This window comes from Nocardioides sp. TRM66260-LWL (genome assembly GCF_020075545.1).
Classification (GTDB): domain Bacteria; phylum Actinomycetota; class Actinomycetes; order Propionibacteriales; family Nocardioidaceae; genus Nocardioides.
On sequence record NZ_JAIQZK010000006.1, the window covers coordinates 1 to 55705 of the forward strand.

The 55705-nt window shown below is 71.2% G+C and carries 52 protein-coding genes, 1 tRNA gene and 3 pseudogenes (1 of these 56 cut by a window edge); 16 read left to right on the forward strand and 40 right to left on the reverse strand.

The genetic code is table 11. The features are described 5' to 3' along the window. The 4 genes and pseudogenes from K8Z61_RS14115 to K8Z61_RS14130 form a co-directional block, all read right to left on the reverse strand. A partial coding sequence (locus K8Z61_RS14115; protein WP_308116785.1) for a helix-turn-helix domain-containing protein occupies positions 1-335 on the reverse strand: 335 nt, incomplete at its 3' end. Beyond that, positions 275-1123, reverse strand: a complete 849-nt coding sequence (locus K8Z61_RS14120) for an IS3 family transposase (protein ID WP_308116787.1) — start codon at positions 1121-1123, stop codon at positions 275-277. The genes K8Z61_RS14120 and K8Z61_RS14115, both read right to left, overlap by 61 nt. Before the next feature lie 82 nt (positions 1124-1205). Next, positions 1206-1460 (reverse strand): annotated as a pseudogene (locus K8Z61_RS19490) (transposase); the annotation flags it as partial. A gap of 127 nt (positions 1461-1587) precedes the next feature. Continuing rightward, positions 1588-1743: a hypothetical protein gene (locus K8Z61_RS14130; RefSeq protein WP_224130528.1), complete on the reverse strand. Its 156-nt coding sequence runs from the start codon at positions 1741-1743 to the stop codon at positions 1588-1590. A 533-nt stretch (positions 1744-2276) separates the two neighbouring features. On the opposite strand from K8Z61_RS14130, the pseudogene K8Z61_RS19495 reads away from it, so the two are divergent. Then, positions 2277-2354 (forward strand): annotated as a pseudogene (locus K8Z61_RS19495) (hypothetical protein); the annotation flags it as partial. A 24-nt stretch (positions 2355-2378) separates the two neighbouring features. Continuing rightward, positions 2379-2816 carry a hypothetical protein gene (locus tag K8Z61_RS14135; RefSeq protein ID WP_374227962.1) on the forward strand — a complete coding sequence of 146 codons (438 nt, stop codon included), beginning with the start codon at positions 2379-2381 and terminating at the stop codon, positions 2814-2816. A 139-nt stretch (positions 2817-2955) separates the two neighbouring features. Here K8Z61_RS14135 and K8Z61_RS14140 read toward each other — a convergent pair whose 3' ends face one another. Next, positions 2956-3918 carry a hypothetical protein gene (locus K8Z61_RS14140; RefSeq protein ID WP_224130529.1) on the reverse strand — a complete coding sequence of 321 codons (963 nt, stop codon included), beginning with the start codon at positions 3916-3918 and terminating at the stop codon, positions 2956-2958. Between the two features lie 342 nt (positions 3919-4260). Here K8Z61_RS14140 and K8Z61_RS14145 point away from each other — a divergent pair. The 3 genes and pseudogenes from K8Z61_RS14145 to K8Z61_RS14155 all read left to right on the forward strand — a co-directional run bounded on the left by K8Z61_RS14145 (position 4261) and on the right by K8Z61_RS14155 (position 6547). Further along, positions 4261-5414, forward strand: a pseudogene (locus tag K8Z61_RS14145) (IS3 family transposase). Positions 5415-5553: 139 nt separating this feature from the next. Beyond that, entirely contained in the window at positions 5554-5784 is a 231-nt protein-coding gene (locus K8Z61_RS14150; protein ID WP_224130530.1) for a hypothetical protein, read from the forward strand. Positions 5785-6313: 529 nt separating this feature from the next. Continuing rightward, a complete protein-coding gene (locus tag K8Z61_RS14155; RefSeq protein WP_224130531.1) occupies positions 6314-6547 on the forward strand; it encodes a hypothetical protein in 234 nt (77 codons plus the stop codon). Between the two features lie 15 nt (positions 6548-6562). Here K8Z61_RS14155 and K8Z61_RS14160 read toward each other — a convergent pair whose 3' ends face one another. The 3 genes from K8Z61_RS14160 to K8Z61_RS14170 are packed head-to-tail and all read right to left on the reverse strand — an operon-like array spanning position 6563 to position 7537. Beyond that, entirely contained in the window at positions 6563-6883 is a 321-nt protein-coding gene (locus K8Z61_RS14160; protein ID WP_224130532.1) for a DUF2283 domain-containing protein, read from the reverse strand. 10 nt (positions 6884-6893) lie between these two features. Continuing rightward, positions 6894-7130: a DUF4258 domain-containing protein gene (locus K8Z61_RS14165; RefSeq protein ID WP_224130533.1), complete on the reverse strand. Its 237-nt coding sequence runs from the start codon at positions 7128-7130 to the stop codon at positions 6894-6896. Next, on the reverse strand, positions 7127-7537 hold the full coding sequence (locus K8Z61_RS14170) for a hypothetical protein (RefSeq protein ID WP_224130534.1): 411 nt from the start codon (positions 7535-7537) through the stop codon (positions 7127-7129). The genes K8Z61_RS14165 and K8Z61_RS14170 overlap by 4 nt, the downstream gene beginning before the upstream one ends. Positions 7538-7649: 112 nt before the next feature. Here K8Z61_RS14170 and K8Z61_RS14175 point away from each other — a divergent pair, with 112 nt between their 5' ends. Beyond that, positions 7650-7877 carry a DUF2510 domain-containing protein gene (locus K8Z61_RS14175; RefSeq protein ID WP_224130535.1) on the forward strand — a complete coding sequence of 76 codons (228 nt, stop codon included), beginning with the start codon at positions 7650-7652 and terminating at the stop codon, positions 7875-7877. Positions 7878-8047: 170 nt separating this feature from the next. On the opposite strand, the gene K8Z61_RS14180 is transcribed toward K8Z61_RS14175, so the two are convergent. After that, a complete protein-coding gene (locus K8Z61_RS14180; protein ID WP_224130536.1) occupies positions 8048-10993 on the reverse strand; it encodes a hypothetical protein in 2946 nt (981 codons plus the stop codon). A gap of 529 nt (positions 10994-11522) precedes the next feature. Here K8Z61_RS14180 and K8Z61_RS14185 point away from each other — a divergent pair. Both K8Z61_RS14185 and K8Z61_RS14190 read left to right on the forward strand, forming a co-directional pair. Continuing rightward, a complete protein-coding gene (locus K8Z61_RS14185; protein WP_224130537.1) occupies positions 11523-13055 on the forward strand; it encodes a GNAT family N-acetyltransferase in 1533 nt (510 codons plus the stop codon). Next, complete coding sequence (locus K8Z61_RS14190; protein WP_224130538.1) at positions 13028-13492, forward strand: hypothetical protein; 465 nt, start codon at positions 13028-13030, stop codon at positions 13490-13492. Before K8Z61_RS14185 ends, K8Z61_RS14190 begins: the two co-directional genes overlap by 28 nt. A gap of 99 nt (positions 13493-13591) precedes the next feature. Here the strand turns inward: K8Z61_RS14190 and K8Z61_RS14195 are convergent, their stop codons facing one another. From K8Z61_RS14195 to K8Z61_RS14205, 3 genes are all read right to left on the reverse strand, one after another. After that, the gene (locus tag K8Z61_RS14195) at positions 13592-15610 is read right to left on the reverse strand and encodes a tyrosine-type recombinase/integrase (protein ID WP_224130539.1); all 2019 of its coding nucleotides are present in this window, start codon (positions 15608-15610) and stop codon (positions 13592-13594) included. A 20-nt stretch (positions 15611-15630) separates the two neighbouring features. Then, a complete protein-coding gene (locus K8Z61_RS14200; RefSeq protein ID WP_224130540.1) occupies positions 15631-16095 on the reverse strand; it encodes a hypothetical protein in 465 nt (154 codons plus the stop codon). Between the two features lie 269 nt (positions 16096-16364). Continuing rightward, positions 16365-16445, reverse strand: a tRNA-Tyr gene (locus K8Z61_RS14205). Positions 16446-16542: 97 nt separating this feature from the next. Here K8Z61_RS14205 and K8Z61_RS14210 point away from each other — a divergent pair. Further along, positions 16543-17034, forward strand: a complete 492-nt coding sequence (locus tag K8Z61_RS14210; RefSeq protein WP_224130541.1) for a YajQ family cyclic di-GMP-binding protein — start codon at positions 16543-16545, stop codon at positions 17032-17034. Between the two features lie 148 nt (positions 17035-17182). Here K8Z61_RS14210 and K8Z61_RS14215 read toward each other — a convergent pair whose 3' ends face one another. Genes K8Z61_RS14215 through K8Z61_RS14235 form a run of 5 tightly spaced genes read right to left on the reverse strand, consistent with a single transcriptional unit; the run spans position 17183 to position 22183 of the window. After that, positions 17183-18403 (reverse strand): geranylgeranyl reductase family protein, encoded by a 1221-nt coding sequence (locus tag K8Z61_RS14215; RefSeq protein WP_308116786.1) that lies wholly within the window; start codon positions 18401-18403, stop codon positions 17183-17185. A gap of 17 nt (positions 18404-18420) precedes the next feature. Then, positions 18421-19398 carry a sulfate/molybdate ABC transporter ATP-binding protein gene (locus tag K8Z61_RS14220; RefSeq protein ID WP_224130543.1) on the reverse strand — a complete coding sequence of 326 codons (978 nt, stop codon included), beginning with the start codon at positions 19396-19398 and terminating at the stop codon, positions 18421-18423. Between the two features lie 7 nt (positions 19399-19405). Continuing rightward, positions 19406-20227 carry a sulfate ABC transporter permease gene (locus K8Z61_RS14225; RefSeq protein ID WP_224130544.1) on the reverse strand — a complete coding sequence of 274 codons (822 nt, stop codon included), beginning with the start codon at positions 20225-20227 and terminating at the stop codon, positions 19406-19408. Next, entirely contained in the window at positions 20220-21122 is a 903-nt protein-coding gene (cysT, locus tag K8Z61_RS14230; RefSeq protein ID WP_224130545.1) for a sulfate ABC transporter permease subunit CysT, read from the reverse strand. The genes K8Z61_RS14225 and cysT overlap by 8 nt, the downstream gene beginning before the upstream one ends. Then, the gene (locus K8Z61_RS14235) at positions 21119-22183 is read right to left on the reverse strand and encodes a sulfate ABC transporter substrate-binding protein (protein ID WP_224130546.1); all 1065 of its coding nucleotides are present in this window, start codon (positions 22181-22183) and stop codon (positions 21119-21121) included. The genes cysT and K8Z61_RS14235 overlap by 4 nt, the downstream gene beginning before the upstream one ends. A 411-nt stretch (positions 22184-22594) precedes the next feature. Between K8Z61_RS14235 and K8Z61_RS14240 the strand changes: the two genes are divergently transcribed. The 3 genes from K8Z61_RS14240 to rarD all read left to right on the forward strand — a co-directional run bounded on the left by K8Z61_RS14240 (position 22595) and on the right by rarD (position 26698). Then, positions 22595-24523 (forward strand): 2-oxoacid:acceptor oxidoreductase subunit alpha, encoded by a 1929-nt coding sequence (locus tag K8Z61_RS14240; RefSeq protein ID WP_224130547.1) that lies wholly within the window; start codon positions 22595-22597, stop codon positions 24521-24523. 29 nt (positions 24524-24552) lie between these two features. After that, complete coding sequence (locus K8Z61_RS14245) at positions 24553-25635, forward strand: 2-oxoacid:ferredoxin oxidoreductase subunit beta (protein ID WP_374227970.1); 1083 nt, start codon at positions 24553-24555, stop codon at positions 25633-25635. Positions 25636-25789: 154 nt separating this feature from the next. Then, the gene (rarD, locus tag K8Z61_RS14250) at positions 25790-26698 is read left to right on the forward strand and encodes an EamA family transporter RarD (RefSeq protein WP_224130548.1); all 909 of its coding nucleotides are present in this window, start codon (positions 25790-25792) and stop codon (positions 26696-26698) included. 105 nt (positions 26699-26803) lie between these two features. Here rarD and K8Z61_RS14255 read toward each other — a convergent pair whose 3' ends face one another. The 17 genes from K8Z61_RS14255 to K8Z61_RS14335 form a co-directional block, all read right to left on the reverse strand. After that, a complete protein-coding gene (locus K8Z61_RS14255) occupies positions 26804-27814 on the reverse strand; it encodes a polyprenyl synthetase family protein (RefSeq protein ID WP_224130549.1) in 1011 nt (336 codons plus the stop codon). Then, on the reverse strand, positions 27811-29403 hold the full coding sequence (nuoN, locus tag K8Z61_RS14260) for an NADH-quinone oxidoreductase subunit NuoN (protein WP_224130550.1): 1593 nt from the start codon (positions 29401-29403) through the stop codon (positions 27811-27813). The genes K8Z61_RS14255 and nuoN overlap by 4 nt, the downstream gene beginning before the upstream one ends. Next, positions 29403-30995, reverse strand: coding sequence for an NADH-quinone oxidoreductase subunit M (locus K8Z61_RS14265; RefSeq protein WP_224130551.1), 1593 nt, complete (start codon positions 30993-30995; stop codon positions 29403-29405). Before K8Z61_RS14265 ends, nuoN begins: the two co-directional genes overlap by 1 nt. After that, a complete protein-coding gene (nuoL, locus tag K8Z61_RS14270) occupies positions 30992-32920 on the reverse strand; it encodes an NADH-quinone oxidoreductase subunit L (protein WP_224130552.1) in 1929 nt (642 codons plus the stop codon). Before nuoL ends, K8Z61_RS14265 begins: the two co-directional genes overlap by 4 nt. A gap of 16 nt (positions 32921-32936) precedes the next feature. Further along, positions 32937-33242, reverse strand: coding sequence for an NADH-quinone oxidoreductase subunit NuoK (gene nuoK / locus K8Z61_RS14275; protein ID WP_224130553.1), 306 nt, complete (start codon positions 33240-33242; stop codon positions 32937-32939). Further along, positions 33239-34027: an NADH-quinone oxidoreductase subunit J gene (locus K8Z61_RS14280; RefSeq protein ID WP_224130554.1), complete on the reverse strand. Its 789-nt coding sequence runs from the start codon at positions 34025-34027 to the stop codon at positions 33239-33241. Before K8Z61_RS14280 ends, nuoK begins: the two co-directional genes overlap by 4 nt. Further along, on the reverse strand, positions 34024-34689 hold the full coding sequence (gene nuoI / locus K8Z61_RS14285; RefSeq protein ID WP_224130555.1) for an NADH-quinone oxidoreductase subunit NuoI: 666 nt from the start codon (positions 34687-34689) through the stop codon (positions 34024-34026). Before nuoI ends, K8Z61_RS14280 begins: the two co-directional genes overlap by 4 nt. After that, the gene (nuoH, locus tag K8Z61_RS14290) at positions 34689-36074 is read right to left on the reverse strand and encodes an NADH-quinone oxidoreductase subunit NuoH (RefSeq protein WP_224130556.1); all 1386 of its coding nucleotides are present in this window, start codon (positions 36072-36074) and stop codon (positions 34689-34691) included. The genes nuoI and nuoH overlap by 1 nt, the downstream gene beginning before the upstream one ends. Beyond that, positions 36071-38482 (reverse strand): NADH-quinone oxidoreductase subunit G, encoded by a 2412-nt coding sequence (locus K8Z61_RS14295; protein ID WP_224130557.1) that lies wholly within the window; start codon positions 38480-38482, stop codon positions 36071-36073. Before K8Z61_RS14295 ends, nuoH begins: the two co-directional genes overlap by 4 nt. Next, positions 38479-39834 (reverse strand): NADH-quinone oxidoreductase subunit NuoF, encoded by a 1356-nt coding sequence (nuoF, locus tag K8Z61_RS14300; protein ID WP_224130558.1) that lies wholly within the window; start codon positions 39832-39834, stop codon positions 38479-38481. The genes K8Z61_RS14295 and nuoF overlap by 4 nt, the downstream gene beginning before the upstream one ends. Further along, a complete protein-coding gene (gene nuoE, locus K8Z61_RS14305) occupies positions 39827-40591 on the reverse strand; it encodes an NADH-quinone oxidoreductase subunit NuoE (RefSeq protein ID WP_224130559.1) in 765 nt (254 codons plus the stop codon). The genes nuoF and nuoE overlap by 8 nt, the downstream gene beginning before the upstream one ends. After that, complete coding sequence (locus K8Z61_RS14310) at positions 40591-41955, reverse strand: NADH-quinone oxidoreductase subunit D (RefSeq protein ID WP_224130560.1); 1365 nt, start codon at positions 41953-41955, stop codon at positions 40591-40593. Before K8Z61_RS14310 ends, nuoE begins: the two co-directional genes overlap by 1 nt. Then, positions 41955-42692 (reverse strand): NADH-quinone oxidoreductase subunit C, encoded by a 738-nt coding sequence (locus K8Z61_RS14315; RefSeq protein ID WP_224130561.1) that lies wholly within the window; start codon positions 42690-42692, stop codon positions 41955-41957. Before K8Z61_RS14315 ends, K8Z61_RS14310 begins: the two co-directional genes overlap by 1 nt. Further along, positions 42689-43243, reverse strand: coding sequence for an NADH-quinone oxidoreductase subunit B family protein (locus tag K8Z61_RS14320; protein WP_224130562.1), 555 nt, complete (start codon positions 43241-43243; stop codon positions 42689-42691). The genes K8Z61_RS14315 and K8Z61_RS14320 overlap by 4 nt, the downstream gene beginning before the upstream one ends. Positions 43244-43297: 54 nt before the next feature. After that, positions 43298-43657, reverse strand: a complete 360-nt coding sequence (locus K8Z61_RS14325) for an NADH-quinone oxidoreductase subunit A (RefSeq protein ID WP_224130563.1) — start codon at positions 43655-43657, stop codon at positions 43298-43300. A gap of 453 nt (positions 43658-44110) precedes the next feature. Beyond that, a complete protein-coding gene (locus K8Z61_RS14330; RefSeq protein ID WP_224130564.1) occupies positions 44111-44800 on the reverse strand; it encodes a demethylmenaquinone methyltransferase in 690 nt (229 codons plus the stop codon). Positions 44801-44805: 5 nt separating this feature from the next. Then, entirely contained in the window at positions 44806-45483 is a 678-nt protein-coding gene (locus K8Z61_RS14335; RefSeq protein WP_224130565.1) for a hypothetical protein, read from the reverse strand. A 110-nt stretch (positions 45484-45593) separates the two neighbouring features. On the opposite strand from K8Z61_RS14335, the gene K8Z61_RS14340 reads away from it, so the two are divergent. Continuing rightward, on the forward strand, positions 45594-46859 hold the full coding sequence (locus K8Z61_RS14340) for an isochorismate synthase MenF (protein ID WP_224130566.1): 1266 nt from the start codon (positions 45594-45596) through the stop codon (positions 46857-46859). A 123-nt stretch (positions 46860-46982) separates the two neighbouring features. Further along, positions 46983-48575 carry a hypothetical protein gene (locus K8Z61_RS14345; protein ID WP_224130567.1) on the forward strand — a complete coding sequence of 531 codons (1593 nt, stop codon included), beginning with the start codon at positions 46983-46985 and terminating at the stop codon, positions 48573-48575. Here the strand turns inward: K8Z61_RS14345 and K8Z61_RS14350 are convergent. Further along, positions 48533-49186, reverse strand: coding sequence for an MBL fold metallo-hydrolase (locus K8Z61_RS14350; RefSeq protein WP_224130568.1), 654 nt, complete (start codon positions 49184-49186; stop codon positions 48533-48535). The genes K8Z61_RS14345 and K8Z61_RS14350 overlap by 43 nt on opposite strands. Before the next feature lie 104 nt (positions 49187-49290). On the opposite strand from K8Z61_RS14350, the gene K8Z61_RS14355 reads away from it, so the two are divergent. Then, positions 49291-49674: a hypothetical protein gene (locus K8Z61_RS14355; RefSeq protein WP_224130569.1), complete on the forward strand. Its 384-nt coding sequence runs from the start codon at positions 49291-49293 to the stop codon at positions 49672-49674. 54 nt (positions 49675-49728) lie between these two features. Here the strand turns inward: K8Z61_RS14355 and purB are convergent, their stop codons facing one another. The 4 genes from purB to K8Z61_RS14375 all read right to left on the reverse strand — a co-directional run bounded on the left by purB (position 49729) and on the right by K8Z61_RS14375 (position 54524). Further along, positions 49729-51147, reverse strand: a complete 1419-nt coding sequence (purB, locus tag K8Z61_RS14360; RefSeq protein WP_224130570.1) for an adenylosuccinate lyase — start codon at positions 51145-51147, stop codon at positions 49729-49731. Between the two features lie 79 nt (positions 51148-51226). Continuing rightward, positions 51227-51760: a Uma2 family endonuclease gene (locus tag K8Z61_RS14365; protein WP_224130571.1), complete on the reverse strand. Its 534-nt coding sequence runs from the start codon at positions 51758-51760 to the stop codon at positions 51227-51229. Positions 51761-51898: 138 nt separating this feature from the next. After that, complete coding sequence (purD, locus tag K8Z61_RS14370) at positions 51899-53158, reverse strand: phosphoribosylamine--glycine ligase (RefSeq protein WP_224130572.1); 1260 nt, start codon at positions 53156-53158, stop codon at positions 51899-51901. Between the two features lie 67 nt (positions 53159-53225). After that, a complete protein-coding gene (locus K8Z61_RS14375; protein ID WP_224130573.1) occupies positions 53226-54524 on the reverse strand; it encodes an adenylosuccinate synthase in 1299 nt (432 codons plus the stop codon). 176 nt (positions 54525-54700) lie between these two features. Between K8Z61_RS14375 and K8Z61_RS19375 the strand changes: the two genes are divergently transcribed. Next, complete coding sequence (locus K8Z61_RS19375; RefSeq protein WP_224130574.1) at positions 54701-55663, forward strand: diacylglycerol kinase family protein; 963 nt, start codon at positions 54701-54703, stop codon at positions 55661-55663. Here the strand turns inward: K8Z61_RS19375 and K8Z61_RS19380 are convergent. Beyond that, positions 55660-55705, reverse strand: partial view of a helix-turn-helix transcriptional regulator gene (locus K8Z61_RS19380; protein WP_308116788.1) — the end only. The gene runs 242 nt beyond the window's last position; 46 of the gene's 288 nt are visible here — the last part of the coding sequence; its start codon lies beyond the right edge, outside the window; its stop codon occupies positions 55660-55662. The two genes, K8Z61_RS19375 and K8Z61_RS19380, sit on opposite strands and share 4 nt — an antisense overlap.

Sequence of the window (55705 nt, forward strand, 5' to 3'; positions counted from 1 at the left end):
CCGCGAGTCGCGGCGTTGCGGCGCAACTCCCGCGAGATGGTCCCCGGGTCCCGGGCGATCTCGCGGGCGATCTCGCGGGCCATCTCGCGAACGCCCTTGCCTTGGGCGCGCAGGATGGCGATCTCCTCGCGTTCCTCGAAACTCAGGTAACGCCCGGCGGGCTCAACCAATGCGATCGGCGCCATGCCGCCAGCGTGGCGAAACCAGCGGGTCCCGACCGGCACTGACACGCCGACCGCCAGCGCCGCTTCTGCCGAGGAGATGCCCGTCGCGATCAGCCGCCAGAACTGACGCTGCACCACCCGCGAGGGATCCGGCCGCCCGGGCGAACGCATCGCCGGCCGTAGCGCCCGGTCAGCACGCCACTGCCGACGAAGCCCCTCGGGCGCATCGCTGGACTTCTTGCTCCAGTCCGCCGTCGCCATCCGTGAACACCTCCGTAATCGTGGTTTTGCGACGACCAGTTGAATCCGACCTGGACTCCACGGTCGCTGTGATGGACCAGGCCGGTGACGTCGTACCCGGCCCGCTGGCGGTTCCACAGGCCCATGTCGAGGGCATCGAGTGCCAGATCAGTGCGCAGCGAGGTGGACACCTGCCAGCCCACGATCATCCGGGAGAAGACGTCCAGGACGAACGCGACATAGGTCCACCCGGCATGAGTGCGGACGTAGGTCAGGTCGGCCACCCACAGCTGGTTCGGCGCGGTCGCGACGAACTTCCGCTTCACCAGGTCCTCGGGCCGCTCGGTTTCAGCACCGTCCCCGATCGTGGTGTCCCCGATCGTGGTCTTGCGTGTCTTCTCCCGCGGGATCAAGCGCAGCCCCTCGGCTCGCATCAACCGCTCCACGGTGCACCGGGCGACCTTCACGCCCTCGCGGTTGAGCTCGGCGTGAATCTTCCTCACGCCGTAGACACCCAGGTTCGCCTTATGGGCGACCCTGATGTCGGTGATCAGCTCGGCGTCACGGATCGCCCGCGCCGACGGCGGTCTGGCCTTGGCGGCGTAGTAACTGGTCGGGGCGATCTGCACGCCGGCTTCTCTGAGCGCAGCGCAGATCGGCTCGACCCCGACCTCGCGCCCATCGGTCACGTCCCAGATGTCGTGGCGATGGGCATCGATGTAGGCGACTACCTGCTGGTGGGCGGTCGAGCTCCGCCGCGAAGAAAGCCGACGCCGTCCTCAAGATGTGGTTGGCCCGACGTAGCTCGCGGTTCTCCCGCTCCAACTCGGCCAGCCGCTGCGCGTCGCTGGTCGTGGTGCCCGGCCGGACACCACCGTCGATCTCGGCCTGCCGGACCCAATGGCGCAGAGTCTCGGGGTGCATGCCGAGCTGCTCGGCCACACGGTTGATCGCGCCGCGCTTCGTCGCGGGGTCCTGCCGGAGCTCAACCGGCATCCGGGTCGCCCGCTCACGCAACTCGTCGGGGCACTTCCTGGGTGCTGCCATGACTCTCATCCTCCATGGATTGAGAGCCTCCACCAGACCCGGGGCGATTCAGGTGTCGGTCGATGACCCGGCGTCACCCACGGTCATTTGCCTGCTGTTGCGGGGGCGTTTGCACTTGGCGCCTCCTTGGCTCGGTTCAGGCGACGTCGCCGCCGACGCCGCCGACCCGGGCGGTGGCCGTCAGGCTCTGCGTGACCAAGTGCATCGCCTCCAACGCTTCAGGGTTCGCCCCTATCGAGACGCCGGTGCTGTTCGCCGCGACGCGGATGCGGGCGTGCCGAGGCCATGGCATCCAGGGCCTGGTCCGAGAGGAGTCGCAGCATCCACTTGCGTGCGCCGATGCCGTCTATCTGCTCCAGCTTCCGCAGCCGCGACCGGACGGCGTGCTGGCGACGCCCCTCACCGAGGGTGGTGGTGAAGCCGCTGGGGCGGCAGTCGGCTCGAGACAGTTCAGGTCGTCCTGGTGGATGCCTGGAACGGCCGCGAGCCTCTCTACGGCGCGGCGCTCCATGGAGCGGCCGATAGAACTGACGTACCCACCGACGTAACGCGGGCCGGAAGTGGGCGGCGCCTTCCGAGAGCTCTGCTGGCCGCGAACGTCGTAGCGCTCTCCGCCGCACATGCCGACCTCCTAGCCCTCCGCTCCCATGGCGACTGCGAGTAGCCCGGCCTCCCCCGCGTGCCAAGCGATGAACGGGGCGGCTTCAAACGCCGGCTCCACGAGCGGGTCTCTAGGCGCCGGATCAGCAGTTCCGGGTCGCGCTTCAGTCGTTTCGGCTCGACCCGCTGCTTACACGGCCACCGATTTTCCAGCGTCGCCCCCAGATAGCACGACCTTGCACCTTCGAGAGCGGCCAGGCCCTCTGGTACGCCCGCTCGCGTGCCGACTCCGACGACTACTCGCGCATGGCGCGGCAGAAGTGCGTCATGAACGCGATGCTCCACCAGATCAGCCCGCAGAAGGCGATCGCAAACTTCGAGAAGATCGCCGACGCCTCCAGTGCGCTCATCTCCACCAGCATCCCGGCCTCGCAGTTCGGCACCTTCGCCTCGCTGGCGCTCAAGGCGCGCGGCGCGACGGTCTCGACGCTCTCGCTGGTGCCGCCGCTGATCAACACCGGTGACCCCGACTTCGCCCTCACCCACCGTAAGGTCGCCTCGACGATCGCCGCGGCCGAGGGTAAGGCGAAGGCCAAGCCGAAGACGGTCCGCGCGGCCGGCGCGGGCTCGGCCGGCGCGGGCTCGGCCGGCGCGGGCTCGGGCGCCTCCGGCTCCACCGACCAGCCGATCACCGGCGGCTCGGTGGGCACCCTCAAGACCGGCTACGTCGCCAACGAGTCCGACGACCGCGGCTCGGCCTGCTGACGGCTCGCACACGAATAGTCCTATGACTGCCGGACTGGCAGTCGGAGTTTTACCAAAGGATCGTTGAGGGGTCGCGTCGGATCCGAGCGTGAAGGCGGGGGCTGACCTCGTCCGTGAGAGGTAGGCCCCCGCCTTACGATCAACTTGCGTTCGCCAGCGTGAGGGAGGTGCTCGGCGAGTGCACCACGATGTCAGCGACGCTCGAGCTCGTGTTCGTGACCTCAGCCCAGATACGCACGGTCGTGCCGCACGCGGAGGCCCCGCTGAGGACCTCCTGACCGACATCTTCGAACGTCTTGTGATGGGTCAGGGCCGAGACGGTGAACTGCGGCGCGGTCGAGAACGCCGGCTGCGGACCACCGTCGCAGTAGTCCGTCCCAGCCGCGTTCAACTGGCGGAAGTAGACCTGGACCCGAACGGTTGCTGATGCACCAGCACGGACACTGCCACCGCAGAGGTCACTTCCCGCCGGAACCGCGCTCTCGTCTGTCACGCCACTGGAGCCGATGCATGAACTGACCTTCAGATCCACCGGGAGGTCGACGGTCGTGCCCTTGGGCGTCCCGTAGACGGTCGCGCGGAACGGCACCACCGATGCGCCCGGCGCAAGCTTCGCCGACTCTCCATCAGCAGACGTCCAGAAGCGAGTCTTCGAGAAAGAGTCGGCCGCATACGAGTAGCTCATGAAGCTCCCGGACTGCACCGTCCACGAGGACGAGCCCTCTCCATCGATCTTGAAGGCACTGGCCTTGACAGCGCAGACGCGACTGGATGCCGAAGAAGTCTCACTGATGAACGACATGTCAACCTGTCCGGTCGACGAACTGAAGGCGTTCTGCGAGGTCCCGTAGGAGTCCTGATCATCATTCGAGCAGTTGAGCGAGAACCCGGCCAGGACACGGCCGCTTCCGTTCGCCTGGAAGCGAATGGTTGCGCGGATGAGCCTGTCTTGCGTGTCGGCGGGGAGGGTGAAGGAGAAGATCGTTTGCGAGGGGTCACCGACCGAAATCGTCGGGTTCTGGACGTAGGTCGCCTTCGTGGACACACCGGGCAGAGCGTCAGTTCGCGCGATCGTCGTCGATGCCAGCAGAGCCGGGGCCACGAGGACCGCCGAAAGGATTCGTAACTTTCTCATACTTGACCCTAAGTCTACGAACTTCAACAGCACCAGCGTTCGCTCGATGAACTTCCCGATGCTGTCCGACGTCCAAGCCGAATCGCTTGCAACGGCGCACCCATCCGGTGCCAATGGGCGGGCGCGGATCCGGACGAGTCCTTCGCGCGCGAGCCACCGTTGTCTCGAAGAACCTAGATGCTGGATAATCCACTCAGTCGCGCCAGCGCGGTGGGGACTGCCCCCAGTTGGGTTGACACCTTGACCTGCCCTACAGCTTGGGTTCCAGTTCTGGTGATGAGTCGAGGGCCTGACTGAAAGGCTCCAACAGTGCCTCTCCCATACCCGCCCGAGTTCCGTGCCCGTGCTGTCGCGCTGGTCCGTTCGGGCAAGCAGGTCAAACAGACCGCCTACGAGCTGGGCATCAGCGCCGGCTGCTTGCACAACTGGATCCGTCAGGACCAGATCGATCGCGGCGAGCGACCCGGTGTCTCGACGAGCGAGTCATCCGAGCTGCGCGCGGCCCGCAAGCGGATCCGCGAACTCGAGACCGAACTCGCGATCATCCGTCAGGCAGCAACCTTCTTGGATCAGGACAAGCCGCACCCAAAAGGGTCCACCCGGTGATCGACCGCTTGGCCGACGCCGGGATGCCGATCGACGTCGCATGCCGCGTCCTGGGGGTCTCACGACAGGGCTACTACCGGTACAAGCGGCGGCCCTTGTCCGCGGCGCAGATGCGCCGCCGGTGGCTCACGGGCGTGATCCGCGAGATCCACGTCGCGTCTCGCGGCACCTACGGCTACCGGCGTATCCACGCCGAGCTGACGATGGCGATGAACGTCCAGGTCAGCTCGCGCCTGGTGTCGGTGTTGATGACGCAGGCCGGTATCTACGGGCTTCCCGGGCCCGCACGGGTGAAGCGTCTCAAGGGCGTGGCGACGTCTGGTGATCTAGTGAATCGGAAGTTCCATCGGCTGCGCCCCAACGAGCTGTGGGTCACCGACATCACCGAGCACCCCACCAGGGAGGGCAAGGTCTACTGCGCGGCCGTTCTCGACGCCTACAGCCGCCGCATCGTGGGGTGGTCCATCGACTCCCGCCAGGACTCCACTCTGGTCGTCAACGCTCTCGACATGGCCATTCGTAACCGTCGGCCAGCACCTGGCGGCATCGTGCACGCCGACCATGGAGTGCAGTTCACCTCGTGGGCCTTCGGCGAACGCATCCGCACCGCGGGCCTGCTGCCCTCGTTCGGCACCGTCGGCGACGGTCTGGACAACGCGATGATGGAGAGCTTCTGGTCCTCGATGCAGATCGAGCTGCTCAACCGGCGCAGATGGAAAACCCGCGTCGAACTTGCGAACGCGATCTTCGAGTACATCGAGGTCTTCCACAACCGCCAACGCCGTCACTCAGCCCTCGGCTACCAGACCCCCATCGAGTACGAACTAACCTCACCCGCAAACACCGTCCCCGCCTGAGAACTCAACAGCGAATCTGGAAACCAGGCTGTAGGGCAGGTCAGAGTGTCAACAAGACCGAGGGCAGTCTCTAGCTGGATATGTCGGACCGTCAGTGGTTCGATTTACGCTGGTCCAACTACAGCGATTGGAGCGAGACATGGCGGTCACCGTTGTCACCAGCGTCAGCCAGGGCGAGCCCGTGGAAGGCGACTTCTACCCCGACGCAGGACACTTCTTCGTCGAGGAGGGCCACCTCAACGTGGTCTTTCACAACAACAACCCGGAGCCCCGCGCGGTCTACACGCCAGGCTCGTGGGCGTTCGCGTTCATCGGCGAGAAGGTCGACCACAAGATGAGCAGGACCGAGCTCATCAACAGCGACGCTTGATGGACCTGCAGCAGGCGCTGGATAACTTTCGCTCTGCTATTGAGTGCTGTGACAATGTCCTAGAGATTCACCGGGTTCATGGGGGTTGTAGCCGGGGCGTGCGGCACAAGGAACCGTCTACCAACAGGGCGGTCGTGGTTCTCGCGGTGGCTGCCTGGCAGGCGGCAGTCCAGGACGCTGCGAAGTCGTGCATCACCCTGGGGCAGCCGACAGAACCCGCTCAGGCGGTCATCACCTATGAGGTTCAGGCTGCGACGTCAGCGACGTTCTCAACAACTGGCCGAAAATTCGTCACGCTCTAGCGCACGGACACCAGGAACTTCCGCCGCTCGATGTTCTCGAGGTCGTTCGCTGGGACCTTCCTGCCCGCAAGGCGCCACCTAGCCTGAGACGGACGACGCGGAGTCGTGCGTGACGTTCGCCAGGCAGTGCTCTAGACGCTACGCCCGTTCCCGAGCAGACGCTTGGTGGTCTAGACACCATGGCTAGCCACACCCCGCCAGGTGCGGCGGGGGTAGCGTCTCGGCTCATGCCGCGAATCACGCTGATCGTCGAGCCCGACGACGACTCCGGCGGCTGGTGGATCTGCAACGTCGCCGGCCCCACCCCGATCGACCTGCAGTCCCGCGCCGTCGAGACCCAGGCCGAGGGGCAGGCGTGGTGCGTCGAGCGGGCGGTCGCGATCGCGGCCGGGCGGCCGGTGGTCGTGGAGTGGCGGCCCGATGAGCGGTTCGGCGCGGTGGTCGCCGACGTGTCGATCTGACGGCTCCGGCGCGTACTAGACCGGCATGTAGGGGCTCGGGGTCGCCGTGCTGCTCCCATCGACGGCCTGAGTAAAGCGGGCCGTCCGGATCGGAGAGGGCCCGAGCGCCCTCAGTAGATCGACGACGTCGGTGTGCACGTGGAATCGGGAAAGCAGCTCGTTGAACGGGATCTCGGCGGCCTGATCGAGTAGCTCGATCCCGAGTGCCACTCCGAACTCATCCACATCTACGACGGTGAGGTCGTCCAGGCTGACCGACTCGCAGACCTCGCCGTCGCGCAGCCTGATGTATGCGGCGTTGACGACGGAGTCGATCGAGATGTTGATCGGGCTCATGGTGCGGGGGTCACCTCCAGGCAACGGTCTTGACGATCAGCCTACTGTTCGGCACCTGGAGTCCCGGGCGTAGTAGGACGACCTTCAGGTCTCGGCCGTCACAGCCGGGACCGATGTAGACGATGCTGTCTTGGGGGTGATCTTCCATCGACGTGTGGAAGTTCGACAAGGCGTTCTCGATGTCTGCTTCCGTGACCTTCCGCTCTCGCATCCGCTCCCGCGGGTGCCCGCGGATGACCAGGTTCATGGCAACGCGACCGGAGGAAGGACGACCTCGAATGCGAGTCGTCGCCTCACATCGGCGTCTGGCAGCACCACGGTGACCTGGTAAAGCCCAGTGGTGGGTAGAGGCACATCGATGTCGACTGCGAAGAGGAGGCCGACCTTTCCGTCGCCGTACCCGGCGTTGGGCGGCGCCATGAGTTCGCCGCCGAGGCTGATGGTGAAGCCGTCGTTAGGCCCTTGAATCCTGAACTCGATCGCCACTGCCTCATCGCCGACCTTGCCGCGGACGCGGCCCGCGATCGAGAGCCGGTGCTTGGTCGGAAGCGCGGGTACTTGGAGAAAGTGCCAGCTCGCGCCGACGGCCGTAAGGCTGCCAGTCGGGTTGACCTTAGCGTAGTCTGCGAGGAACGCGTAGTCGATCTCGGCCATGCGCGTGAACACTACCGGTGTTGACCGGGGTGCCGCGCTGGGTACGAAGGCATGCACTGGGTGGGCTAGACGAGGCTCCCGGGCAGCAGAAGGTCGCCCTACCCTGCCGCTCGTGAGCGATCAGGGTGGGCGCGTGCCGGCGGGTCCGGGGTCCTATCTGGATCCAGAGGAACGGACGCGTCTGCGGTGGTGGGACGGTCAGGCGTGGACGGAGCAGCGGCAGGTGAAGCCAAGTGAGTCAGCGCCGGGCGCTCAGATCCTGTCCCTGAGCATCGTGCTCGTCGCGCTGTTGTGCGTGCTCGCTGGGCTCTCGATCGCTGTGATCAAGGCGCTCGGGTAGCGGGCAGCGCACGCCGGTCTAGGCGGGGGCTCGAGGGCGCGGAGATGTGCGCGAGCAGTGGCCTCCTCTGGCCTCAAGGCTCGAGGCGGACCGTCGGAGTTTGATCGACGCTTGCTCCGACGATCCGCGCACGGTGGGCCTATGGGACGCAGGTGAGCCCGTTGTGTCTGCTATTCCTCCTCGATGGACTGTTGTCGCTCGGAGATCCGGCCTCCTTCCGGATTGGCGCTGAACCTGCCCAGATACGCGCGAGGGAAGGTGATGCTGGGCCAGTCGCCGTCGAGGTTGGGCGCGCGGCGACAGTCGGCGCAGATGACTGCGTATCCGCTGGCCGCTACTTCGGGTAGGAGGACGGCATGGGTCGCGTAGCCATCGCAGTCCTCATGAGGGCAGCGGACCGGTCGCATGCGTGACTTGGCTGCGTCGGCGTACTCCAGGTAGCGCGGGCGACGGAAGCCGGCCTTGCGGGTGCGCGGTACGACGAAGTTGCGGATGTCCCGCGACGCGAGTCCTGTGGCCTCCATGAGGTCGGCGACGAGGACGCCTGCCTCGTGGTCGGCCTCAACCTCGCAGAGCCGGATGAGTCGTCGGACCATCCGCACGTCGTCCGGCACGGCTGACTGTCCCCAGCGAAGGTCTGGGTTCAGGTAGGTGCTGCGGAGCAGTTCGAGATATTGAGGCGACGCGAGGACGTCGTCGGTCGACTGCCCGTTGACTAGTCTCCAGACTGCCTTGCGGACAAGCGGTAGGGGATGATCGACGAGGGCGCACTTGGCTCCCATGGCTGTGATGCCGTGTTCGATCAGCGCCGGCATGAGGTAGCGAGCGAATAGCGCATGCCGCTGGGTTCCGATGAAGGCAGCGACCTGGTCGACGGGCTGACCGTCGCCGAACACGCTGCCGAGCACGTGCGCCCGGTTGTCTTCCCAGGAGGTCGACAGGTTCCGCACACGACCGCCGAGCTCGAAGCTCGCGCGTCGACCGGCGACGGTGAGCAGACGGGCGGTGCACCGCCATGCGATTCCGTCGTAACGCAACTCGAAGCGCCAATCGTCCAACGCGCGATCGACCTGCTGGGCCATCGCCGTGGGGATGCGCCCGTAGTTGGCAGCGGCGCGTTCCAAAGCAGCGACCACGTAGGCCAACTGGTTGAACTGCCCGATCTCCCCTCGTTCTGATTGTGGATCCGGCGCAGCGGCGTCGATGGCGTCCAGCCGGACGCGGAGCGCATCGCGCTCGTTCGTCGCGTCTGCGATGACCTCCCTGAGTCGTTGGATTTCGCCTTCGTCGTCACGGCCGGCGGCTTTGGCCATCAGGCGGGTGCAACCGAGCAGCTCTGACTCCAAGGCGGCGATCTCCCGATTGATGCTCGCTCGCTGTGCTTCCCGGTCGAGCAACCGGCGGCCGCGGGCGTTGACGACGGTGACGGTGGCGATGTGCTCGGGGTCGATGACCTGACGGACCCGACGATCGAGCTCACGAGCGGCCGAGTCGCACAGCTCATCAAGGGCGAAGGTGGCGATCCCATCGCTCCTGACCCACCCGCTCGGCGAGTCCGCGGGCTTCCGCATGAGCCGCACCGTCTGCCGACCGGACTGATTCCGGCGCGCCTTGGCGCCCATGACCCAGCGGCTCGGACCGCTTTGTGCTGTAGCGGAATCCTCCACATTCCAATCGGAGAATGAGTGGATCGCCCGACGAAGACCGTCGTCTGCAGGGCGCCCACCGGCAGGGGACTCCTCGGTGAGCCGCCGTAGCATCTCAGCCCCCACCCGGCGCAGGAAGGTGTCGTTCATCCCGAACCGCGGCACCTCCTTGCCATCCACGACCGGCCACGGCCACGGCTCGGAGTCGATCCGAAACGCGCCGAGATGATCACCGTCGTAGCGAGGGACAGGAACGTGGCCGTCGACGCCCTTCGCCAGGATCCCCTTGATGTCGTTGTTGATTGCTCGCAGGTACCGCCCCGTGCGCAGCAGCTCGATCCGAGAGAGGTAATGGCGCACGTCCCAGTCGAAGACCTCGGCTGGATCCGCGCCGCTCTCATATCGCTGGATGCTCTCAGCAGACGGTGGTTTGGGCGGGCGACTCTTCGCCCGCGCGAAGAAGGGGCCGATCGCCGAATGCCGCTGGCCGGGGGTCCTGAGCTCCTGATAGGTCTTACCGGGGTCACTGTGATCCTTACGGCGGATCAGCCCCCGCGTCTCCAGGTCAGCAAGCACGCCCGCCAGATCCTGCCAGCTCATGCCCTCCAGAAACGGACGGAACAACGCAGGGAACACCTCGATGTACTTCGGGTCGGCCTCCGGCCGAATGCCGCGCACCGGGTCCTTGATCACGCGCCCGAACTCGTCGCGGGCGTGACGCCAGCCCTTGGGCATCCCCGAGTCCGGCACGATCGCGCCGCCCTCGGATGCCTTCTCCACCCGCTTGCCGGTCAGATGCGCTCGCCGGGAGAAGTCATCGTTGACCGCGAACAGCGACAGCACGCTCAGAGACAGCAACTCTCCCGGGTTCGAGAGGTCGTAGACCTTCTCCCCGAGCGCGAGCTTCACGTGACGCTGAAGGCACGCCTCCTTCAGCGTCACCCATCCGATCTCGCCACGCGCTGCCCGCGTCATGTCCTCAGCGAAGACGAGGGTCTGCATCGTCTTGAAGTGATTCAGTGCGGAGAGCACGCACCACGTCGCGGCGTTGGCGCCGGACCCGTCGTCGCGGGCGATGTGCTGCTGCGTAGCCGAGAGAGTCATGCTGATCAGGACGGTCGCGCCGCGTCGGACGATCGCGACCACCCGCTCCTGCTTGGTCAGCGATGGATGGATGTCGGCGAGCGCGACCCAGACGATCCCGTGTTGACGTGCCAGCTCGAGGTTCCGGGGATCCCACGCCTCGGCCGGAATGGCAGTGATGGCCTGCGCGTCGGGGCTCCGCCACGAGTCGAGAACGGCAGAGCGTTGACCCCCGGCTCCCGTCGAATCGTTCACTGAGAATCGTGAGCACAGCACGGTCTCGACAGGACCTTCATCAACCCTCATCGGGTCGAGCTTCGGGTAGGCGGCTGCCTCGAAGGCGTGGGCCAGCGGCAGGTAGACCTGCGCCGCGGTGAAGTGGTTCATGTGAACCTCCAGTCAGAACAGGACGGACTCTCCGTCCCGACCACACCGTGCGCGGCCGAACGCATCTGGCAATGAGCTGGGCATTACTGCCGGACCCGATGGAGACGGTCCGCGGGTTGTACCTGCCCGATCTGCATGCGGCCCATTACCGAAACCGCAGGTCATGAGCCACTTCCGTGACAATCAGCGTCTGCGGAATTCAGCCTGCCCTCGTCTCGTATCCGGATCGGATGCGGAGCAGAGATCCGCAGCGGATCGAAATCCTCCAACTCGAGATAGGAGCAGGATCGGAGCATCTCGATGAGCTCGGCATAGGTGACGGTCTGAGGCAGGGGCTTGTCGCCCTCGAAGTGGGTACTCATATCCGGGACCGTCCGCGACCCGCATTCCGGCGCAAGAGGATGTCTGCGGAGTTCAGGAGGAGTGTCTGCGACTGACCCAGACGATAGGTCGTAGTCGCGCCGATTAGGTTTAGCAGGGACAGCAGAAGTCCCACCAACGTGGCCGGTCTTCGCGCACCATGAGGTGTATGACTGGTTCCGCCAGCCAGGCATCCCGCCTGCGTCTGCTCCTGGACTCCAACGTCGTGATCGCGGTGGAGCCCTACGGAGGCGTCCTCGAATCAGGCATGCGGAGCGCAGTCAAGCTGCTCCGTCTGGCCAACGAGCAAGGACACCTGCTGTGCGTCGCGCCTGCGACCCGGGACGACGTGCTCCAAGTGAAGGACGTGACCAAGCGCGAGCAGCGTCTGGCTGAGCTCGAGAAGTTCCATGTTCTTCAGGAGGTACCTCTGCCGGCCGCGCTAGTCGAGGTCGCCGGCAGCAGCGACGCCGGCAGCAACGACCATCGCGACCTGCGAATCATCGCCGCGTTGTACGCCGGTGCGGCGACGTATCTAGTCAGTGACGACTACAAACTTCGCAAGCGCGCCGAACGCGCAGGCCTCGCTGAGCGGGTGATGACGCTCGAGGACGCTGTCGGGCTCCTTGTGCAGTTTGCGCCAGCCGAGGTGCCGCCGCCGCCACGTGTCAGCAAGCCCGCTACCTACACGTTGCGCACCGACGACCCGATTTTCGACAGTCTTCGAGAAGACTACGACGGCTTCGACGCATGGTTCGAGAAGGTTCGCGCCCAGAGCGAGTCCCGGTCTTGCTATCTCATCGAGGAGGGGGGCCGGCATGCTGCTTTAGCCCTGATCAAGCCAGAGCCCGAATGCGAGTACGACGGACTGGCGCAGCCCGTTGTGAAGATCTGTACATTCAAAGTGTCGGCCAACCACGCGGACGTGAAGTTCGGCGAACTTCTGCTCAAGGCCATCCTCACGGACGCGGCCGAGTCGCCTACAGCGACGCTGTACGTCGAAGTGCTCCCCACGCACCCTGAGGTGATCGGGTTCCTCCAGAACTTCGGATTCTTCGACACCGGTCACAGAAACGCGCGGGGTGAGCAGGTCCTCGCCAAGTCGTTGCAGCCCATCGGCGATCAGACCGACGACCAGCTCACCGATCTCGACTTCCACATCCGATACGGGCCACCCGCACTGCGCTGCAGACAGCAGATCTTTGTGGTGCCGATCGAGCCGCGCTGGCACGACCAGTTGTTTCCCGAACAGGCGCCGGAGCGTCGTTCGGAGCAGCTGGAGCTCTTCGATGCTGGAGCGCCGGAGACCCAGCCCTGGGGCAACGCGTTACGCAAGGCCTACCTCTGCAACAGCCCATCCAAGCAAATCTGCAGCGGCGACGTGCTCCTCTTCTACCGCTCCGGTGACCGCAAGAGCATCTCCGCCGTCGGCATCGTAGAGGAGACGCTGCGCTCAGCCGACGCGGACGAGGTGGTCCAGTTCGTAGGCAGGCGCACGGTGTACTCCGCCGCGGAAATCTCACACATGGCCCGGAGTGTCCGCGGCGTGCTGTCGGTTCGGTTCAGGCAAGATCGGTTCCAGGAGCCACCGTGGACCTTCGAGCAGCTTCTTGCTGCTCAAGTGCTTCGAAGTTGGCCGCAGTCGATTACCAAGCTAACGGGAGCAAGTGCCGCATGGGTGAGGGAACGGCTGGCCGAGTAGCCCTGATGGCGATCCGGCCGCAGTACGCCCAGGCGATCCTCACCGGCGCGAAGACCGTTGAGTTCCGCAAGCGTGGACTCGCCGACGACGTAGACACAGTCCTTGTCTACGAGACCGCCCCCACCCGATCCGTTGTGGGCGTGTTCAAGGTCGACGACACCGTGCGCATGAGCCCGCGCGGGCTGTGGCGACGCTTCGGCTCTGTCGGGGCCATCGCGCGCGGTGACTTTATGAGCTACTACGACACAAGTCCGACGGCCGTCGGTCTCGTTGTGGGGACGGTGGTTAGCTTGAGAGTCCCCGTTCCGCTATCCGAGTTGCGACCCTCACCACCAGTCCCGCAGAGCTTCAGCTACCTACCCGCTGACGTGCTCGAGCAGATCTACGTCATCCAGGCACGGCATATCACTTCCGAATCCGCCCTCTTCACCGCTTGAGGTCGCAAAGCAACACATTGTCGATGCGGGCCGCACGAGCGGATTCGCAGCAAGGGTTGGCGGAGTAACGTACCGCGGGCCGCGCTCGAGTCACGCGCCCTACTGCCGCGGGGAGCGGCGACGACGGAGCGGACGGGCTTCGACGTAACGCTCGATGCTCGAGCGCGTCACCGATCCGATCCCGCCGTGGAACAAGATGTCGCCCTTCAGGTCCCCACGCGCAATGAGTGCTCTGACTGTTCGCGAGGTGGTGCCGAGGAGGTTTGCCGCGACGGGAACGCTGAGCGCTCGCTCGCGCAAGGCGGTCTGCTCTCGGAAGTAGGAGCGCGCGAGATCTGCCTGCTCCGGACTGATGGCAAGGAAGGCACCATCTTTGGTCTCGAGGGTCATGCCGAGCTGACGAGTGAGGTAGTGCCGGATCCGGTCCTTGGACTCGCCGATCTCCTCGGCCAGGGCGGTCAGGTCGGATCCGCGGTTCTGGAGTCGGATGACTTCCTCCATCGGTATCCGCATCGGGGCTCGTCCGTTGGCGGTGCCCGGCACGGTCTCGAGCTTCCCCTCTCGGCGCAGCTGACGGAGGTAATGCGGAGTCAAGCCGGTGAGGGAGGCTGCGTCGTTGACATCGAGACCATCGTCCGTGGGGCGGACGAGCCAACCGGCGTTGAGCAGGACCTCTTCGATGTGCTCGCGCCGCTCCTGGAGGACGAATTGATTGCCCGTCGTGCACGAGATGGACGTCGGAACCAGCAGACCGTTGGGGAGATAGCGCTCGATCTGGGATGCCATGACGTCGGCGGCTTCGGCAGCCGCACGGAACTCGGGATCGTCGAGCATGTAAGAGCGGTGAATCACTCGATTTCCTGGCGCGTGGCCGAGGGCTGTCTCGACCTTCTCGATGACCATGCCCTCGGCGAGGAGGTCGGTCGAGAACGACTTGCGCATCTTGTGCGGGGTGACCTTTACAGGCTCACCCGACGCCGCGTCGGACCGACTGAAGAACTCATCGTCAAGGACCACGGTGAGCCCTTCGCGTGTGGCCGCCTTCTCCAGCGCGTCGCGGAATCCCCCCTGTCCTCCTCCGAGCGCCTTGAGCGGCGGCACCAGACGCTCCTTGGGGTCGAGGACGTCGTCGTCCAGGTGGAAGGCGTCGATGATGACGCGGATCATCACCATCATCGCCTCAGGCACGACGAGCACTCGCCGGGAGTCATTCTTCGCGTTGTCGCGGTGCTGAACGGTCTCCGTGGTGCCGTCATCTGTGCGCAGCTTCATGTTGTGTCCGCCTTGCGACTGGACCACCAGCAGACCGCCCGACCCGACTCCGAGGTCTCTGACATCCTCGACAAGGAGCCCGTAGGCCTCACTGATGCGAAGACCGCAGATGCGCAGTAGAAAGAGGACCAACTGGTGAACGACGTGCATGTGACGGGCAAGACGACCGGTCTCGGACAAGGTGGTCGAACGGCTCCGGCGCGACTCACCGGACCCCCGACGACGAGGAGGCTCCACCTCGAGCAGCAGAGGATCGATTGGGTAGCCGCCGCTGTAGCCGGCGAACTTCATGGCCTTTCGAAGGGAGGTGCAGGCGTCGACGAGCGTCTTGCGGTTCCAGACCCCCATCGGCTTGTGGTCCGCCGGACGCCGCCTCGGGGAGCGATCCGGCTTGGGGACCAGCTCCTTCATCAGCTCCCTGTACATACGGCGGACGTCCTCGACGTTGAGGCACCGCAGGCACTTGTCCTCGGCGACCATCCAGGCAGCGAAGGTCGCCAGTTGGCGCTCCACGCCCTCTTGTCGCTCGGGTCCGCCACGGCCGTCCTCGACGTACTCCCGGTGGACCCAGATCGGCGCGACGAGTCGGAGTGAGGCGTTCGGGTCATCGCACCGGCACGCGGCCCGATCAGCAGGAGGCGTGGAGACGCGCTCCTTCTCGGCCGGCGTGGGCTTACGCGAAGCCGCGACGGCCTCCGTGGTGCCTGTAGCTGCGCGCTCCTTGATGGCCACTTCGAGCCACTGCCGGGCCTGCTTCTCGGTTCGGAAGGTCTTCGTGGTCCTCTTCGTGCTGCCCTGCCTGACCGGCAGCGAGGCTTCCCAGGAGCCTGCCGCGGTCTTGCGCACGCTGCCCGTCAGTGGCCGGCTCATCGGCTGTGGTCCGATCCGAGCAGCTGGATCACCATCTTGAGGCTCTCGATGTGGCGGTCTCGCTCGTCGGCGAGCGCCTGGAGAGCGGCCAACTGGTCTCGCAGTTGCGCCACCGAGGAGGCGTCGTCGTCGATCGCTGTCGGTGCTTGTGCCTGCCCGGGCGTCAAGCAGGCGGCCACCGAAGGGTCAAGGTCTCCTGCTGCGATCAGGTCGCCGACCGGCACGCTCCAGGAGCGACGCCCAGTCGTGGCCTGGATGGCGCCTGGGTAGTTGCCCTCCTGGCAGCGCCGCAGAAGCGTGCTGCGATCCAAACCGGTACGCGCGGCGGCGTCGCCGAGAGAGAGTCGGCCACCGGCAGAGGCGGCGAGTGCGTGATCGTTCATGTGGCCGGACCGTCCGAGGCGCGGCTGGCCCGACAATCGCTGCACAGGTCGACCTGTGCGATCGCGCTCGAAGGGCATCCGTGACGCCTGGCGGGGTCCGCTGACGGACGTCTGCCGACGCGTAGGCCTCGTGCCGTCGTGTCGTGCACAGGTGGGGGCGGGGCCGCTCAGGTCTCGGGTCTGGACCTGTGCGCCGATCTCGACAATCGGGGCAGCCGACACCGACAATGAAACAGGGAGACCGGAAAATCTATGGCGATCCGCCCGGCAGGCCGGAAGATCTCCGGCCATACGCCAAGAGCCCCGCACGAAGCGGGGCCCTCGGAGGTACTCTGAACAGTGAATCGTGGCAGGTGCAGGATTCGAACCTGCGAAGCTTTCGCGACGGATTTACAGTCCGCTCCCATTGGCCGCTCGGGCAACCTGCCGGGCGTCTGGCCCGGGCTCGTTTGGCCCCGGCGCGACGAGGCGAAACAATAGCGCAGCCCGTCCGCCCGTCCCGAATCTGCGCTAGGAGCCTCCATCGTGGCCGACTCGTCGTTCGACATCGTGAGCAAGTACGACCGCCAGGAGGTCGACAACGCCCTCGGGCAGACCGCCCGCGAGATCGCCACCCGCTTCGACTTCAAGGGCACCGGCGCCACGATCGAGTGGAAGGGCGAGGCCGCCATCGAGATCACCGCCTCCGCCGACGACCGCGCCACCGCCGTGCTCGACGTGTTCAAGGGCAAGCTGATCAAGCGCGACGTCAGCCTCAAGGTGCTCGAGGTCTCCGACCCGCGCCCCTCGGGCCAGGTGTCGAAGATCGACATCGCGCTCAAGGAGGGCATCTCCTCGGAGAACGCGAAGAAGGTCGCCAAGCTGATCCGCGACGAGGGCCCCAAGGGCGTCAAGGCGCAGATCCAGGGCGACGAGCTGCGGGTCTCCTCCAAGAGCCGCGACGACCTGCAGGCCGTCATCTCGCTGGTCAAGGGCCAGGACCTCGACTTCGCGGTGCAGTTCACCAACTACCGCTGAGCCGCGGCCCGTCCACGACGCGATCTTCCGGTGGGCGTTCGAAGGTTCGGACGCCCACCGACAGGTTCGGCGGCCGACCGCTGGAGCCTCGGCGGCCAGCCGCCGAAGCTCTCGCTGTCGCCGCGCCGAGCCCTCAGGGCAGGCAGAACTAGTCGCCGGCGGGCGAAGCTTCGCCTGCCGGCGACCGGTTTCCCCGGGCGCCCGGGGAAACCGACGCGCCCAGCACCCCCAGCCCCACCCGCACCGACCGATGCGCGAGCGCCCGGTCGAGCGTGGTCTCGCCGGAGGCGAGCCGGCGGAACCCCTCCCACCCCGGACGCGTGTGGGCGATGAGGGCGTGGAAGGCACCGGGGCGTCGCTCGAAGGCGCGCAGGCAGCGGAACCCGGCGGCCATCTCGGGCAGCAGGTCCGCACCCAGGGCGTCGGCGTGGGCGGCGCGCAGCTCGCCGTCCGAGGAGGCGAGGCCGGCGGCGGCGACCTCGCCGGCCAGCCGTCCCGAGCGCAGCGCGAAGGAGATGCCTTCGCGGGTCCACGGCTCGAGCAGCCCGGCGGCGTCGCCCACCGCGAGCACCCGGCCGGCGGCGAGCGGCGAGTCGGACGTCCGGCAGCGCGTGAGGTGGCCCGACTCGTGCACCACCCGCTGCCCGGCGAGGCCGCGCTGCTCCAGGTACGCGCGCAGGTAGGCGCGGGTCTCCTCGGGGCGTCCGCGGCGCGCGATGACGCCGACGGTCAGCGTGTCGCCCTTGGGGAACACCCACCCGTACGAGCCCGGGATCGGCCCCCAGTCGATCTGGATCGACTCCTGGTCGAATCCGGATCCGGCCGCGTCGACCTCCAGCTCCAGACCGAGGTCGACCTGCGCCAGCCGCACGCCCACCGCCTTCGACGCCCGCCCCGACGTCCCGTCGGCGGCGATCACGACCCGCGCGGCGACGTCGCCGGACGCCGTCCGCACCACCGCATCGGCGTCCGAGCCCGAGCCCGAGCCCGAGCCACCCGGCTCGACGGACCGCACCGCCACCGGCGTGCGCACCTCGGCGCCCGCGGCGACGGCGGCGTCGAGCAGCCACGCGTCCAGCTCGGGCCGCACCACGCAGCGGATCACCCGCTCCCCCGCGTCGCGCACGGCCTCGCGACCGCCGCGCAGCGTGAAGGACGCCCGCCGCACCGTCGTGCGCACCGGCGGCGTGCCGGGACGGCGGTCGAGCTCGGCGAGGCTCGGGCCGATCAGCCCGCCGCCGCACGTCTTGTAGCGCGGGTGCTCGACCCGGTCGAGCAGCAGCACGGACGCCCCCCGCGAGGCCGCGGCCCAGGCCGCCGACGACCCGGCCGGACCGGCCCCCACCACGACGACGTCGAACCGCTCCACGCCCGGAACGGTAGCCGTCAGCGCACCAGCGACGACCCCGCGGCCGGCACCGTGGTGGCGCCGGGCTCGGGACGCAGCCACACCGCGGCGTCGACGTCGAGGCCCAGCGAGCGGGCGTGCGTGCGGGTCATGACGACGAGCGTCTCGCCCTGGGGCGTCTCGACGCTGACCCGCACCTCGAACCCGACGCGCAGCACGCGGGTCACGCGTCCGGCCAGGGCGTCGGGGACGGCCGCGGTGCTGACCGCGATGTCGTGCGGACGCAGCAGCACGTCGCCGAGGCGGGTGATCTCCCCGAGGAAGCCCATGACGAAGTCGTTGGCCGGCTCGTCGTAGAGCGTGTCGGGCGCGCCGACCTGCTCGACGCGACCCTCGTTGATCACCACGATCTCGTCGGCGACCTCGAGCGCCTCCTCCTGGTCGTGGGTGACGAAGACGGTCGTCACGTGCACCTCGTCGTGCAGCCGGCGCAGCCAGTCGCGCAGCTCCTTGCGCACCTTGGCGTCGAGGGCGCCGAACGGCTCGTCGAGCAGCAGCACCGACGGCTCGACGGCCAGCGCGCGGGCGAGCGCCATGCGCTGCCGCTGGCCGCCGGAGAGCTGCGCCGGCAGCCGGTGGGCGAACTGCGAGAGGTGCACCAGCCTGAGCAGCTCGTCGACCTTCTCGGCGATCTCGGCCTTGGGCCGCTTGCGGATCTCCAGGCCGAAGGCGACGTTCTTGGCCACCGTCATGTGCTTGAAGACGGCGTAGTGCTGGAAGACGAAGCCGACGTTGCGCTTCTGCGGCGGCAGGTGGGTGGCCTCGACGCCCTCGATCGTCACCGAGCCGGAGTCGGCGGTGTCGAGACCGGCGATGATCCGCAGCAGCGTCGACTTGCCGCCGCCGGACGGGCCGAGCAGGGCGGTGAGCTGCCCGGTGGGCAGGCTGACGTTCACGTCGCTCAGCGCGACGAAGTCGCCGAAGGACTTGTTCAGTCCGCGGACCTCGATGCTCATGGGAGCCTCACTTCTCGTTCGAGGGTCGGAGCAGCGCGACGACGACGAGCGCCGCGATGCCGACGAGGATGAGCAGGAACGCGGTGGCGTACGCGGTGTCCTGCTGGAAGTTCTGGTACTTCGCCTCCACCAGCAGCGTGGCGGTCTGCGAGCGGTTGGCGACGTTGGACGAGACGACCTTCACCGCGCCGAACTCGCCGACGGCCCGCGCCAGGCTGAGCACGACGCCGTACGCGACGGCCCACTTGATGCTCGGCAGCGTGATTCGCCAGAACGTCTGGGGGCCGTTGGCGCCGAGGCTGCGGGCGGCCTGCTCCTGGTCGTCGCCGATCTCGGTGAGCACCGGCACCACCTCGCGCACGACCAGCGGCAGCGCGACGAAGCAGGTGGCCATCACCATGCCGGGGGTGCTGAAGATGATCTGCAGCCCGACCCCCTGCACCACCGGGCCGAGCACTCCGTCGCGGGTGTTGTAGGCGAGCACGAGCGCGAGGCCGACGACCACCGGCGAGACCGAGAGCGGCAGGTCGATCAGCGCCGAGAGCGCGCGCTTGCCGGGGAACTCGTAGCGCACCAGCAGCATCGAGACGGTGACGCCGAAGACCAGGTTGATCAGGGTCGCGCTCACCGCGATGACGCCGGTGAGCTGCAGAGAGGAGACCACCTGCGGGTCGCCCAGCGCGTCGGTGAGGTTGCCCAGGCCGTTGCTGAAGGTGCGCTGCACCAGCAGCCCCACCGGCCAGGCCACCAGCAGGAACACGTAGCCGATCGCGATCACGCGCAGCAGCCACGTGGTCGGACGGGACGGGGTGGTCGGCCGGCTAGCCACGGCGGGCCACCCGTCGCTGGACGACGTCGAGCAGCACGATCACCGCGAGCGCGACGGCGAGCATCACCGAGGCCAGCGCCGCGGCCGAGGCCTGGTTGCCGTTCTCGATGAAGGTGAGCACCCGCACCGAGACCACCTCGGTGGCGAACGGCTTGTTGCCGCTGAGCAGCACCAGCGAGCCGTACTCGGAGATCGCGCGGGCGAAGGACAGCGCGGCGCCCGCGGTGATGGCGGGGGTGAGGGCCGGCAGGACGATCCGGCGCAGGATCGTCGCGCGTCCTGCCCCCAGGGAGGCCGCGGCCTCCTCGACGTCGGCGTCGAGCTCCTCGAGCACCGGCTGCACCGTGCGGACGACGAACGGCAGCGTCACGAACGCCAGCGCGAGGAAGACGGCGTAGCGGGTGAAGGCCCAGTCGACGCCGAGGGGCGACTTCGGGCCGTAGAGCGAGAGGAGCACGAGCCCGGCGACGATCGTCGGCAGCGCGAACGGGATGTCGATGACGACGTTGAGCAGCGCCTTGCCCGGGAAGGCGTCGCGCACGAGCACCCAGGCGATGACGGTGCCCACGACGACGTTGACGATCGTCACCAGCGCCGCCTGGCCGACGGTGAGGGTGACGGCCGCCCAGGTCTGGTCGTTGCGGAGCACGTCGAGATAGCGGCTCACGCCGTTCTCGCCGGCGGTGGCCACGATGGCGGCGAGCGGCAGCAGCACCAGCAGGCTGAACCAGGTCATCGCCAGGCCGAGGCCCAGCCCGGCGCCGCGGGTCAGCGTGGAGCGGGGGGTCGTGCGGGGCGAGCGCCGGACGCGCCACCGCCGGCGCCCGCCGTCCGAGGACGGGGACGCCGGCGGGGCGGGACGCTCGGCCCCGGCGAGGCCGGGGCCGGAGGTCACGAGCCGGCCTTGCCGGTGGCCTGCTGCAGCTGGGTGATGATGCCGAGCGGGTTGCCGTCCTCGCCGTCGCCGAAGAACTGGTCGCCGGCCTTGCTCCAGCCTCCGAACGTGTCGTCGATGGTGTAGAGCGTCTGCGGCTTCGGGAACGGGTTCGCGGGGTCGTTGGCGCCCTGCACCTCGCCGACGTCGACGCCGTCGACGACCGGCCGGAAGCCCGACTGCGCGTAGTCGGCCTGCGCCTGGGTGCCGGTGAGGAACTCCAGGAACGCCTTCGCGGCCGGCGGGGCGTCCTTGGTGACGGCGGCCGGGTTCTGGATGAGCAGGGTGTCCTGCGGGACGACGTAGTCGACGTCCGCCCCGTTCTTGCGGGCCAGGATCGCCTCGTTCTCGTACGACAGCAGCACGTCGCCGGTGCCATCGGTGAAGGCGGTGGTGGCCTCTCGGCCCGAGCCGGGCAGTGCGACGGTGTTCTTCAGCAGCGCCGAGACGAAGGACTTCCCGCCCGCGGCGTCCTCGTTGCCCTTCGAGCCGTGGGCGTAGGCCGCGAGGATGTTCCAGCGCGCCGAGCCGGACGAGCCGGGGTTCGGGGTGATCACCTGGACGCCGGGCTTGATCACGTCGTCCCAGCCCTGGATGTTCTTCGGGTTGCCCTTGCGCACCACGAGCACGACCACCGACGAGGTGGCGATGCCCTTGGTCGGGGTGTCCTTCCAGTCCTCGGCGACGAGGCCGGCCTTGACCAGGCGCGTGACGTCGCTCTCGAGGGAGTAGTGGACGACGTCGGCCTTCGCGCCGGCGACGACCTGGCGGCTCTGGTCGCCCGAGGCGCCGTAGGAGGGCTGGAAGGTGACGTCCTTGCCGGCGTCGGTCTTCTCGAAGTCGGCGAAGACCGGCTCGTTGGCGGCCTCCATCACCGAGAAGGCGGAGAGCGTCAGCGTCGTGCCGGACGACGAGCCGCCGCCCCCGCACGCCGTGAGCGCGAGCAGCCCGACGCCGAGCGCCGCCGCGAGCGCGCGGCCACGCCGCGTCGTCAGGCCCCTGCGGGCACCGGTCCTGGTCATGTCGCACCCCATCTGGTTCGTCTGGATCGTCTGCGGGCCTGTCGGCTCGCTGGTCTGCCGTGGACTCGCCCGCCCCGCACCGGGCCGCGGCGGGCCTGGGGCCCGCCTCGCGAATCTGGAGCAGATTAATGGAGATCGTCTAGACCAGTGGCTTTGTCCGACATGCGGGACGCCGTTCCGCCCCTCGGACCGCTCGCGGGACCGCCGCGGCGCCATAGCACGTCTTGGATGGCGGCCCGACTCGGGGATCCGCCCGCTCCCTGCCTACAGTGGGAGGTCGGACGACCTCGCACCCACGCCGAAATCAGAACGTGTTCTAGTTCGCGGTGAGGCCGCAGTAGCATCCCGGCGGGCCCCCGGTCCGCAGCGCGTCGACGCGGCGCGTCCCCCACGCAGTGAGGAGTGGACCGAGTGTCCAAGCAGGTCAAGCAGCTCGACCGGGTGATCATCCGGTTCGCGGGCGACTCCGGCGACGGCATGCAGCTCACCGGCGACCGCTTCACCCAGGAGTCCGCGGTCTTCGGCAACGACCTCGTCACCCTGCCGAACTTCCCCGCCGAGATCCGCGCCCCCCAGGGCACGATCCCCGGCGTCTCGTCCTTCCAGGTGCACTTCGCCGACCACGACATCCTCACCGCCGGCGACGCCCCCGACGTGCTCGTCGCGATGAACCCGGCCGCGCTCAAGGCCAACCTCGGCGACCTGCCCAAGGGCGCCACGATCATCGTCGACACCCACGACTTCACCGCCCGCAACCTGCAGAAGGCCGGCTACGACGCCAACCCGCTCGACGCGCTCGGCGACGCCGGCTCGCAGCTCGGCGAATTCGCCGTGCAGCCGGTCGACCTCACCGGCATGACGATCGAGGCGGTCAAGGAGTTCGGGCTCTCCCGCAAGGACGCCGCCCGCGCGAAGAACATGTTCGCCCTCGGCCTCCTCTCCTGGATGTACGGACGCCCCACCGAGCCCACCGAGGCGTTCCTCGCGAAGCGGTTCGCGAAGGTGCCGGCCATCCGCGACGCGAACATCACCGCCTTCAAGTCCGGCTGGAACTTCGGCGAGACCACCGAGACGTTCGCGGTGCAGTACGAGATCAAGCCGGCTCCGATGGCCCCGGGCACGTACCGCAACATCACCGGCAACCTCGCGCTGTCGTACGGCCTCGTGGCCGCGGGCGTCCGCTCGGGCCTGCCGGTGTTCCTCGGCTCGTACCCGATCACCCCGGCGTCCGACATCCTCCACGAGCTGAGCAAGCACAAGGCGTTCGGCGTCACGACCTTCCAGGCCGAGGACGAGATCGCCGGCATCGGCTCGGCGCTGGGCGCGTCCTTCGCCGGCCAGCTCGGCGTCACCACCACCTCGGGCCCGGGCGTCGCGCTCAAGACCGAGACCATCGGCCTGGCCGTCATGACCGAGCTCCCGCTGCTGATCGTCAATGTGCAGCGCGGCGGCCCGTCCACCGGCCTGCCGACCAAGACCGAGCAGGCCGACCTGCTCCAGGCCGTCTTCGGCCGCAACGGCGAGGCGCCGGTGCCGGTCGTCGCTCCGCAGTCGCCGGGCGACTGCTTCGACGCCGCGGTCGAGGCCGCCCGCATCGCGATCACCTACCGCACGCCGGTCTTCCTGCTCTCCGACGGCTACCTGGCCAACGGCTCGGAGCCGTGGCGCATCCCCGACGTCGACGACCTGCCGACCATCGAGCCGGGCTTCGCCGAGGCGCCCGCCGTCGCCGAGGGCGAGACCGCCCCGGCCTTCCGTCCCTACGAGCGCGACGAGGCGACGCTGGCCCGCCCGTGGGCCATCCCGGGCACCGCCGGCCTCGAGCACCGCATCGGCGGCCTGGAGAAGGGCGACGGGCACGGCAACATCTCCTACGACCCCGCCAACCACGACCACATGGTCCGCACCCGCCAGGCGAAGATCGACCGGATCGCCGACTCGCTGCCGCCGCTGGTCGTCGACGACCCCTCGGGCGAGGCCAAGGTGCTGGTGCTCGGCTGGGGCTCCACCTACGGCCCGATCGGCGCCGGCGTGCGCCGCGTCCGCAAGGCCGGGTTCAACGTCGCGCAGGTGCACCTGCGCCACCTCAACCCCTTCCCGAACGACCTCGGCGAGATCCTGCGGCGCTACGACAAGGTGCTCGTGCCCGAGATGAACCTCGGCCAGCTCTCGCTGCTCCTGCGCGCCAAGTACCTCGTCGACGCCCAGGGCTACAACCAGGTGCGCGGCCTGCCGCTCAAGGCCGCCGATCTCGCCCAGGCCATCGGCGAGCTCGTCGCGCAGGCCGAGGGCGTCGCCGTCGACCTCACCCCGACCTCCTCGAAGGAGACCGTCCAGTGACCGCCACCGACCACTCCGTCGGCCTCGGCATCCCGGGGCTGCGCACCGGCACCGAGCTCGTCCCCGCCCTCGGCGAGGGCGAGACGCAGAGCGCGAAGGACTTCTCCTCCGACCAGGAGGTGCGCTGGTGCCCCGGCTGCGGCGACTACGCCGTGCTCAAGGCCGTCCAGTCCTTCCTGCCCGACCTCGGGCTGCGCCGCGAGAACATCGTGTTCATCTCCGGCATCGGCTGCTCGAGCCGCTTCCCGTACTACCTCGACACCTACGGGATGCACTCGATCCACGGTCGCGCCACTGCCATCGCCAGCGGTCTGGCGATCGCGCGGGAGGACCTCTCGACGTGGGTCGTCACCGGTGACGGCGACGCGCTCTCGATCGGCGGCAACCACCTCATCCACGCGCTGCGCCGCAACGTCAACATGACGATCCTGCTGTTCAACAACCGCATCTACGGCCTCACCAAGGGCCAGTACTCCCCGACGTCCGAGGCCGGCAAGATCACCAAGTCGACGCCCATGGGCTCGGTCGACCACCCGTTCAACCCGGTCTCGCTCGCGCTCGGCGCCGAGGCGACGTTCGTGGCCCGCACCGTCGACTCCGACCGCAAGCACCTCACCGCGGTGCTCGCCGCGGCCGCCGCCCACCGCGGCACGTCGCTGGTGGAGATCTACCAGAACTGCCCGATCTTCAACGACGGCGCGTTCGACGACCTCAAGGGCGCCGACACCAAGGCCGACGCGATCATCCCGCTCGAGCACGGCCAGCCGATCCGGTTCGGCGTCGAGGGCTCCAAGGGCCTCGTGCGCGACACCGCGACCGGCGGCGTGAAGGTCGTCGAGGTCGGCGACGGCGCCGGGCAGACCCCCGTGGGCGAGCTGCTCGTCCACGACGCCCACGCCGACGACCCCACCACCGCGTTCGCGATCTCGCGGCTCACCGACGCGGGCGTGCTGCACCAGTCGCCGATCGGCATCTTCCGCCAGGTCTCGCGGCCGACGTACGACGACCAGGCGCGCGCGCAGGTCGTCACGGCCTCCGAGGCCGTCACTGGCGACGCGTCCGACCGGCTCGCCTCGCTCATCGGCGGCGGCGACACCTGGACGGTCGTCTGAGCCCCGACGCTCCCGGCACCCACCTACGACTCCGCCCCCGGCCGCCGCGGCAGCCGGGGGCGGAGTCGTCTTGTCGACATTCGCTGACGGGACGGCGGCCCGGACGGCTGCCGACGATGCCGCTCCCCCGCGTCCGCCGACCTAGGCTGAGGCGGTGACGGAGGCTCGACGCGGACTCACCCTCGGCATCGCCGCGTACGTGATGTGGGGCGCGTTCCCGCTCTACTTCCCGCTGCTCGACCCCGCCGGGCCGATCGAGATCCTCGCCCACCGCATCGTGTGGTCGCTGGTGACGATGTGGGCGCTCGTGCTGCTGAACCATCGCCTCCCGCAGCTGCGCGCGGCCGTCGCCGACCGGCGTCGGCTGCGGCTGCTGGCGCTGGCCGCGGCGGTCATCACGGTCAACTGGGGCACCTACATCTACGGCGTCACCCACGAGCTGGTGCTCCAGACGGCGCTGGGCTACTTCGTGAACCCGCTGGTGACGGTGCTGCTCGGCGTCCTCGTGCTCGGCGAGCGGCTGCGGCCGCTGCAGTGGGCGGCGCTCGGGATCGCAGGCGTCGCGGTCGTCGTCCTGACGATCGACTACGGCGCCGTGCCGTGGCTCTCCCTCGTGCTGGCGTTCTCCTTCGGCACCTACGGGCTGGCGAAGAAGTCGGCCGACGTCGGCGCCGTGGAGTCGCTGGCCATCGAGACGTCGATCCTCGCTCCCCTCGCGCTGGTCTACCTCGGCTGGCTGACCCTGCGCGGCGACTCCACCTTCGGCACCGAGGGCCCCGGCCACGCCCTGCTGCTGGCGTCGGCCGGCCTGGTCACCGCCATCCCGCTCATCTGCTTCGGCGCCGCGGCCACGCGCGTCCCCCTCGTGACGCTCGGCCTGCTGCAGTACCTCGCCCCGATCCTTCAGTTCCTGCTCGGCGTCTTCGTGCTCGACGAGGCCATGCCCGCCAGCCGCCTGGCCGGCTTCGCGATCGTCTGGCTGGCGCTGGTCGTCTTCACCGTCGAGGCCGTCCGCCACGCCCGGCAGCTGCGGCTGACCGTGGGGGCGTCGACGGCCGCGTAGCCCTTGTAACGCGGGGTTCGACAGCACTACGCACCCCATATGTGGGGCGCATAGAGGGCGCGAACCCCGCGTTACAAGCGCGCGGGGCGAGCGGCGGGAAAACCCTCAGGCCGAGCGGACGGCGACCAGGTCGGCGAACGCCTCCAGCGCCTCGCGGGCCGGCCCGGCGGGCAGGACGTCGAGCAGCGCCTTGGCCTCCTGCGCCTGCGCGATGACGTAGGCGCGGGCCTCGTCGAGCGCGGGGTGCTTGCGGAGCAGGTCGAGGGCCTCGGCGTGCCGCTGGTCGTCGGCGAGGTCGCCGGCCAGCAGCTCGAGCAGCCGGGCGTCGGCGGGATCGGTGGAGGCCTTCGCCATCAGCACCGGCAGGGTCGGGACGCCCTCGCGCAGGTCGGTGCCGGGGGTCTTGCCGGACTCCTCGGAGTCCGAGGCGATGTCGAGGATGTCGTCGGAGAGCTGGAACGCCGAGCCGACGATCTCGCCGTACGCGGCCAGCGCCTCCTCGACCTCGGCGGACGCGCCGGAGAAGCGCGCGCCGTAGCGGGCGGAGGTGGCGATCAGCGAGCCGGTCTTGCCGGCGACGACCTCGAGGTAGTGGGCCAGCGGGTCCTCGCCGGGGCCGGGCTCGACGGTCTCGAGGATCTGCCCCTCGACGAGGCGGGTGAAGGTCTCGGCCTGGATGCGCACGGCGTCGGCGCCCAGCGTGGCGGTGAGCTCGGAGGAGCGGGCGAAGAGGAAGTCGCCAGTGAGGATCGCGACGAGGTTGTCGTAGCGGCTGTTCGCCGAGTCGGCCCCGCGCCGCAGCGCCGCCTCGTCCATGACGTCGTCGTGGTAGAGCGAGCCGAGGTGGGTGATCTCGACGACGCACGCCGCGGTGAGCACCTCGGCGGCGTCCGGACGCGGGCCGGCCTCGGCGGCCAGCAGCACCAGCAGCGGCCGGAACCGCTTGCCCCCGGCGGCCAGCAGGTGGCTCGCGGCCTCGGTGACGTAGGCCGTGCGGCCCTGCACGTGACCGGCCAGGAGCCGCTCGACCTCGGCCATCCGGGAGTGCAGCCGCTCGGCCAGCGCCTCGTCGGTGACGGGGAGTGCCAGGGCGGCGGACTGCGGGGAGGGGCTCACCTGATGAATTGTCCCGCATGGGCCGCGAGATCGAGAACCGGCCCAGGGACCAGACCGAGGACGACCGTGCCGGCCAGCCCGACGGCGATCGTCGCGGACGTCAGCGCCGACGGCCGGGTGACGGTGGCGACCTCGCCGACCGGCTCGGTGAAGAACATCAGCCGGATCTGCCGCACGTAGAAGAAGACCGCCACGATGCTCGACCCGATCGCCACGACCACCACCGGCCAGGCGCCCGCGGAGAGCGCCACGGTGAAGACCGCCCACTTGCCGACGAAGCCCGCGGTGAGCGGGATGCCGGCCATGGAGAGCAGGAAGAAGGCGAAGACGCCGGCCACCAGCGGCGAGCGGCGTCCGAGCCCCACCCAGCGGGCCGTCGAGCTCGCCTCGCCGGAGGCGTCGCGCACCAGGCTCACGAGCGCGAAGGCGCCGAGCATCGCGCAGCCGTAGGTCGCGAGGTAGAAGAGGACGGCCTGCACCGAGGTGACCTGCCCCGGCGCGAGGTCGGTGAGCGACTGCGCGCCGAGCACGCCGGTGAGCAGGAAGCCGGTGTGGGCGATGGAGGAGTACGCGAGCATCCGCTTGACGTCGGTCTGCACGACCGCGAGCACCGCCCCGACGACCATCGAGGCGATGGCGACGATCCAGAGCATCGGCTGCCACATCGACGGGTCGGCGCCGAACGCCACGTAGTAGAGCCGCAGGATCGCGCCGAACGCGGCGATCTTGGTGCCGGCCGACATGAAGGCGGTGACCGCCGTCGGAGCGCCCTGGTAGACGTCCGGCGTCCACGACTGGAACGGCACCGCCCCCACCTTGAACAGCAGCCCGACGCTCAGCAGCCCGATGCCGAGCAGCAGCAGGACGCGGTTGCCGGCGTCGTTGCGCACCGCCTGGTCGATGCCGGCGAACGTCATGGTGCCGGAGAAGCCGTAGACCAGCGCGACGCCGTAGAGGAAGAACGCGGAGGAGAACGCGCCGAGCAGGAAGTACTTCATCGCCGCCTCCTGGCTGAGCAGGCGACGCCGCCGCGCCAGGCCGCAGAGCAGGTAGAGCGGCAGGCTCAGCACCTCGAGGGCGACGAACATCATCAGCAGGTCGTTGGACGCCGGGAAGAGCAGCATGCCGCCGACCGCGAACATCAGCAGCGGGAAGACCTCGGTCTGCTCCAGGTGCTGCGTGCGGCGCTCGGCGTCGCTGCCGGGCAGCGCGGCGGCCTGGCCGGAGAAGGCCGAGACGCCGCCGTCGAGCCGCCGCTCGGCGAAGAGCAGCGCCCCGCCGAGCGCGAAGACCAGGATGAGCCCCCAGAAGAACAGCGTCGGGCCGTCGACGGCGATCGAGCCCTCCGCGGTGATCCGGCCGCGCGCCTGACCGCCGGGCAGCACCCCGCTGCGCGACGCGACGACGACCGTGCCGATGAGGGCGGCGACCAGGCCGGCGACGGCCAGCGCGAGCTGCGGCACGGCCCGGCGTCCGCGGGGCAGGAACGCCTCGAGGAGCACCCCGACGCAGGCGACGCCGAAGACGAGGAACACCGGCCACAGCTGGGCGTACTCGATGGTCGGCTTGACGAAGGCGGCGGGCTCCATCACTGCTCCTCGGGGGCGGCCGCGGGCTCCGCGGCGGGCTGGGTGACGGCGGGCGCGTCGTCCTGGACGCCCACGTGCGTCATCAGGTCGGCGACGTAGGGGTTGCTGGCCTCGAACAGCGGCCGCGGGTAGAGGCCCAGCCCGATCAGCAGGACGACGAGCGGCACGATCGCGGCCAGCTCGCGGGCGCCGAGGTCGAGGGTGCGCGCCGAGCCGGTGCTCCCGGCGTCCTCCGGCGGCGGGCCGGTCATCATCCGCTGGTAGGCCCACAGCACGTAGATCGCGGCCAGGACGATGCCCGAGACGGCCACCGCGCCGACCCACCAGTGCTGGTCGAAGGCCGCGATGATCACGAGCATCTCGGAGACGAACGGCGAGAGGCCGGGCAGGCTCAGCGTGGCCAGGCCGGCGATCAGCAGCATGCCGGCGAGCACCGGCGTCGCCGCCTCCATGCCGCCCATCTCGCTGATCCGCGTGGTGCCGCGGCGCCGGATCAGGTACCCGGCGACGAGGAACAGCGCGGCGGTGCCGATGCCGTGGTTGACCATGTAGAGGATCGAGCCGGAGCCGCCCTGGCTGGAGAAGGCGAAGATGCCGAGGGTGATGAACCCGAAGTGGCTCAGCGAGGTCAGGCCGATCAGCCGCAGCACGTCGTCCTGCCCGATCGCGAGCAGCGCGCCGTAGACGATCGAGACCAACGCGATCGTGACGACCACCGGCGTCGCCCACTGCGAGGCCTCCGGGAAGAGGCCCAGGCAGAAGCGGAGCATGCCGAAGGTGCCGATCTTGTCGAGCACGCACACCAGCAGGACGCTCGTGCCGGGCGTGGCCCGCTCGGTGGTGTCGGCCAGCCAGGTGTGCAGCGGGAAGAGCGGCGCCTTCACGGCGAAGGCGACGAAGAACGCGACGAACAGCCACCGCTCGGCGTCCTGGCCGAGGTCGAGCCGCTGCAGGTCGGAGATCAGGTAGCTCGGGGTGCCGGCCTGCGCCGAGACGACGTAGAGGCCGATGACGCCGCCGAGCAGCACCAGGCCGCCGCCGAGCTGGTACATGAGGAACTTCAGTGCCGCGAAGCCGCGGTCGCCGCGTCCGTAGGCGCCGATGAGGAAGTACGCCGGGATCAGCGTCGCCTCGAAGACCACGTAGAAGAGGAAGACGTCGGTGGCCAGGAAGACCGCCAGCGCGAGGCCCTCGAGCGCCAGGGCCCAGGCGACGAAGCCCGCCGTGCGCTGGCCGGTGGCCCCGGGCTCCTCCTCGACGTCGTGCCAGGAGGCGAGCAGGACGATCGGCACGAGGACGACGGTCAGCAGCACCAGCAGCAGTCCGAGGCCGTCGACCCCGAGGGCGTAGTGGACGCCGAGCGCGCCGATCCAGGAGTGGGTCTCGGCGAGCTGCATCCCGCCGCTCACCTCGTACTGCGCCGCGACCGCGACGCCGAGGACGAGGGTCAGCAGCGAGGCGCCGAGCCCGATCTGCTTCGAGCGCTGCGCCGCGGCGTCGCCGGACGCGGGCGCGAGGCGCGGGACGAGCGCGGCGGCGACCGCGCCCACCAGCGGGACGACGATCAGCAGGGTCAGCCAGGGCAGGCTCATGCGAGGTTCACCACCAGGAGCGCGACGAGCACGACGACCGAGCCGCCGAGGACGGAGGCCGCGTACGAGCGCACGTAGCCGTTCTGGACGCGGCGCAGCAGCAGCCCGATGCCGCCGACGAGACCGGGCCCGCCGGTGAGGACGCCGTCGACCGCGCGGTCGTCGGCGACGACCACCCCGCGCACGAGCCGGCGTCCGGGGCCGATGACGAGCGCCTCGTTGATCGCGTCGCCGTAGAGGTCGGCGCGCGCCGCGCGGGTGAGCGCGGAGACCTGCGTCGGCGCGACGTCCGGGATCGGACGCTGTCCCACCAGGCGCCAGGCCAGCGCGACGCCGGCGGCGACGACGAGCACCGCGATCGCGGTGACGGCGAGCGCCGGGATCGGCGGATGCTCCTCCGGCGCGGTGCCGACGACCGGGGCGAGCCAGTCGACGATCCAGTCGCCGGCCAGCAGCACGCCGCCCAGCACCGAGAGCGCGGCCAGCGCGACGAGCGGTCCGGTCATCACCCGCGGCGACTCGTGCGGATGCACGCCGGGACGCCACCGCTGCTCGCCGAGGAAGGTCATCAGCATCAGCCGGGTCATGTAGAAGCCGGTGACGCCGGCACCGAGCAGCGCGCACAGGCCGACGACCCAGCTGTCGGCCAGCGCGGTCTCGATGATCTTGTCCTTCGACCAGAACCCGGAGAAGCCCGGGAAGCCGATGATCGCCAGGTAGCCCATCGCGAAGGTCAGGAACGTGACGGGCATGGCGCCGCGCAGCGCGCCATAGTGGCGCATGTCGACGTCGTCGTCCGTGCCGTGCATCACCGAGCCGGCGCCGAGGAACATGTTGGCCTTGAAGAAGCCGTGGGTGATCAGGTGGAAGATCGCGAACGCGTAGCCCGCCACGCCCAGGCCGGCGCCGAGCATCATGTAGCCGATCTGGCTCATCGTGGAGCCGGCCAGGGCCTTCTTGATGTCGTCCTTCGCGCAGCCGATCGCCGCGCCCCACAGCAGGGTGACGGTGGCGACGACCACGACGACGGTCTGCGCGTCGGGGGCGCGCTCGAAGACGAAGTTCGAGCGGCACACCAGGTAGACGCCGGCGGTGACCATGGTGGCGGCGTGGATGAGCGCCGAGACCGGGGTCGGACCCTCCATCGCGTCGAGCAGCCACGCCTGCAGCGGCACCTGCGCGGACTTGCCGCACGCGCCGAGCAGCAGCAGGACGCCCAGCGTCGTCAGGGTGGCCTGGCTCGCGCCGGAGGCCAGCGCGCTGATCACCGTGAAGCTCGTGGAGCCGAAGGTGACGAACATCAGCGCGATGCCGAGGCTCAGGCCGATGTCGCCGACGCGGTTGATCACGAACGCCTTCTTCGCCGCCGCGGCCGCCGAGTGCTTGTGCTGCCAGAAGCCGATGAGCAGGTAGGACGCCAGACCGACGCCCTCCCAGCCGAGGAAGAGCACCAGGTAGTTCTCGGCGAGCACCAGCACGAGCATCGCCGCCACGAACAGGTTGAGGTAGGCGAAGAAGCGACGCCGCCGCGGGTCGTGGCTCATGTACCCGATCGAGTACACGTGGATCAGCGAGCCCACCCCGGTGATGAGCAGCAGGAACAGCGCCGAGAGCGGGTCGTAGAGCAGGTCGAGTCCGACGTCGAGGCGGCCGACCGAGATCCACTGCCACAGGTGCTGCGCGACCTGCCGCTCCCCCTCGTCGCGGCCGAGCAGGCTGACGAAGAGGACGAGCGAGACGACGAAGGAGCCGACCGCGGTGGCGGTGCCGAGCAGGTGGCCCCACGCGTCGGCGCGGCGGCCGAGCAGCAGCAGGACGGCCGCGCCGGCCAGCGGCAGCGCGATCACCAGCCACAGCAGCGCGAACGCGCCGTCGGCGGAGCCCGGTGCGACGACCGGGATCGGGGCTTCGGAGAGGTGGATCATGGCGGGCGCCTCCCGATCAGAGCTTCAGCAGGCTGGCGTCGTCGACCGACGCGGACCGGCGGGTGCGGAAGATGGTCATCAGGATCGCGAGCCCCACGACGACCTCGGCGGCCGCGACGACCATGACGAAGAACGCCGCCACCTGGCCCTCGAGGTTGCCGTGCTGGCGGGCGAAGGCCACCAGCGCGAGGTTGCAGGCGTTGAGCATCAGCTCGACGCACATGAACACCACGATCGCGTTGCGCCGCACCAGGACGCCGACGGCGCCGATGCTGAACAGGACGGCCGAGAGCGCGACGTAGGCGCTGGTCTGGTCGCTCATCGGGCCTCGCCCTCGCCGTCGTCGGGCCCGGCGGGCGCGTCGCCGAGGCTCGCGCGGATCGCCTCGATGTCGTCGGCCAGCGCCGGCGCCGAGCGGACGGTGCCGCGCGCGGCCAGCACCCGCGAGACCGAGAGCGCGGACGGGGTGCCGTCGGGCAGCAGGGCGGGGGTGTCGACGGCGTTGTGCCGCGCGAACGTGCCCGGCGCCGGCAGCGGCCCGAGGTGCGTGCCGTGCTCGGCGAAGTCGCGCACCCGCTGGGCCGCCAGCGACGCCTGGGTCTGCTTCGGCTCGGTGCGCTCGCGGTGCGCCAGCACCATCGCGCCGACGGCCGCGGTGATGATCAGCGCGCTGGTCACCTCGAAGGCCACGACGTAGCGGGAGAAGATCAGGTTCGCCAGGGCCTGGATGTTGCCGCCGGCGTTGGCGGCGTCCAGGCCGGTGGCCTGCCCCAGGCTGAGCTGGGCCGCGCTGATCAGCAGCACCGCGCCGAGCGCCAGCCCGCCGAGGCCGGCGGCGACCCGCTGGCCGCGGATGGTCTCGACGACGGAGTCGGAGGAGTCGACGCCGACGAGCATCAGCACGAACAGGAACAGCATGAGGATCGCGCCGGTGTAGACGATGATCTGCACGGCGAAGAGGAACGGCGCGTCGGCGGCCAGGTAGAGCACCGCGAGGCTGAGCATGACGACGGCCAGCAGCAGCGCGGCGTGCACCGGCTTGGGCACGACGAGGATGCCCAGCGCGGCGATCACCATGATCGGCGCGAGGATCCAGAAGGCGATCACGAGACACCCCCGTCGGACGCCGCCGCCACGGGAGACGCCGACGACGCCGACGACGACGCGGCGGCCGGCGTCGCGTGCAGCCGGCCCAGCGTCTCCTCCGGCGTCGCGGCGTAGGCGCCGCGGTAGTAGTCGCCCTCGTCGGAGCCGAGCCGCATCGGGTGCGGCGGCTGCTCCATGCCGGGCAGCAGCGGCGCCAGGAGGTCGGACTTCTCGTAGATCAGGTCGGTGCGGCTGTCGTCGGCCAGCTCGTACTCGTTGGTCATCGTCAGCGCGCGCGTGGGGCAGGCCTCGATGCACAGCCCGCACAGGATGCAGCGCAGGTAGTTGATCTGGTAGACGCGGCCGTAGCGCTCGCCGGGGCTGTAGCGCTCCTCCTCGGTGTTCTCCGCGCCCTCGACGTAGATGGCGTCGGCCGGGCAGGCCCAGGCGCACAGCTCGCAGCCGACGCACTTCTCCAGGCCGTCGGGCCAGCGGTTCAGCTGGTGACGCCCGTGGAAGCGCGGCGCGGTGGGCTGCTTCTCGAACGGGTACTGCTCGGTGACGACCTTCTTGAACATCGTCCGGAAGGTGACGCCGAACCCGGCGACGGGGTCCCACAGCTGCTCCTTGAGCGACGGGGTCTCCTCGGACCCTCCGGCCTGGGGGGACGGGACGTCGGCCATCACTGCTCCTCGCGGTTCGTGGCGGACGCGGCGCTCCGGGCGGGCCCGGAGGACGCGAAGGTGAGGGGGGCGGCGGCGCCGCGGACGGCACCGCCCGCCGGCATTGGCGGCACGGGGAACCCGCCGGCGCGCGCCGGTGCGGACGTCGGGGCGGCGGACTCCTCGGCGGCACCACGCGAGCCGGGCAGCACCCGGTCGCCCAGCAGCGCGACGACGAGCAGCACGGCGAGCACGACCGAGACGCCGACGACCACGCCGCGCTGGTCGAACCAGCCCTCGAGCCGGGCGACGCGCAGCGTCGCGACCGCGAACGTCCAGGCCAGCGCGATCGGGATCAGCCGCTTCCAGCCGAAGGCCATGAACTGGTCGTAGCGCAGCCGGGGCAGGGAGCCGCGCAGCCAGATGAAGAAGAAGATGAACAGCAGCACCTTGGCGAAGAACCACAGCACCGGCCAGTAGCCCTGGTTCGCGCCGGCCCAGACGCGGTCGAGCAGGAACGGCGCCTGCCAGCCGCCCAGGAAGAGCGTCGTCGCCAGCGCCGAGACGGTGGCCATGTTGACGTACTCGGCGAGGAAGAACAGCGCGAACTTGATCGAGCTGTACTCGGTGTGGAAGCCGCCGACCAGCTCGCCCTCGGCCTCGGGGAGGTCGAACGGCGCGCGGTTGGTCTCCCCCACCATCGCGATCACGTAGATGACGAAGGACGGCAGCAGGATGATCCCGAACCACACGTCGTCCTGCGCCGCGACGATCGCCGAGGTCGACATGGAGCCGGCGTAGATGAAGACCGCCACCAGCGCCAGGCCCATCGCGACCTCGTAGGAGATCATCTGGGCGCTCGAGCGCAGTCCGCCGAGCAGCGAGTAGGTGGAGCCGCTGGACCAGCCGCCGAGCACGATGCCGTAGATGCCGATCGAGGCGATCGCCATCACGAAGAGCACCGCCACGGGCATGTCGGTGAGCTGCAGCCGGGTGTAGGTGTCGGTGAAGGGGATGCGCACCTCGGGTCCGAAGGGGATCACCGAGAAGGTCACGAAGGCCGGCACCACCGAGAGGATCGGCGCGGTGACGAAGACGACGCGGTCGGCCGCCGTCGGGATGATGTCCTCCTTGAACATCAGCTTCGCGCCGTCCGCCAGCGACTGCAGCAGGCCGAAGGGGCCGTGCACGTTGGGGCCGATGCGGTGCTGCATGCGGGCCACGACCCGGCGCTCCCACCAGATGTTGAACAGGGTGAGCAGCACCAGGACGACGAAGACCAGCACCGCCTTGAGCAGCACGACCCACCAGGGGTCGCGGCCGAAGTCGGAGAGGTCGTCGGCGGCGCGGACGACGTCCGGCACGGCCAGCGGCAGGGCGGTGAGGCCCGTCAGGACGAGGCTCATCGGGAGGCTCCCTTCAGGGTGACCCGGCTGCCGGGCGAGGCGAGGTCGGCCCACACCCCGCGTCCGGACGAGCGGGTCGGCACCCAGACGACGTCGTCGGGCAGGCCGGGCTCGGCCTCCGCGGGCAGGGTGGTCGAGCCGCGGTCGCCGGTGAGCTCGACGTGCTCGCCGAGCGCGGCCAGCACGGTCGGCGAGACCCGCACGACGGCCGGCCGGGCGGTCGCGGCCAGGTGCTCGTCGCCGGCCTGCAGCGAGGCGTCGTCGAGCAGCTGGCGCCAGGTGGCCAGGGCGACGCCGGGCCGCTCGTCGCTCCCCGCGGCCGGCGCGGCGACCGGCTCGAGCGCGGGGCGGGCGCCGTCCCACGGGCCGAGCTCGGTCATCTCGCGGCGGACCTCCTCGACCGTGCGGAACCCCAGGCCCGGGCCGTGGCCCAGCGCCGCGAGCTCGTCGGCGATGCCGGCCAGCACCCGCAGGTCGGGCAGGGACGCCGGGTTCGCGAGCACCTGCTCGAACGGCCGCGGGCGGCCCTCCCAGGTGACGAACGTGCCGGCCCTGTCGGTGACCGGCGCGACGGGGAGCACGACGTCGGCGCGCCGCGTCACCTCGCTCTCGCGCAGCTCGAGGGAGACCAGGAACGGAACGGCGTCGAGCGCGGCGAGGAACGCGGCGGGGTCGGCGGTGTCGAGCGGGTCGACGCCGCCGACGAGCAACGCGCCGAGGTCGCCGGAGGCGGCCGCGGCGACGATCGCGTCGGCGTCGCGTCCGGGCTGCTCGGGCAGGTGGTCGACGCCCCAGCCGGTGGCGACGTCGACCCGCGCGCCGGCGTCGGCGACCGGACGTCCGCCGGGCAGCAGGGTCGGCAGGCAGCCGGCCTCGATCGCGCCGCGGTCGCCGGCACGGCGGGGCACCCAGGCGAGCCGGGCGCCGGTGCGCTCGACCAGCGCGGCGACGGCGGTCAGCGCACCGGGCGAGGTGGCGAGCCGCTCGCCGGCCAGCACGATCGCGCCCGCGGGCAGGTCGGCCAGCTCGGCGGCGGCGAGCGCCTCGGCCTCGCGACCGGGGATCGCGCGCACCAGGGTGGCGTCGAGCTTGCCGGAGCCGCGGGAGAGGAACGGCGCGACGGTCAACACCCGCAGGCCCGCGTGACGCACCGCGTCGCGCAGCCGCAGGAACAGCGTGCCGGCCTCGTCCTCGGGCTCCAGGCCGACGAGCACCACGGTGCCGGCGGTGGCGAGGTCGTCGTACTCGACCTCGCGGCGCAGGGCGACGTGGCTGGTCAGGAAGCCGGTCTCCTCGGCCGAGAGCGGCCGCGCCCGGAAGTCGACGTCGTGGGTGCCCAGGGAGACCCGCGCGAGCTTGGCGTAGGCGTAGGCGTCCTCCGCGGTGAGCCGACCGCCGGGCAGCACGCCGACGCCGCCGGCGCCGATCGCGGCCGCCAGCCCGCGCGCGGCCACCGCGAAGGCCTCCGGCCACGACGCGGGGCGCAGCTCGCCGTCCTCGCGGATGCGCGGGTAGGTGAGGCGGTCGGGCTGGGTGGCGTAGGCGAAGGCGAAGCGGTCCTTGTCGGTGATCCACTCCTGGTTGACGGCCGGGTCGTCGCCCGCGAGCCGGCGCATCACCCGGCCGCGCCGGTGGTCGACCCTGATCGCCGCGCCGCAGGCGTCGTGCTCGGCGACGCTCGGGGTCGAGACGAGGTCGAAGGGCCGCGAGCGGAACCGGTACGACTCCGACGTCAGCGCGCCGACGGGGCAGATCTGGATGGTGTTGCCGGCGAAGTAGGAGAGGAACGGGGCGTCCTCGGCGATGCCGATCTGCTGCCGCGCGCCGCGCTCGACCAGCGCGATGAACGGGTCGCCGGCGATCTCGGCGGCGAACCGCGTGCAGCGCTGGCACACGATGCAGCGCTCGCGGTCGAGCAGCACCTGCGGGCTGAGGTTGATCGGCTTCGGGAACGTGCGCTTGACGCCGCCGCCGGCCGCGAACCGGCTCTCGCCGCGCCCGTTGCTCATCGCCTGGTTCTGCAGCGGGCACTCGCCGCCCTTGTCGCAGACCGGGCAGTCGAGCGGGTGGTTGACCAGCAGCAGCTCCATGACGCCCTGCTGCGCCTTGTCGGCGACCTCGCTGGTGAGCTGGGTGCTCACGACCATGCCGTCGGCCACGGGCAGCGTGCACGACGCCTGCGGCTTGGGGAAGCCGCGGCCGTTGCCGGCGTCGGGCACGTCGACGAGGCACTGCCGGCACGCGCCCGCCGGGGCGAGCAGCGGGTGGTCGCAGAAGCGCGGGATCGCCACACCGATCTGCTCGGCCGCCCGGATGACGAGCGTGTCCTTCGGCACCTGCACCGAGACGCCGTCGATGGTGACGGTGACCAGCTCGACGTCCGCCCGGACCGGGTCGACGGCGGTCATCGTCCGGCTCCTGCACCGGCGCCCACGGGCGCGAACGCGGTGGACGCCGCCGGCGGGAACAGCTCGGTGGACGCGGTGTGCATGCCGGCCTCGAACTCCTCGCGGAAGTACCTGATGGCGGAGGTGATCGGGCTGGTCGCGCCGTCGCCGAGGGCGCAGAAGGAGCGGCCGAGGATGTTGTCGCACAGGTCGAGGAGCTGCTCGACGTCGCCCGGCTGGCCCTGGCCGCGGTCGAGCCGGGTGAGGATCTGCACCAGCCACCAGGTGCCCTCGCGGCACGGGGTGCACTTGCCGCACGACTCGTGCTTGTAGAACTCGGTCCAGCGCAGCACGCAGCGCACCACCGAGACCGTCTCGTCGAAGACCTGCAGCGCGCGGGTGCCGAGCATCGAGCCGGCCGCGCCGACGCCCTCGAAGTCGAGCGGGACGTCGAGGTGCTCGGCGGTGAGGATCGGGGTGGACGAGCCGCCCGGCGTCCAGAACTTCAGCCCGTGGCCGGCGCGGACCCCGCCCGCGAGGTCGATCAGCTCGCGCAGCGTGATGCCCAGCGGGGCCTCGTAGGCGCCCGGACGCTCGACGTGGCCGGAGAGGGAGAAGATGCCGAAGCCCTTCGACTTCTCGGTGCCGAGGGAGGAGAACCAGGCGGCGCCGCGGCCGATGATGGCCGGCACCGAGGCGATCGACTCGACGTTGTTGATCACCGTCGGGCTGGCGTAGAGGCCGGCGACGGCGGGGAACGGCGGCCGCAGGCGCGGCTGCCCGCGTCGACCCTCGAGACCCTCGAGCAGCGCGGTCTCCTCGCCGCAGATGTACGCCCCGGCGCCGGCGTGGACGACCACCTCGAGGTCGTAGCCCGAGCCGTGGATGTCGGAGCCGAGGTGGCCGGCCGCGTACGCCTCGGCGACCGCCGCCTGCACGCGTCGGATGACGTGCACGACCTCGCCGCGCACGTAGATGAACGCGCGGTGGGCGCGGATCGCGTAGGAGGCGATGACGACGCCCTCGACCAGCGTGTGCGGGCTGGCCATCATCAGCGGGATGTCCTTGCAGGTGCCCGGCTCGGACTCGTCGGCGTTGACCACGAGGTACTTCGGCTTGGGGTTGTCCTGCGGGATGAACGACCACTTCATGCCGGTCGGGAAGCCGGCCCCACCGCGTCCGCGCAGACCGGAGTCCTTCACCGCGGCGATGACGTCGTCGGGGGCCATGCCGAGCGCGACGTCGAGCGCCCGGTAGCCGCCCTTCCGCTCGTAGGCGGCGAGCGTCCAGGAGCGCTCGGCGTCCCAGGTGTCGGTGAGGACCGGGGTCAGGGGGCCCGCGGTGCCGACGTCGGTGGGGGTGGCGTCACTCATCGGTCTCCTCCTGCAGGGTCTCGGACTCCGCCCGCGCGGTGTCCGCCTCCTCCGCCGCCGCCAGGGCGGTCTCCGGCTGCCCGGCCGCGGACGACGGGCCGAGCGCCGCGGGCCCGTCGGGCGAGGGCGGCGCCGTCCATCCGCGCTCGCGGGCGATCGTCAGGCCGGCCAGGCTGGGGGCGCCGGCGGCCGGCCCCTCGTCGGCCCGGCCGTCGGGGAAGCCGGCCAGCACCCGCTCGGTCTCCTTCCACGTGCCCAGCCGCGGGCCGCGGGTGGAGTGCCGCTCGCGGCCCGCGCGCAGGTCGTCGACGAGCTCGACGGCCGACTCCGGGGTCTGCTGGTCGACGAACTCCCAGTTCACGGTCATGACCGGCGCGTAGTCGCAGGCCGCGTTGCACTCGATCCGCTCGAGGGTGACGCGACCGTCGGCGGTGGTCTCGTCGTTGCCGACGCCGAGGTGCTCGGAGAGCCGCTCGAAGATCGCGTCGCCGCCCATCACCGCGCACAGCGTGGTGGTGCACACGCCGACCAGGTGCTCGCCGACGGGACGCCGCTTGTACATCGTGTAGAAGGTCGCGACGCCGCTGACCTCGGCGGCGCTGATGCCGAGCACCTCGGCGCACGCCTCGATGCCCTCGGGGGTCACGCGGCCCTCCACCGACTGCACCAGGTGCAGCATCGGCAGCAGGCCCGAGCGGGCCTCGGGGTAGCGGGACGCGATCTCGCGCAGCTCGGCGATGGTGGTCTCGGGGAGCATCAGCGGTCCACGCCTCCCATGACGGGGTCGATGGAGGCGATCGCGACGATGACGTCGGCGACCATGCCGCCCTCGCTCATCACGCTCGTCGCCTGCAGGTTGGTGAAGGACGGGTCGCGGAAGTGCACCCGGTACGGCTTGGTGCCGCCGTCGGAGACGACGTGCGCCCCGAGCTCGCCGCGCGGCGACTCCACCGGGACGTACGCCTGCCCGGCCGGCACCCTGAAGCCCTCGGTGACCAGCTTGAAGTGGTGGATCAGGGCCTCCATCGACTCGCCCATGATGTGGCGGATGTGGTCGAGGCTGTTGCCCATGCCGTCCGAGCCGATCGCCAGCTGGCTGGGCCAGGCGATCTTGCGGTCGGCGACCATCACGGGGTCGCCCTCCATGCGCGCCAGCCGGTCGGTGGCCTGCTCGACGATGCGCAGCGACTCCCACATCTCCGCCAGGCGCACCCGGAAGCGGCCGTAGGAGTCGCAGGTGTCCCAGGTCTGGACGTCGAAGTCGTAGGTCTCGTAGCCGCAGTACGGCTGGGTCTTGCGCAGGTCCCACGGGTAGCCGGTGCTGCGCAGCACGGGGCCGGTGAGCCCGAGCGCCAGGCAGCCCTCGAGGTCGAGGTGGCCGACGCCCTCGAGGCGGCCCTTGAAGATCGGGTTGGCGTTGCAGAGCGCGGCGTACTCCGGCAGCCGCTCGCGCATCAGCGCGACGAACCCGCGGATCTCGTCGATCGCGCCCGGCGGGAGGTCCTGCGCGACGCCGCCGGGACGCACGAACGCGTGGTTCATCCGCAGGCCGGTGATCAGCTCGAAGAGGTCGAGCACCAGCTCGCGCTCGCGGAAGCCGATCGTCATGACCGTCAGCGCGCCGATCTCCATGCCGCCGGTCGCGATCGCGACCAGGTGCGAGGAGATGCGGTTGAGCTCCATCAGGAGCACGCGCATCGTCTGCGCCTTCTCCGGCACGTCGTCCTCGATGCCCAGCAGCCGCTCGACGCCGAGCACGTAGGTGGTCTCGTTGAAGAACGGCGAGAGGTAGTCCATGCGGGTGCAGAACGTGACGCCCTGCGTCCAGGTGCGGAACTCCATGTTCTTCTCGATGCCGGTGTGCAGGTAGCCGATGCCGCAGCGGGCCTCGGTGACCGTCTCGCCCTCGAGCTCCAGGATGAGCCGCAGCACGCCGTGGGTCGACGGGTGCTGGGGGCCCATGTTGACGACGACCCGGTCGTCCATCTCGTGGTCGAGCCCGGCGGCGATCGAGTCCCAGTCCTGGCCGGTGACGGTGAAGACGCGGCCCTCGCCGGTCTCGGACGTGCCGGCGTAGACGTCCTGGACGTCGTGGGCGGCGGGGTGATCGGTGGTGGACATCAGCTGTACGACCTCCGCTGGTCCGGGGGCGGCACGGTGCCGCCCTTGTACTCGACGGGGATGCCGCCGAGCGGGTAGTCCTTGCGCTGCGGGTGGCCGGGCCAGTCGTCCGGCATGAGGATGCGGGTGAGCGCCGGGTGGCCGTCGAAGACCAGCCCGAACATGTCGTAGGCCTCGCGCTCGTGCCAGTCGTGCGTCGGGTAGACCGAGACGGTCGACGGGACGTGCGGGTCGGCGTCGGGCGCGGTGGTCTCGACCCGGATCCGACGGTTGTGGGTCATCGAGAGCAGGTGGTAGACCGCGTGCAGCTCGCGTCCGGCGTCGCCCGGCAGGTGCACGGCGCTGACGCCGCTGGAGAGCTCGAAGCGCAGCGCGGGGTCGTCGCGCAGCAGCCGCAGGACGGCGACGAGGTCCTCGCGGCGCACGTGGAAGGTGATCTCGCCGCGGTCGACGACGACGCCGAGCACCGCGTGCTCGAGACCCTGCTCGCCGGTGCGTCGCTCCAGCACGTCGGCGACCTCGTCGAACCAGCCGCCGTAGGGCCGCGCGCTCGGCCGCGGCAGGGCGACGGTCGTGACCAGACCGCCGAAGCCGCTGGTGTCGCCGGTGCCGCGGGCGCCGAACAGGCCGTGCCGCTCGGCGACGACCCGCTGCTCGCCGGGCTGGGCCGGCAGCGTGCCGCTCGGCACCTGTCCGGCCTCGCCCGCCTGGCCGCCGGGGGACGTCTCGCCGCTCATCGCAGCAGGCCCTTCATCTCCGAGGTGGGCAGGGCGTTGAGGGCCGCGGTCTCCTCCGCCACGATCTCGGCGCGACGGTGGGCGCCGAGCTTGGTGTGCTGCACCTGGTCGTGGAGCTTGAGGATCGCGTCGATCAGCATCTCCGGACGCGGGGGACAGCCGGGCAGGTACATGTCGACCGGGACGACGTGGTCGACCCCCTGGACGATCGCGTAGTTGTTGAACATGCCGCCGGACGAGGCGCACACGCCCATGGCGAGCACCCACTTGGGGTCGGCCATCTGGTCGTAGATCTGCCGCAGGACCGGCGCCATCTTCTGGCTCACCCGGCCCGCGACGATCATCAGGTCGGCCTGCCGGGGGCTCGCCCGGAAGACCTCCATGCCGAACCGGGCGAGGTCGTACTTCGGGCCGCCGGTGGTCATCATCTCGATGGCGCAGCAGGCCAGGCCGAAGGTGGCCGGCCAGAAGGACGCCTTGCGCATGTAGCCGGCGAGTCCCTCGACCGTGGTGAGCAGCACGCCGCTCGGGAGCTTCTCCTCGAGGCCCATCGGTTCCTCCTGCTCGGGTGGTGCGGGTGTGCGGGGTGCGGGTGCGCGGACGGGTCAGTCCCAGTCGAGGCCGCCGCGGCGCCACACGTAGACGTAGGCGATGAAGACCGTGGCGACGAAGAGCGCCATCTCGACCAGGCCGAAGGCCCGCATGGCGTCGAGGTGCAGCGCGAACGGGTAGAGGAACGCGATCTCGATGTCGAAGACGATGAAGAGCATCGCGGTCAGGAAGTACTTGACCGGGAAGCGACCGCCGCCGACGGGCTGCGGCGTCGGCTCGATGCCGCACTCGTAGGAGTCGAGCTTCGCCCGGTTGTAGCGCTTCGGCCCGACGTTGAGGCTGGTGATGATCGAGAAGATCGCGAACCCTGCGGCCAGGCCGGCCAGGACCAGCACCGGGGTGTAGAGCTCCATGGGGCCTCCTCGTGACGGGAATCCGCGGTTTCTCACCCCTGTGATCTTGTGAAGAGAATCACTAAGTGGTGTGCGCCACATACTGCCACTGCACGGCGCGGGCCTCTACCCCTGGAGCGCGTGGCGTGTCGAAGAGTCCCGCGGGCGCGCCCGTCCGCCCCAGGGTCGGAGGACCCGAAGGGGGCGGACGTCGGTCCGTCCCGGAGTCGCGCCCGAGCCGAGTCGGGCGCCTTCCGTGACGCGCACGGCACCTCCCGGGGGCGTCCGGGGTGCCTCGCGCGTCAGGGAGCGTCGGGGTGGCCCGGGGGCCGGGGGGACCCCCCCCGCGGGGGGGGGGGGCCCCCCCCCCCCCCCCCCCCCGGGGGGGGGGGGGGGGGGCGGCGGGGGGGGGGGGGGGGGGTTCCCCCGGGCCCCGGGGCAACCCCGACGCTCCGTGACGGGCGACCCCCGAGCTCAGGCCCGCGCGCGGTGCAGGGCGACGATGCCGCCCGAGAGGTTGGAGAACTCCACGTCGGTCCAGCCGGCCTCGGCCACCAGACGGGCGAGGCCCTGCTGGTCGGGCCAGGCGCGGATGGACTCCGCGAGGTAGACGTAGGCGTCCGGCGCCGAGGAGACGGCGCGCGCGACGGCGGGCAGCGTCCGCATGAGGTACTCGAGGTACACGGTGCGGAACGCGCCGTTGGTCGGGTGGCTGAACTCGCACACCACCAGGCGGCCGCCGGGCCGCGTGACCCGGCGCAGCTCGCGCAGGCCGGCGAGCGGGTCGACGATGTTGCGCAGGCCGAAGGAGATCGTCACGGCGTCGAAGGCATCGTCGACGAACGGCAGCCGGGTGCCGTCGCCGGCGATGAACGGCAGGTGCCGGCGCGCCCGCTTCCCGACGCGCAGCATGCCGAGGGAGAAGTCGCACGGCACGACGGTGGCGCCGCGGTCGTGGAACGGCTCGCTGGAGGTGCCCGTGCCGGCCGCGAGGTCGAGCACCCGCTCGCCCGGACGCGGGTCGACGGCGTCGATCACGGCGCGCCGCCAGCGACGGTCCTGCCCGAGGGAGAGGACGTCGTTGGTGAGGTCGTAGCGCTTCGCGACCGTGTCGAACATCCGCTGGACGTCGGACGGCTGCTTGTCGAGATCGGCGCGGGCCACGGGGCTCAGCCCTTCGCGAGACCGTCGAGCAGGTCGACGACCTGCTGGCCGGTGAGCCCGTTGCCGATGCCGAGGTAGGTGCGCTCGCCGTGGCCCACCTGGCAGTAGACCGACTGCGGCACCTCGTTCGGGTCGACCGGCTGGCCCTGCGGCACGGCCTGCGCCCAGGCGAGGCTGCAGCGGCCGTCGCCGATCGACTCCAGGGAGTAGGTGCCGCGCGCGGCGCCGTAGGTGGCGGGGTCGGGCACGGGGCCCTGGGGCAGGAAGGGCCCGGCCGGGGCGTCGATGACGGTGACCGTGAGCTGGGTGCGCGTCTGCTGCTGGCCCTGCTGGGCCTGGCCCTGCGCCTGCGGGAGGACGTCGCCCTGGTAGGCGCGCAGCGCGACCGGGGCGTCGTACTGCCCCTCGAGCGCCTTCACCGCGGAGTCGCTGATCTGCTCCTGCTTGGAGAGGAACTCCTGGGCCTGCGCGGCGTCCTGGCCGCCGCCGTTCGCGGCGTCGCGCGCCACCAGCTCGACGGCCCGCAGACCGCCGGGAAGGGTGTCGGGCAGCGACGGTGCGCTGCCGGCCCCGTCGACCTTCGGCAGGCCGATGGCGAACCCGCCGAGCAGGACGAGCAGGACGACGCCGGCGGCGAGGCCGAGGAGGCCGGTGCGGGTGGCGGACGAGCGGGACGTGGTCACGGGGGTCGAGGGTATCGGCCGCGGCCAGCCCGCCCCCCGGCCGGTCCGGCGCCGCTCACCGTCCGCCCGGAGCGGGGGCGACCTGCGTCACGCACGTACGATCGTCGGATGTGACGACCCAGCCCGAGCCCCGCGTCCCCCTGGTCGCGCGCTCCGTGGTGCTCGACCACGCGCTGGGCTCGCTGCTCGACCTGCTCCCGGACGACTCGCCGCTGTGCTGGCTGCGGCGCGGCGAGGGCGTCGTCGGCTGGGGCCAGGCCGCCGTGCTGCGCACCCGCGGCGCCTCCCGGTTCGCCGACGCCGACGCCTGGTGGAGCGACGTCACCGCCCATGCGGTCGTGCGCGACGACGTCCGCCGTCCGGGCTCCGGGCTGGTGGCGTTCGGATCCTTCGCGTTCGCCGACGAGCCGGGCGACTCCGTGCTCGTCGTGCCCGAGGTGATCGTCGGACGCCGCGGCGGCGTCACCTGGCTCACCACCGTCAGCGTCGGGGGTCTGGACGCCGAGGCGCACCTCGCGCCGGCCGAGCCGCCCCGGGCGCCGGCCGCCGTCACCTTCGCGGACGGCGCGCTCGACGGGGAGCGCTGGATGGGCGCGGTGGCCGACGCCGTCGCACGGATCGGCCGCGGCGACCTGGAGAAGGTCGTGCTCGCCCGCGACCTCGTCGCGACCGCCGCGGAGCCGGTCGACGTCCGCTGGCCGCTGCGGCAGCTGGCGTCCTCGTACCCCATGTGCTGGACGTTCCACGTCGACGGCCTCTTCGGCGCGACGCCCGAGATGCTCCTGCGCCGCGAGCGCGGCCTGGTGACCTCGCGGGTGCTGGCCGGCACGATCCGACGCACCGGCGACGACCAGCACGACCTCGCCCTGGCCGCCCAGCTGGCGCACTCCTCGAAGGACCTCGAGGAGCACGAGTACGCCGTCCGCTCGGTCGCCGACGCGCTCGGCCCCTACTGCTCGTCGATGAACGTGCCCGAGACCCCGTTCGTGCTGCACCTGCCGAACGTCCTGCACCTGGCCAGCGACGTCGCGGGCGTCGTCGACGACGACGCCTCCTCGCTGCGCCTGGCCGAGGCGCTGCACCCCTCGGCGGCCGTCGGCGGCACGCCCACCGCCGTGGCGGTCGCGCTGATCGAGGAGCTCGAGCGGATGGACCGCGGACGCTACGCCGGACCGGTCGGCTGGATCGACGCCTCCGGCGACGGCGAGTGGGGCCTCGCGCTGCGCTCGGGGCTGGTCGAGGGCGACGCCGTGCGGCTCTTCGCCGGCTGCGGCATCGTCGGCGCCTCCGACCCCGAGGCCGAGCTCGCCGAGACCCAGTCGAAGTTCGTGCCCGTGCGCGACGCGATCACCAGCGGCGCCTCGACTCCCGCGTAGCACCAGACCCGCGGCCGGGCCGACCGGTCTGGACCGGTCGGCCCCGGGCGCTCCCGTCCCGGCGCGTCCACGGTCGTCCTCGGGCACAGTGGGACGCGATCGCTCCCGTCGCTCCGAGGTCCCGTGCGTCACCCCTCCCCCGGCTCGTCCTCCAGACTCTCCCCGGCCGCCGCCCGGCCGGCCGCGCCGCCCCGCCCCGGCGGACCGCTCGCGGCCCTCGGCGCCGGGGCGCTCGTCGCCGTGACCCTGGTCGGCGTCCTGGTCGTCGTCCTGGTCGCGGTCCTGGTCGCGCCGGCCACGGCCGCGAGCCCGGACGGTCGGCCCGACCCGGGGGAGGCCGCGGCGGGCATCACCGACGGCACCGCGTTCTCGACCTCCGGGGCGGGCGTGCTCCCCGACCCGGCCGGCACACGCGACTGGACCTTCGCCGACGTCGACGCCGCCGGGCGGCCCTTCCGCTGGGACCCCTGCCGGCCGCTGACCTACCGCATCGCCCTCAACGGGGCGCCCTGGCCGGAGGCGCGGCGCGTGCGCTCGGCGATGGCGAGCCTGGGCCGCGCCCTCGGCGTGCGCACGGTCTTCCGCGGCTCGACGACCTTCGTGCCCGACACGCTGCGCGTGCCGCCTGGGGTGGGCGCCGACGTCGTCGTCGCCTTCGCCCGCCCCGGCGCCGGGGAGCGGCGCAGCCGGCTGCTCGGCGGCGACGCCGCGGCCCGGGCCGGGTTCTCGCTCGACGGCGCGAGAGCGACCGCTCCCGACCGCGGCGCCACCGGCCGGCTCGCCGCGCCCGGCCCCGCGCTGCGCCCCGTGATCCGCAGCGGCGCGGTGGTCGTCTCGCTCGACGGGCTGGCGGACTACACGCCGCGGATGCGCCGCGCGCTGTACCTGCACGAGCTGGGGCACGTGGTGGGGCTCGGCCACGCGCGCGGCGTCGGCCAGATCATGCACCGTGGGCTGCTCCGCGACCCGCCCGCCGACTGGTCGCGCTCGGACCGCGCGGGCCTGCGTCGCCTCGGCCGCGCCGCCGGCTGCCTCGAGCCGCCGCAGGTCGACGCACCGCCGGCCGTCCGGCTGGTCGGCACGCGGGTGGGGCTCGCGGCCCCGTGGGTCCGCTCCCGCTCCGGCCGAGTGCTGCACCTGCCGTCCCTGACGCCCGTCCCCGGGTCGCCCAGGTCGCCCGGGTCGCCGTCGACGCCGCCGGTGACCGGGGCGCGCTTCACCGGGGCGCGGACGACGAGCCTCGACTGGACCCGTGCCGTGGTGCCGACCCGGTTCGTCGAGGACAGGGTGCGCCGGCTCGAGGCCCGCCTGGTGGTGCGCAACGACGTCGGCGAGACCGCCACGCCCGACGCCGTCGTCGCGCTGCCCGAGCCGACCTACCGGCCCACCCGGCCGCGGGTGCTCGTGGACGAGCGCTCGGTGCGGCTGCCCGACGTCCCGGCCTACTACGGCGACACCGACGTGATCGCGGGCGAGCGGTCGAGGGCGACGACCGGCACGGTCACGCTGCGCCTCGTGTACCGCGACGGCTCGGTCGGCACCGCCGCCCTCGGGGACGGCGACGTGCTCTACCTCGGCGCGCCCGTGCTGCGCGTGGAGGCCCGCGGTGCGGTGACGTACGGCGGCGCAGCGCGTCCGCACGTCGTGGACTACACCGGCACGGTGCGGCCCGCTCAGAGCGCCGGCAGGTCGGCGCCCTCCGGGATGCGGGAGTAGGCGATGCCGAGGTCGGGCAGGAAGGCGCCCATGTGCTGGTCGATGACGCCGAGGCCGAGCTCGGAGTAGACGCGGTCGTGGATCGCCAGGGTGCGGGGCGCGGCCACGGCGCGGGCGAAGTCGACGGCCTCCGACGCCTTGAGCCACGGGGCGGAGACCGGCGCGCACAGCACGTCGACGGGCTCGCCGGGCTCGGTCAGCGCGTCGCCGGGGTGGTAGACGCGCTCGTCCCCGCAGGTGACGACGTAGCCGGAGTTGTCGAAGCGCGGCAGCTCCGGATGGATGACCGCGTGCCGCTCGCCGACGACGCGCACCGGGAGCCCGGCGGCCTCCAGCCGCTCGCCCGGCGCGACCACGGTGACCCGCTCGGCGACGTCGGGGGCCTCCTCGCGAATGCGGGCGGCGACCGCGCCGATCGTCCAGATCGGGGCGTCGGTGCGGCGCAGGTGGTCGACCAGGTAGTGGTCGGGGTGCTCGTGGGTGAGCAGCACGGCGTGGGCGCCGTCGAGGGCGTCGGCGGCGGCGTCGGTGAACGCGCCGGGGTCGAGCACCAGCACGCGTCCCTCGTGCTCGATCCGGACGCAGGCGTGGCCGAACTTCGTGATCCGCATGCCGGCAACCGTAGCCAGGCCCGGGAGCGGCGAGGCCCGCCCGGCAGACCGCCCGGCGGGACGGCCCCTTGTCCGTCGCGCGTTCGGTGGGGAGGCTGGAGGGCATGCGCCGCGAACCGCACGAGAACGTGGCGACCGTCCTGGTCGACCCGCGGGTGCTGCGCGACCTCGGCGCCCACCTCGCCACGCTCGACCTGTGGGTCTGGCCCGTCGCGACCGCCCCGGTGTACGTCGACGGGCCGCGGGCGGCGTTCCAGATCCGCCGCCGCATGCTGGCCGCGAAGCGCGGCGCCTGGGACGACGCCGCCGACTGGACGCCGGTGTGGGTCGCCTTCGGCGAGTCGTGGCAGAAGGGCGCCGAGCCGCTGCCGTGGGCCGCGCACCGCGAGCTCTGGGACGCCCTGGAGACCTACGGCGACCGCGTGCGCTATCGCCTGGGCCTGGGCGGCATCCCGCGCCTGAGCGTGCCGCGGGAGCTCAGCGCCTGACCGCCCGACCGCCCGACCGCCTGGCGGTCCCGCGCGCAGGCGTCGGCCGGGGCCTCAGAGGATGTCGCCCGGCGCGTAGGCGGCGGCCTCGGGGTGGCGGGACACCACGGCGGCGATCCGCCGGCAGACCTCCTGGGTCTGCGCGACCGCCGCGCCGGTGAAGGCGATCGGCTCGGCCACCAGCGCGTCGATCTGGTCGCGGGAGAGCCCGAGTCGCGGGTCGGCCGCCAGCCGCTCGTAGAGGTCGTTGACGGCCAGGCCCTGGCGCATCTCCAGGGCGACGCCGACGGCGTGCTCCTTGATCGCCTCGTGGGCCGACTCGCGTCCGACCCCGTTGCGCACCGCGCTCATCAGCACCTTGGTGGTGGCCAGGAACGGCAGGTAGCGGTCGAGCTCGCGCTGGATCACGGCCGGGAACGCGCCGAACTCGTCGAGCACCGTCAGGAAGGTCTGGAAGAGGCCGTCGGCGGCGAAGAAGGCGTCGGGCAGCGCGACGCGACGCACCACCGAGCACGACACGTCGCCCTCGTTCCACTGGTCGCCGGCGAGCTCGCCGACCATCGCGAGGTAGCCGCGCAGGACGACCGCGAGGCCGTTGACCCGCTCGCAGGAGCGGGTGTTCATCTTGTGCGGCATCGCCGAGGAGCCGACCTGGCCCTCCTTGAAGCCCTCGGTGACCAGCTCGATGCCGGCCATCAGCCGGATCGTCGTCGCGAGGTTGGACGGCGCCGCGACGAGCTGGACCAGCGAGGAGAGCACGTCGAAGTCGAGCGAGCGCGGGTAGACCTGGCCGACGCTGGTGAGCACCCGCACGAACCCGAGGTGGGCGGCGACCCGCTGCTCGAGATCGGCGAGCCGCGACTCGTCGCCGTCGAGCAGGTCGAGCATGTCCTGCGCGGTGCCGACCGGGCCCTTGATGCCGCGCAGCGGGTAGCGGGCCAGCAGGTCCTCGACTCGCTCGAGCGCCACGAGCAGCTCGTCGGCGACGGTCGCGAACCGCTTGCCGAGCGTGGTGGCCTGCGCGGCGACGTTGTGGGAGCGACCGGCCATCACGGTGGTCTCGTGCTCGGCGGCCAGCCGGCCGAGCCGGGCCAGCGCGGCCACGCCGCGGTCGCGCAGCAGGGCCAGCGACTCGCGCACCTGCAGCTGCTCGACGTTCTCGGTGAGGTCGCGCGAGGTCATGCCCTTGTGGATGTGCTCGTGGCCGGCCAGCGCGCAGAACTCCTCGATCCGCGCCTTGACGTCGTGGCGGGTGACGCGCTCGCGGGCGGCGATCGAGGCGAGGTCGACGCGGTCGACGACGGCCTCGTAGGCCTCGACCACGCCGTCGGGGACCTCGATGCCGAGGTCGCGCTGGGCCTTGAGCACGGCAATCCACAGCTGCCGCTCGAGCCGGATCTTGTGCTCCGGGCTCCAGATCTCGACGAGGTCGGCGGCGGCGTAGCGGGTGGCCAGGACGTTCGGGACGGTCACGGTGCGCAAGTCTCCCACGGGCGGACGCCGGGACCGGCCGAGCGCGGGGCGGCGGACGGTCGGCGCCGTCCGGGCGGCCTCAGCCGTCGAGGAGGTCGAGCAGGTCGGCGGCGACGACGCCGTGGGGCTCGATCGCGATCTCGGCCTGCGGCGTCGCGTCGTCGAGCCGCGCATGCGGCTGCCACCGCCCGTCGACGAGCCGCTGCACCTCCAGCGTGCGGGCGTCGGGATCGACGAGCCACAGCTGCGCGATGCCGGCTTCGGCGTACTCGGGCGCCTTGCGGAGGAGGTCCACGCTGCGCGTGCTGGGCGAGAGCACCTCGACGACGAGCACCGGCCGCTCGACGAACAGGCCCTCGAGCCTCGTGGTGGCGTAGGCGTCGGGGATGCGCACCCGGTCGGCCGGCAGCCGGACGTTGCCGGAGGTCGATCCGTAGAGCCCCGCGACGGCGTCGAACAGGTTCGCCAGCATCCGGGCGATGCGCTGGTGGCGCCAGCCGGGATCGGGGCTCACCACGACCACCCCGTCGACCCACTCGTGACGAGGATGCTCGGGGGTGGCGAGGTACTCCTCCCACGACATCGGGATGCGCTGCAGCTCCTCGACGGCCACGACGACCCCTCTCCCGACGGCTCCGACCACACGACCTCTCCTCCCATGATCACCCGGTGCGGGTGGCGAGGGAAGCGATCGTCGTCGGGGCCGCCGACGGTCCGGGGCCGTCCTCCACAGGCCCGTCGGACGGACGGCTCAGCGCAGGGAGGCGCCCTCGACGACGCCGAGCGGCTCGGCGGCGATGTCGGAGCGGCGCTGCTGGCCCGCGAAGGAGATGTGGTCGGCGGCCGCGTACGCGCGGGCGCGCGCCTCGGTGACGTCGCCGCCCACGGCCCGCACGGCCAGCACCCGTCCGCCGGCGGTGACGAGCGCGCCGTCGACCAGCGCGGTGCCGGCGTGGATGACGTCGGCGGTCTCGCGCGCGGCCTCGACGCCGCTGATGACGTCGCCCCTCGACGACGACTCGGGGTAGCCGGCCGAGGCCAGCACCACCGACACCGCGGCGCCGGCGGTGAACCGGGGCGGGTCGACGTCGTCGAGCCGGCCCGTGGCGGCGGCGTGCAGCAGCTCGCCGAGCGGGGACTCGAGCAGCGCGAGCACCGGCTGGACGTCGGGGTCGCCGAAGCGCACGTTGAACTCGATCACCCGCGGGCCGGCGGCCGTGAGGGCGAGGCCCACGTACAGGCAGCCGACGAACGGCGTGCCGCGGCGCGCCATCTCGTCGAGGGTCGGCTGCACGACCCGGGCGAGCACGAGGTCGGCGAGGTCGGGGTCGGCCCAGGTCAGCGGGGTGTAGGAGCCCATGCCGCCGGTGTTCGGACCCCGGCCGCCGTCGAAGATGCGCTTGAAGTCCTGCGCGGGCTGCAGGGCCCGCGCCGTCGTGCCGTCGCAGACCGCGAACAGCGAGCACTCCGGGCCGTCGAGGAACTCCTCGACGACGACCCGCTCGCAGCCCGCCGCGTGCGCCAGCGCCTCGGCGCGGTCGTTGGTGACGACCACGCCCTTGCCGGCGGCCAGCCCGTCGTCCTTGACGACGTGGGGGGCGCCGAAGGCGTCGAGCGCGGCGGCGACCTCGTCGGGGGTCGTGCAGACCCGCGCCCCGGCGGTCGGCACGCCCGCGGCGGCCATGACCTCCTTGGCGAACGCCTTGGAGCCCTCGAGCCGGGCCGCCTCGCGGGACGGGCCGAAGACCGCGACGCCCCGCGCGCGCACGGCGTCGGCGATGCCCGCCACCAGCGGGGCCTCCGGACCGACGACCACGAGGTCGACGCCGAGCCCCGCGGCCAGCGCGGCGACGCCCTCGGCGTCGAGCGGGTCGACGTCGTGCAGCGTCGCGAGCTCCCCGATGCCCGGGTTGCCCGGCGCCGCGTGCAGCGCCGTGACGCCGGGGTCGCGGGCGAGGGCGATCGTCAGGGCGTGCTCGCGGCCGCCCGTGCCGAGGACGAGGATCTTCACGGCGGGTCTCCTGGGATCGGGCCGGGCCGGCTCGGACGGCTCGGACGGCTCGGACGGCTCGGACGGCTCAGATGAGCGGGTGGCGCACCACGGTCGCGGCGCGGGACGGGCCGACGCCGACCGCCGAGATGCGGGCGCCCGACATCCGCTCGACGGCGGTGACGTAGTCCTGGGCGTTCTGCGGCAGGTCGTCGAACGTGCGGGCCTCGGAGATGTCCTCCCACCAGCCGGGCAGGTACTCGTAGATCGGCGTCGCGTGGTGGAAGTCGGACTGGCTCACCGGCATCTCGTCGTGGCGCACGCCGCCCACGTCGTAGGCGACGCAGACCGGCACCTGCTCCAGGCCGGTCAGCACGTCGAGCTTGGTGAGCACGAAGTCGGTGACGCCGTTGACCCGCGCCGCATACCGCGCGATGACGGTGTCGTACCAGCCGCAGCGGCGCGGACGGCCGGTGGTGGTGCCGTACTCGGCGCCGACCTTGCGCAGGTGCTCGCCCGCGTCGTCGAACAGCTCGGTCGGGAACGGCCCCTCGCCGACGCGGGTCGTGTAGGCCTTGACGATGCCGATGACCTGCTCGAGGCGGGTCGGGGGGATGCCCGAGCCGGTGCAGGCGCCGCCCGCGGTGGCCGAGGAGGAGGTGACGAACGGGTAGGTGCCGTGGTCGACGTCGAGCAGCGTCGCCTGGCCGGCCTCGAGCAGCACCGTCTCGCCGCGGTCGAGCGCCTGGTTGAGCAGCAGGCCGGTGTCGACGACGTAGGGCCGCAGCCGCTCGGCGTACTGCAGCAGCTCGGCGACGGTGTCGTCGACCGACGGCGCGCGGCGGTTGTAGATCTTGGCGAGCACCTGGCCCTTGAGCTCCAGCGCCCCCTCGACCTTCTGGCGCAGGATCGACTCGTCGAAGAGGTCCTGGACGCGGATGCCGACCCGGTTCATCTTGTCGGCGTAGGTGGGGCCGATGCCGCGACCGGTGGTGCCGAGGCGGCGCGAGCCGAGGAACCGCTCGGCGACCTTGTCGAGGGTGCGGTTGTAGTCGGCGATCACGTGCGCGTTGGCGCTGACCACCAGCCGCGAGGTGTCGACGCCGCGGGCCTCGAGCCCGTCGATCTCCTCGAACAGGACGCCGAGGTCGACCACGACGCCGTTGCCGATGACCGGGACGCAGCCGGGGGTGAGGATGCCGCTGGGCAGGAGATGGAGCGCGTACTTCTCCTGGCTGCCGTCGGGCTGGCCGATGACCACGGTGTGGCCGGCGTTGTTGCCGCCGTTGAACTTGACGACGTAGTCGACCGAGGAGCCGAGCAGGTCGGTGGCCTTGCCCTTCCCCTCGTCGCCCCACTGGGCGCCGATGATGGCGATGGCGGGCATGCGGACTCCTCGGCAGGGGCGGGGGCGCTGGACGGGCAAGCGGCGGACCGGCCTCTTGCGGCCCGAGGTTAACAGAGGGCGACGTCGGGGCTCCCGGTCGCGACGACCGGCGGACCCCGGTCCCGGGCCCGGGTGGAGGGGGTCGGGACGACGGGTCGCCCGGTAGCGTCCGAGCGGTGGAGCCCCTCGTCGTCATCACCAACGCGGCCGCCGGCGCCGGCGACGACGCCGCGCTCGAGCGGGCGCTCGCCGTGCTGCGCGAGGGCACCTCCGTCGAGGTGGCCGCCACCTCGGATGCCGGCGAGCTGAACGGCGTCCTGCACCGCGCGGGCTCGCGGCGGATCGTCGTGGCCGGCGGCGACGGCAGCATGCACGCGGTGGTCTCGGCGCTGCACCGCCGCGGCGAGCTCGGCGGCCGGGTGCTCGGACTGCTGCCGCTGGGCACCGGCAACGACTTCGCCCGCGGCCAGGGCCTGCCACTGGACCCCGCGGAGGCGGCGCGGGTGGTGCTCGAGGGCGAGGTCCGCCCGGTCGACCTGATCCTCGACGAGGTGGGCGAGGTGGTGGTCAACCACGTGCACGCGGGGGCCGGCGCGAACGCCAGCCGCCGGGGCGCGCGGTGGAAGTCGCGGCTGGGCGCGGTCCGTCTCGGACCCGTGAGCCTCAAGCGGCTGGGCTACCCGATCGGCGCCGCGATGACGGCGCTCGACCCGCCCGCCACCCGGCTGCGCATCGAGGTCGACGGCGAGGTGGTCGCCGACCTCGACCGTCCCGTCCTGATGGTCTCGGTGGCCAACGCCCCGAACGTCGGGGGCGGCACCGCGCTGGCCCCCGGCGCCGACCCCGAGGACGGCCGGCTCGACGTGCTGGTCTCCTTCGCGGTGGGGCCGGTGGCCCGCCTGGCCTACGTCGCCGGCCTGGTGGTCGGCCGCCACGGCGAGCGCGACGACACCTGGCAGGGCCGCGCGCGGAGCGTCCGCATCTCCGGCGAGGAGTTCTGGTGCTCCGCCGACGGCGAGATCTACGGCCCCGAGCGCCAGCGGACGTGGCGGATCGAGCCGGGCGCCTACGCGATGGTGCTGCCGCGGGCGTCCGACGGCTCGGGCGGCTCGGGCGGCTCGGGCGGCTCGGGCGGCTAGAGCCAGCCGCGCCGGACGGCCTCGACGCCCGCCTGGAAGCGC

What these genes read in the sequence shown, in the direction of transcription:
- K8Z61_RS14315 (WP_224130561.1), bottom strand. Translation starts at nt 42,692, where the DNA reads ATGAGCGGCGAGACGTCCCCCGGCGGCCAGGCGGGCGAGGCCGGACAG.
- K8Z61_RS14190 (WP_224130538.1), top strand. Translation starts at nt 13,028, where the DNA reads ATGGGTGAGGGAACGGCTGGCCGAGTAGCCCTGATGGCGATCCGGCCG.
- K8Z61_RS14135 (WP_374227962.1), top strand. Translation starts at nt 2,379, where the DNA reads ATGAACGCGATGCTCCACCAGATCAGCCCGCAGAAGGCGATCGCAAAC.
- K8Z61_RS14375 (WP_224130573.1), bottom strand. Translation starts at nt 54,524, where the DNA reads ATGCCCGCCATCGCCATCATCGGCGCCCAGTGGGGCGACGAGGGGAAG.
- K8Z61_RS14185 (WP_224130537.1), top strand. Translation starts at nt 11,523, where the DNA reads ATGACTGGTTCCGCCAGCCAGGCATCCCGCCTGCGTCTGCTCCTGGAC.
- K8Z61_RS14235 (WP_224130546.1), bottom strand. Translation starts at nt 22,183, where the DNA reads ATGACCAGGACCGGTGCCCGCAGGGGCCTGACGACGCGGCGTGGCCGC.
- K8Z61_RS14295 (WP_224130557.1), bottom strand. Translation starts at nt 38,482, where the DNA reads ATGACCGCCGTCGACCCGGTCCGGGCGGACGTCGAGCTGGTCACCGTC.
- nuoE (WP_224130559.1), bottom strand. Translation starts at nt 40,591, where the DNA reads ATGCTCCCCGAGACCACCATCGCCGAGCTGCGCGAGATCGCGTCCCGC.
- K8Z61_RS14170 (WP_224130534.1), bottom strand. Translation starts at nt 7,537, where the DNA reads ATGGCCGAGATCGACTACGCGTTCCTCGCAGACTACGCTAAGGTCAAC.
- K8Z61_RS14180 (WP_224130536.1), bottom strand. Translation starts at nt 10,993, where the DNA reads ATGAACCACTTCACCGCGGCGCAGGTCTACCTGCCGCTGGCCCACGCC.
- K8Z61_RS14160 (WP_224130532.1), bottom strand. Translation starts at nt 6,883, where the DNA reads ATGAGCCCGATCAACATCTCGATCGACTCCGTCGTCAACGCCGCATAC.
- nuoI (WP_224130555.1), bottom strand. Translation starts at nt 34,689, where the DNA reads ATGGCCGACGTCCCGTCCCCCCAGGCCGGAGGGTCCGAGGAGACCCCG.
- nuoF (WP_224130558.1), bottom strand. Translation starts at nt 39,834, where the DNA reads ATGAGTGACGCCACCCCCACCGACGTCGGCACCGCGGGCCCCCTGACC.
- K8Z61_RS14150 (WP_224130530.1), top strand. Translation starts at nt 5,554, where the DNA reads ATGGCGGTCACCGTTGTCACCAGCGTCAGCCAGGGCGAGCCCGTGGAA.
- K8Z61_RS14355 (WP_224130569.1), top strand. Translation starts at nt 49,291, where the DNA reads ATGCGCCGCGAACCGCACGAGAACGTGGCGACCGTCCTGGTCGACCCG.
- K8Z61_RS14325 (WP_224130563.1), bottom strand. Translation starts at nt 43,657, where the DNA reads ATGGAGCTCTACACCCCGGTGCTGGTCCTGGCCGGCCTGGCCGCAGGG.
- K8Z61_RS14320 (WP_224130562.1), bottom strand. Translation starts at nt 43,243, where the DNA reads ATGGGCCTCGAGGAGAAGCTCCCGAGCGGCGTGCTGCTCACCACGGTC.
- nuoL (WP_224130552.1), bottom strand. Translation starts at nt 32,920, where the DNA reads ATGATCCACCTCTCCGAAGCCCCGATCCCGGTCGTCGCACCGGGCTCC.
- nuoK (WP_224130553.1), bottom strand. Translation starts at nt 33,242, where the DNA reads ATGAGCGACCAGACCAGCGCCTACGTCGCGCTCTCGGCCGTCCTGTTC.
- nuoN (WP_224130550.1), bottom strand. Translation starts at nt 29,403, where the DNA reads ATGGAGCCCGCCGCCTTCGTCAAGCCGACCATCGAGTACGCCCAGCTG.
- K8Z61_RS14220 (WP_224130543.1), bottom strand. Translation starts at nt 19,398, where the DNA reads ATGAGCATCGAGGTCCGCGGACTGAACAAGTCCTTCGGCGACTTCGTC.
- nuoH (WP_224130556.1), bottom strand. Translation starts at nt 36,074, where the DNA reads ATGAGCCTCGTCCTGACGGGCCTCACCGCCCTGCCGCTGGCCGTGCCG.
- K8Z61_RS14200 (WP_224130540.1), bottom strand. Translation starts at nt 16,095, where the DNA reads ATGCCCTTCGAGCGCGATCGCACAGGTCGACCTGTGCAGCGATTGTCG.
- K8Z61_RS14130 (WP_224130528.1), bottom strand. Translation starts at nt 1,743, where the DNA reads ATGCCATGGCCTCGGCACGCCCGCATCCGCGTCGCGGCGAACAGCACC.
- K8Z61_RS14350 (WP_224130568.1), bottom strand. Translation starts at nt 49,186, where the DNA reads ATGCGGATCACGAAGTTCGGCCACGCCTGCGTCCGGATCGAGCACGAG.
- K8Z61_RS14165 (WP_224130533.1), bottom strand. Translation starts at nt 7,130, where the DNA reads ATGAACCTGGTCATCCGCGGGCACCCGCGGGAGCGGATGCGAGAGCGG.
- K8Z61_RS14155 (WP_224130531.1), top strand. Translation starts at nt 6,314, where the DNA reads ATGCCGCGAATCACGCTGATCGTCGAGCCCGACGACGACTCCGGCGGC.
- K8Z61_RS14265 (WP_224130551.1), bottom strand. Translation starts at nt 30,995, where the DNA reads ATGAGCCTGCCCTGGCTGACCCTGCTGATCGTCGTCCCGCTGGTGGGC.
- K8Z61_RS14310 (WP_224130560.1), bottom strand. Translation starts at nt 41,955, where the DNA reads ATGTCCACCACCGATCACCCCGCCGCCCACGACGTCCAGGACGTCTAC.